The 56,166-nt window shown below is 54.5% G+C and carries 53 protein-coding genes and 2 pseudogenes (2 of these 55 running past the window's edge); 32 read left to right on the top strand and 23 right to left on the bottom strand.

Going from position 1 to position 56,166, the window contains the following annotated elements; translation table 11 throughout:
- Both BN2684_RS04400 and BN2684_RS04395 read left to right on the top strand, forming a co-directional pair.
- On the top strand, positions 1-953 hold the 3' portion of the coding sequence (locus BN2684_RS04400) for an NAD(P)/FAD-dependent oxidoreductase (protein ID WP_058300947.1). 283 nt of this gene lie to the left of the window's left edge; the window shows 953 of its 1,236 coding nt (coding positions 284-1,236); its start codon lies off the left edge, out of view; its stop codon occupies positions 951-953.
- Positions 954-1,125: 172 nt separating this feature from the next.
- Positions 1,126-1,905, top strand: a complete 780-nt coding sequence (locus BN2684_RS04395; RefSeq protein WP_058300946.1) for an exodeoxyribonuclease III — start codon at positions 1,126-1,128, stop codon at positions 1,903-1,905.
- Positions 1,906-2,132: 227 nt separating this feature from the next.
- Here BN2684_RS04395 and BN2684_RS04390 read toward each other — a convergent pair whose 3' ends face one another.
- Positions 2,133-2,966: a sugar phosphate isomerase/epimerase family protein gene (locus BN2684_RS04390; protein ID WP_234340154.1), complete on the bottom strand. Its 834-nt coding sequence runs from the start codon at positions 2,964-2,966 to the stop codon at positions 2,133-2,135.
- 262 nt (positions 2,967-3,228) lie between these two features.
- Here BN2684_RS04390 and BN2684_RS04385 point away from each other — a divergent pair, with 262 nt between their 5' ends.
- From BN2684_RS04385 to BN2684_RS24420, 6 genes are all read left to right on the top strand, one after another.
- Positions 3,229-3,807, top strand: a complete 579-nt coding sequence (locus tag BN2684_RS04385; RefSeq protein ID WP_058300944.1) for a GNAT family N-acetyltransferase — start codon at positions 3,229-3,231, stop codon at positions 3,805-3,807.
- A gap of 250 nt (positions 3,808-4,057) precedes the next feature.
- A complete protein-coding gene (locus BN2684_RS04380; protein WP_058300943.1) occupies positions 4,058-4,615 on the top strand; it encodes a PadR family transcriptional regulator in 558 nt (185 codons plus the stop codon).
- Complete coding sequence (locus BN2684_RS04375; protein WP_058300942.1) at positions 4,596-5,408, top strand: alpha/beta fold hydrolase; 813 nt, start codon at positions 4,596-4,598, stop codon at positions 5,406-5,408. Before BN2684_RS04380 ends, BN2684_RS04375 begins: the two co-directional genes overlap by 20 nt.
- 118 nt (positions 5,409-5,526) lie before the next feature.
- Positions 5,527-6,021: a sigma-70 family RNA polymerase sigma factor gene (locus tag BN2684_RS04370; RefSeq protein ID WP_199825296.1), complete on the top strand. Its 495-nt coding sequence runs from the start codon at positions 5,527-5,529 to the stop codon at positions 6,019-6,021.
- Complete coding sequence (locus BN2684_RS04365; RefSeq protein ID WP_058300941.1) at positions 6,014-6,679, top strand: hypothetical protein; 666 nt, start codon at positions 6,014-6,016, stop codon at positions 6,677-6,679. The genes BN2684_RS04370 and BN2684_RS04365 overlap by 8 nt, the downstream gene beginning before the upstream one ends.
- A gap of 385 nt (positions 6,680-7,064) precedes the next feature.
- Positions 7,065-9,620 (top strand): S-layer homology domain-containing protein, encoded by a 2,556-nt coding sequence (locus tag BN2684_RS24420; protein WP_058300940.1) that lies wholly within the window; start codon positions 7,065-7,067, stop codon positions 9,618-9,620.
- A 95-nt stretch (positions 9,621-9,715) separates the two neighbouring features.
- Here BN2684_RS24420 and BN2684_RS04355 read toward each other — a convergent pair whose 3' ends face one another.
- Positions 9,716-10,801, bottom strand: coding sequence for a glycerol dehydrogenase (locus BN2684_RS04355; protein ID WP_058300939.1), 1,086 nt, complete (start codon positions 10,799-10,801; stop codon positions 9,716-9,718).
- Between the two features lie 520 nt (positions 10,802-11,321).
- On the opposite strand from BN2684_RS04355, the gene BN2684_RS04345 reads away from it, so the two are divergent.
- Entirely contained in the window at positions 11,322-12,605 is a 1,284-nt protein-coding gene (locus BN2684_RS04345) for an S-layer homology domain-containing protein (RefSeq protein ID WP_058300937.1), read from the top strand.
- A gap of 94 nt (positions 12,606-12,699) precedes the next feature.
- Here the strand turns inward: BN2684_RS04345 and BN2684_RS04340 are convergent, their stop codons facing one another.
- Positions 12,700-13,545 carry an HAD family hydrolase gene (locus tag BN2684_RS04340; RefSeq protein ID WP_058300936.1) on the bottom strand — a complete coding sequence of 282 codons (846 nt, stop codon included), beginning with the start codon at positions 13,543-13,545 and terminating at the stop codon, positions 12,700-12,702.
- Between the two features lie 214 nt (positions 13,546-13,759).
- Here BN2684_RS04340 and BN2684_RS04335 point away from each other — a divergent pair, with 214 nt between their 5' ends.
- The 3 genes from BN2684_RS04335 (at position 13,760) to BN2684_RS04325 (ending at position 15,715) form a co-directional block, all read left to right on the top strand.
- Positions 13,760-14,314, top strand: a complete 555-nt coding sequence (locus BN2684_RS04335) for an RNA polymerase sigma factor (RefSeq protein WP_234340153.1) — start codon at positions 13,760-13,762, stop codon at positions 14,312-14,314.
- On the top strand, positions 14,275-15,252 hold the full coding sequence (locus BN2684_RS04330) for a hypothetical protein (protein WP_058300934.1): 978 nt from the start codon (positions 14,275-14,277) through the stop codon (positions 15,250-15,252). The genes BN2684_RS04335 and BN2684_RS04330 overlap by 40 nt, the downstream gene beginning before the upstream one ends.
- 250 nt (positions 15,253-15,502) lie before the next feature.
- The gene (locus BN2684_RS04325; RefSeq protein ID WP_058300933.1) at positions 15,503-15,715 is read left to right on the top strand and encodes a hypothetical protein; all 213 of its coding nucleotides are present in this window, start codon (positions 15,503-15,505) and stop codon (positions 15,713-15,715) included.
- 332 nt (positions 15,716-16,047) lie between these two features.
- Here the strand turns inward: BN2684_RS04325 and BN2684_RS04320 are convergent, their stop codons facing one another.
- Together BN2684_RS04320 and BN2684_RS04315 are read right to left on the bottom strand one after the other, a co-directional pair.
- Entirely contained in the window at positions 16,048-17,169 is a 1,122-nt protein-coding gene (locus BN2684_RS04320) for a hypothetical protein (RefSeq protein ID WP_058300932.1), read from the bottom strand.
- A gap of 98 nt (positions 17,170-17,267) precedes the next feature.
- A complete protein-coding gene (locus BN2684_RS04315; protein WP_058300931.1) occupies positions 17,268-17,669 on the bottom strand; it encodes a carboxymuconolactone decarboxylase family protein in 402 nt (133 codons plus the stop codon).
- Positions 17,670-17,760: 91 nt separating this feature from the next.
- Between BN2684_RS04315 and BN2684_RS04310 the strand changes: the two genes are divergently transcribed.
- Positions 17,761-18,150, top strand: a complete 390-nt coding sequence (locus BN2684_RS04310; RefSeq protein ID WP_058301015.1) for a MerR family transcriptional regulator — start codon at positions 17,761-17,763, stop codon at positions 18,148-18,150.
- A 58-nt stretch (positions 18,151-18,208) separates the two neighbouring features.
- Positions 18,209-18,967: an alpha/beta fold hydrolase gene (locus BN2684_RS04305; RefSeq protein WP_058300930.1), complete on the top strand. Its 759-nt coding sequence runs from the start codon at positions 18,209-18,211 to the stop codon at positions 18,965-18,967.
- Positions 18,968-19,002: 35 nt separating this feature from the next.
- Here BN2684_RS04305 and BN2684_RS04300 read toward each other — a convergent pair whose 3' ends face one another.
- A complete protein-coding gene (locus BN2684_RS04300; RefSeq protein ID WP_058300929.1) occupies positions 19,003-19,689 on the bottom strand; it encodes a formylglycine-generating enzyme family protein in 687 nt (228 codons plus the stop codon).
- Between the two features lie 22 nt (positions 19,690-19,711).
- Positions 19,712-19,930 (bottom strand): annotated as a pseudogene (locus BN2684_RS24885) (TetR/AcrR family transcriptional regulator); the annotation flags it as partial.
- Positions 19,931-20,388: 458 nt separating this feature from the next.
- Here BN2684_RS24885 and BN2684_RS04290 point away from each other — a divergent pair.
- On the top strand, positions 20,389-21,321 hold the full coding sequence (locus BN2684_RS04290; RefSeq protein WP_058300927.1) for an ETEC_3214 domain-containing protein: 933 nt from the start codon (positions 20,389-20,391) through the stop codon (positions 21,319-21,321).
- Between the two features lie 97 nt (positions 21,322-21,418).
- A pseudogene (locus BN2684_RS25325) lies at positions 21,419-21,538 on the top strand (hypothetical protein); the annotation flags it as partial.
- A gap of 187 nt (positions 21,539-21,725) precedes the next feature.
- Here the strand turns inward: BN2684_RS25325 and BN2684_RS04285 are convergent.
- On the bottom strand, positions 21,726-22,592 hold the full coding sequence (locus BN2684_RS04285) for a sulfurtransferase (RefSeq protein ID WP_058300926.1): 867 nt from the start codon (positions 22,590-22,592) through the stop codon (positions 21,726-21,728).
- A 170-nt stretch (positions 22,593-22,762) separates the two neighbouring features.
- On the opposite strand from BN2684_RS04285, the gene BN2684_RS04280 reads away from it, so the two are divergent.
- On the top strand, positions 22,763-23,167 hold the full coding sequence (locus BN2684_RS04280) for a bacteriohemerythrin (protein WP_199825294.1): 405 nt from the start codon (positions 22,763-22,765) through the stop codon (positions 23,165-23,167).
- 181 nt (positions 23,168-23,348) lie between these two features.
- On the opposite strand, the gene BN2684_RS04275 is transcribed toward BN2684_RS04280, so the two are convergent.
- Entirely contained in the window at positions 23,349-23,618 is a 270-nt protein-coding gene (locus tag BN2684_RS04275; RefSeq protein WP_058300925.1) for a KGG domain-containing protein, read from the bottom strand.
- Positions 23,619-23,811: 193 nt separating this feature from the next.
- Here BN2684_RS04275 and BN2684_RS04270 point away from each other — a divergent pair, with 193 nt between their 5' ends.
- From BN2684_RS04270 to BN2684_RS04250, 5 genes are all read left to right on the top strand, one after another.
- Entirely contained in the window at positions 23,812-24,300 is a 489-nt protein-coding gene (locus BN2684_RS04270) for a GNAT family N-acetyltransferase (RefSeq protein ID WP_058300924.1), read from the top strand.
- Between the two features lie 62 nt (positions 24,301-24,362).
- On the top strand, positions 24,363-25,955 hold the full coding sequence (locus BN2684_RS04265) for an SWIM zinc finger family protein (RefSeq protein WP_058300923.1): 1,593 nt from the start codon (positions 24,363-24,365) through the stop codon (positions 25,953-25,955).
- Entirely contained in the window at positions 25,952-28,822 is a 2,871-nt protein-coding gene (locus BN2684_RS04260; RefSeq protein ID WP_058300922.1) for a DEAD/DEAH box helicase, read from the top strand. Before BN2684_RS04265 ends, BN2684_RS04260 begins: the two co-directional genes overlap by 4 nt.
- Positions 28,823-29,023: 201 nt before the next feature.
- Complete coding sequence (locus BN2684_RS04255) at positions 29,024-30,790, top strand: SulP family inorganic anion transporter (RefSeq protein WP_058300921.1); 1,767 nt, start codon at positions 29,024-29,026, stop codon at positions 30,788-30,790.
- A 301-nt stretch (positions 30,791-31,091) separates the two neighbouring features.
- On the top strand, positions 31,092-32,219 hold the full coding sequence (locus BN2684_RS04250) for a GGDEF domain-containing protein (protein WP_058300920.1): 1,128 nt from the start codon (positions 31,092-31,094) through the stop codon (positions 32,217-32,219).
- On the opposite strand, the gene rluF is transcribed toward BN2684_RS04250, so the two are convergent.
- Entirely contained in the window at positions 32,202-32,915 is a 714-nt protein-coding gene (gene rluF, locus BN2684_RS04245) for a 23S rRNA pseudouridine(2604) synthase RluF (protein ID WP_058300919.1), read from the bottom strand. The two genes, BN2684_RS04250 and rluF, sit on opposite strands and share 18 nt — an antisense overlap.
- Positions 32,916-33,127: 212 nt before the next feature.
- On the opposite strand from rluF, the gene BN2684_RS23800 reads away from it, so the two are divergent.
- Both BN2684_RS23800 and BN2684_RS04240 read left to right on the top strand, forming a co-directional pair.
- Positions 33,128-33,298: a DUF1328 domain-containing protein gene (locus tag BN2684_RS23800; RefSeq protein WP_082651745.1), complete on the top strand. Its 171-nt coding sequence runs from the start codon at positions 33,128-33,130 to the stop codon at positions 33,296-33,298.
- 226 nt (positions 33,299-33,524) lie between these two features.
- A complete protein-coding gene (locus BN2684_RS04240) occupies positions 33,525-34,400 on the top strand; it encodes an SDR family oxidoreductase (protein ID WP_058300918.1) in 876 nt (291 codons plus the stop codon).
- Positions 34,401-34,477: 77 nt separating this feature from the next.
- Here the strand turns inward: BN2684_RS04240 and BN2684_RS04235 are convergent, their stop codons facing one another.
- A complete protein-coding gene (locus BN2684_RS04235; RefSeq protein WP_058300917.1) occupies positions 34,478-35,620 on the bottom strand; it encodes a GNAT family N-acetyltransferase in 1,143 nt (380 codons plus the stop codon).
- Between the two features lie 170 nt (positions 35,621-35,790).
- On the opposite strand from BN2684_RS04235, the gene BN2684_RS04230 reads away from it, so the two are divergent.
- Positions 35,791-38,289: a S1C family serine protease gene (locus BN2684_RS04230; protein ID WP_058300916.1), complete on the top strand. Its 2,499-nt coding sequence runs from the start codon at positions 35,791-35,793 to the stop codon at positions 38,287-38,289.
- Positions 38,290-38,316: 27 nt separating this feature from the next.
- The gene (locus BN2684_RS04225) at positions 38,317-39,114 is read left to right on the top strand and encodes a rhomboid family intramembrane serine protease (protein WP_316245500.1); all 798 of its coding nucleotides are present in this window, start codon (positions 38,317-38,319) and stop codon (positions 39,112-39,114) included.
- 86 nt (positions 39,115-39,200) lie between these two features.
- Here BN2684_RS04225 and BN2684_RS04220 read toward each other — a convergent pair whose 3' ends face one another.
- From BN2684_RS04220 to BN2684_RS04205, 4 genes are all read right to left on the bottom strand, one after another.
- Entirely contained in the window at positions 39,201-39,977 is a 777-nt protein-coding gene (locus BN2684_RS04220) for an MBL fold metallo-hydrolase (RefSeq protein WP_058300915.1), read from the bottom strand.
- A complete protein-coding gene (locus BN2684_RS04215) occupies positions 39,977-40,993 on the bottom strand; it encodes a DUF4253 domain-containing protein (protein WP_058300914.1) in 1,017 nt (338 codons plus the stop codon). Before BN2684_RS04215 ends, BN2684_RS04220 begins: the two co-directional genes overlap by 1 nt.
- Before the next feature lie 596 nt (positions 40,994-41,589).
- The gene (feoB, locus tag BN2684_RS04210) at positions 41,590-43,599 is read right to left on the bottom strand and encodes a ferrous iron transport protein B (RefSeq protein ID WP_058300913.1); all 2,010 of its coding nucleotides are present in this window, start codon (positions 43,597-43,599) and stop codon (positions 41,590-41,592) included.
- Positions 43,596-43,823 (bottom strand): FeoA family protein, encoded by a 228-nt coding sequence (locus BN2684_RS04205; protein WP_058300912.1) that lies wholly within the window; start codon positions 43,821-43,823, stop codon positions 43,596-43,598. Before BN2684_RS04205 ends, feoB begins: the two co-directional genes overlap by 4 nt.
- A 268-nt stretch (positions 43,824-44,091) precedes the next feature.
- Between BN2684_RS04205 and BN2684_RS04200 the strand changes: the two genes are divergently transcribed.
- The gene (locus tag BN2684_RS04200; protein ID WP_058300911.1) at positions 44,092-44,289 is read left to right on the top strand and encodes a hypothetical protein; all 198 of its coding nucleotides are present in this window, start codon (positions 44,092-44,094) and stop codon (positions 44,287-44,289) included.
- A gap of 123 nt (positions 44,290-44,412) precedes the next feature.
- Here BN2684_RS04200 and BN2684_RS04195 read toward each other — a convergent pair whose 3' ends face one another.
- Positions 44,413-45,453: an alpha/beta hydrolase gene (locus BN2684_RS04195; RefSeq protein WP_058300910.1), complete on the bottom strand. Its 1,041-nt coding sequence runs from the start codon at positions 45,451-45,453 to the stop codon at positions 44,413-44,415.
- A gap of 351 nt (positions 45,454-45,804) precedes the next feature.
- Here BN2684_RS04195 and wsfD point away from each other — a divergent pair, with 351 nt between their 5' ends.
- On the top strand, positions 45,805-47,268 hold the full coding sequence (gene wsfD, locus BN2684_RS04190; RefSeq protein WP_058300909.1) for a glycan biosynthesis hexose transferase WsfD: 1,464 nt from the start codon (positions 45,805-45,807) through the stop codon (positions 47,266-47,268).
- A 99-nt stretch (positions 47,269-47,367) separates the two neighbouring features.
- On the opposite strand, the gene BN2684_RS04185 is transcribed toward wsfD, so the two are convergent.
- Positions 47,368-47,568 carry a hypothetical protein gene (locus BN2684_RS04185; RefSeq protein ID WP_058300908.1) on the bottom strand — a complete coding sequence of 67 codons (201 nt, stop codon included), beginning with the start codon at positions 47,566-47,568 and terminating at the stop codon, positions 47,368-47,370.
- Positions 47,569-47,827: 259 nt separating this feature from the next.
- On the opposite strand from BN2684_RS04185, the gene BN2684_RS04180 reads away from it, so the two are divergent.
- The 4 genes from BN2684_RS04180 (at position 47,828) to BN2684_RS04165 (ending at position 51,264) form a co-directional block, all read left to right on the top strand.
- Positions 47,828-49,066, top strand: coding sequence for an aminopeptidase (locus BN2684_RS04180; protein ID WP_058300907.1), 1,239 nt, complete (start codon positions 47,828-47,830; stop codon positions 49,064-49,066).
- Between the two features lie 97 nt (positions 49,067-49,163).
- Entirely contained in the window at positions 49,164-50,069 is a 906-nt protein-coding gene (locus BN2684_RS04175) for an AraC family transcriptional regulator (protein WP_058300906.1), read from the top strand.
- 139 nt (positions 50,070-50,208) lie between these two features.
- A complete protein-coding gene (locus BN2684_RS04170; protein WP_234340152.1) occupies positions 50,209-50,946 on the top strand; it encodes a dihydrofolate reductase family protein in 738 nt (245 codons plus the stop codon).
- Between the two features lie 3 nt (positions 50,947-50,949).
- A complete protein-coding gene (locus tag BN2684_RS04165) occupies positions 50,950-51,264 on the top strand; it encodes a hypothetical protein (RefSeq protein WP_058300905.1) in 315 nt (104 codons plus the stop codon).
- Positions 51,265-51,417: 153 nt separating this feature from the next.
- Here the strand turns inward: BN2684_RS04165 and BN2684_RS04160 are convergent, their stop codons facing one another.
- The 6 genes from BN2684_RS04160 to pgmB all read right to left on the bottom strand — a co-directional run.
- Positions 51,418-51,840, bottom strand: coding sequence for a DUF5412 family protein (locus BN2684_RS04160; RefSeq protein WP_234340151.1), 423 nt, complete (start codon positions 51,838-51,840; stop codon positions 51,418-51,420).
- Between the two features lie 247 nt (positions 51,841-52,087).
- Entirely contained in the window at positions 52,088-52,321 is a 234-nt protein-coding gene (locus BN2684_RS04155; protein ID WP_058300904.1) for a hypothetical protein, read from the bottom strand.
- 39 nt (positions 52,322-52,360) lie between these two features.
- Complete coding sequence (locus BN2684_RS04150; RefSeq protein ID WP_058301010.1) at positions 52,361-54,091, bottom strand: glutamine--tRNA ligase/YqeY domain fusion protein; 1,731 nt, start codon at positions 54,089-54,091, stop codon at positions 52,361-52,363.
- 206 nt (positions 54,092-54,297) lie between these two features.
- Positions 54,298-54,804 carry an LURP-one-related family protein gene (locus tag BN2684_RS04145; protein ID WP_058300903.1) on the bottom strand — a complete coding sequence of 169 codons (507 nt, stop codon included), beginning with the start codon at positions 54,802-54,804 and terminating at the stop codon, positions 54,298-54,300.
- 278 nt (positions 54,805-55,082) lie between these two features.
- On the bottom strand, positions 55,083-56,144 hold the full coding sequence (locus BN2684_RS24685; RefSeq protein ID WP_199825293.1) for a DNA/RNA nuclease SfsA: 1,062 nt from the start codon (positions 56,142-56,144) through the stop codon (positions 55,083-55,085).
- Positions 56,054-56,166: the final stretch of a beta-phosphoglucomutase gene (gene pgmB / locus BN2684_RS04135; RefSeq protein WP_058300901.1), read on the bottom strand. 574 nt of this gene lie beyond the right edge of the window; only the last 113 of its 687 coding nucleotides appear in the window; the start codon falls outside the window, past its right edge — the gene reads right to left on this strand; the stop codon is at positions 56,054-56,056. The genes BN2684_RS24685 and pgmB overlap by 91 nt, the downstream gene beginning before the upstream one ends.

The following is a 56,166-nucleotide window of genomic DNA, read 5'->3' as shown; positions in this document are numbered from 1 at the left end:
TCCGATTCTACAAGCTCTGTCAGGAGGGGATCGGACAGCTGAAAGCGATCTGCGACAAGCTTTCCCTGGATCCCGAATTTCGCCTGCGAGACAGCCTCTATTATGCCAGCTGCCCGGAGGACGTCTCTTCGCTCCAAGAGGAATACGAAGCCTTGAGCCGATTCGGCTTTCCGGTGCGCTATCTGGACGAAGCGGATGTGGCATCCCGCTATTCATTTCGCAAGTCGGCTGCCTTGCTGTGCCAAGGCGATGCTGAGGTGAACCCTTTTCGGATTACTCACGCTCTGGCCCAAAGCGCGGCGGAGAACGGAATGCGCATCTATGAGCTTACCGAGATTCGGCATCATAAGGCGGACGATACTTGCATTCGGCTCTATACCGATCGGGGAAAGTGCATAACGGCTCAGTATGCCTTGTTCGCAGCGGGCTATGAAACCCAGGAGATGAAGCGCAATGCGAATGCCCAAATCATCAGCTCCTATGCCATCGCGACTCAGCCTCTGGACGCCTTCCCTGGCTGGCCGGACCGGTGTCTCATCTGGGAAACCGCCCGTCCTTATCTGTATGTGAGGACTACGGTCGACAACCGCATTGTCGCAGGTGGAATGGATGAGGCGACCGCCGATCCCGAGGAGCGGGACCGCCAGCTGCCGCTCAAAAAGAAGCGGCTGATCGCGGAGGTACAGAAGCTGTTTCCTGAGCTGCCGCCGCTGCGCGCCGAATATGGCTGGGCCGCTGCCTTCGGAGAAACCCACGACGGCCTTCCGATGATCGGGGAGCAGCTGGGCTTTCCACGGTGCTATTTCACGATGGGGTATGGGGGCAACGGCAGCTTGTACAGCCTGATCGCCGCCCGGATCAACGCCGACCTGATCGAAGGCAAGCCGAATCCGGATGCGGCGCTGTTCCGCATCGACAGGCCTACCAAGACACCTGCGATGCAGAAGAATTGATGGCAGTCGTACGGTCTTTGTTTTGGCCGCAGACGCCGAACACCTAGAGGTGATCCTCGCGTTGGTGACACCGATCCGCAAGCGATAACGGAAATCAGATCCGGTATCCCCTTGTCCTCTGGTTGTGCTACACTGGGAGAAATCATCATTTCTCTTAAGAGGTGCTACCGTTATGAAACTCGTATCCTGGAACGTCAATGGCCTGCGTGCCTGTGTCAATAAAGGCTTTCACGATTATTTTCATTCCATCGATGCCGATATCTTCTGCTTGCAGGAGACGAAGCTGCAGGACGGCCAGCAGTGCCTCGTCCAGAACGGCGATTATCACGAATATTGGAACCACGCCGAGAAGAAGGGTTACTCCGGAACGGCGGTGTTCACCCGGCTGAAGCCGCTCAGCGTCCGCTACGGCATCGAAGAAAATTACGAGCCCGAAGGACGCGTGCTGACGCTGGAATTTCCCGACTTCTATCTCGTCAACGTCTATACGCCCAACGCCCGCCGCGACTTGTCCCGGCTCGAATTCCGCATGGAGTGGGAGGACCGCTTCCGCCACTACCTGCTGGAGCTCGATGCGAAGAAGCCGGTCGTCGTCTGCGGCGACCTGAACGTCGCGCACCGCGAGCTTGACCTGAAGAATCCGAAATCCAACCGCCAAAACGCCGGGTTCACCCCGGAGGAGCGCGGCAAGCTGACCGAGCTGCTCGAAGCCGGCTTCGTCGATACATTCCGTCATCTCTATCCCGATCTTGAGGGCGCCTATTCCTGGTGGTCTTACATGCCGAAGATGCGCGAACGGAACGTCGGGTGGCGGATCGACTATTTCCTCGTCTCTTCCCGCCTCGCTCCGAGCATTCTCAGCGCCTCCATCGATGCTCCGATCCTCGGAAGCGATCACTGCCCGGTGCTGCTGGAGCTGGCCCCTGCGCTTCAACCGACTGAAGCCGAATAAGAGTGTTGGTTGATGAAAAGGCCGCTCCCTCAGCAGACGATGATCTGCCTTAAAGGGAGCGGCCTTTTTCGGTTTCGTATTGGATTCGCACAGACACCCTGCACATGGCTAAGGCCAGCAGCCAACCGACCAACACCTGTTGATTGTGGCGATCCTCCTGACCCTTCGCTTCATTCCAAGAACAGGAGCTCTTTAACTCCCCCACTGGCCCGTCTTGCCCTCTCCCATCAGCTGCCCAAGTCCATCCTGAGTCCCTTTGCCTCTCCTCGGATATAGGCCGCCGCTTCTCGGTATTCCTCGTTCGTCGACAAGTGCTCGATGATGAGCGATACATCCGGGTCGAGCTTGCTAAGCTCCGTCAGAAAGGTTCGGTAATCGAGCGCTCCTCGGCCAGGGACGACTTCGTGCAGTTGAACGGTCAGGTGACCGCTCAGGTGAATGTCCTTAGCATGGGCGTTCTTGATATAAGGCCCGAGCTTCGCGAAGAAATCGCGGATCATCTCCCCATTGCGATAATAGGTCCTCGGGCTTGAGATCATGTTGACCGGATCGAGATGGACGGCGAAGCCGGGGCGGTCAATGGCGCGGATCAAGGCGAGGTAGCTGTCCGCCGAATCGGGGAACACCCAAGGCATTGTCTCCAGCGTATAGAAGGTCCGCTTCGGCTTCACCGCATCGACGATCTCCCGAACGGTATCGACGATAAGCGCGAAGGTCTCGTCCGAGAAATTATCCGGATGCGGACCATCCCACTGCTCGCCTCGAGAGCCGGCGATGTTGACGCAGCAGCGCGCCCCGACGCGCTCCGCCAGCTCCAGCTGCTTGATGCAGGTCGCAATCGCCTGCCTTCTCGCCGCCGGATCGGAGCTGATCGGATTGCTCCACGCCCCAACTTCGGCAAGGACGATGTCCCGCTTTGCCGCCTCATGTGCGTAGGCGTTCACGATCCCATCGTCCGCCTCATGGTTCACCGGGAAGACTGCCGCTCGGTATCTTTCCCGCCTTAATGCTTCCGCCCACGCTTCGGGGTCCATCCGTTCCAGATATACTTGTCCGCCCAATCTCAATGAAACCGCTCCTCGCTGCTGCCTCAAGGGCATTTTGGCTCCATTGTCCTGCAAACGGAACTTATATTCAAGCCCTGCACCTACTCGCTCCGCCTCTACCCGGTTCTGGAGTTCCCCTGCGGTCTGCTTTTATCCGTAAAGATTGCCTATACGTATTCTCTACATTCTTGTCTGTCCTCTGAATAAGGTACCATGTGAGTAGAAGCGGAAGCCGATGTGTGCGCTCCCGCCATACAACCATTCAGGAGGGACTTCCATGAACCTCAACCCCAACCCGTTTCCGCAAAACGCTGCTTCCTCAGCCCCGCTCATTCGCCGAATGGTGGAAGAAGATATCGAACCAATGGAAGCCGCTTTTGCCGCTTACGGGATCCGTAAACCTGCCGTTTATCTCCGCCGTTGTTGGGACGAAAATCAATCCGCTTCCCGCACCACCCTGTTGGCCTTCGTCGGCGACCAATTTGCCGGCAGCCTGCACTTACTGGCTCAGTCCGATTATCCCTTCTTCGCTGATCAGCGTATCCCCGAGATCAACGATTTCAATGTTATTCCCCCGTATCGCAGGCAGGGGGTAGGAAACACTCTGATGGAAGCCATCGAAGCACTTGCCTTTCAAGAACACGGTACCGTCGGGATTGGGGTAGGCCTCTATGCTTCCTATGGAAATGCCCAGCGCATGTACGCCCGCAGAGGATATATCCCCGACGGTCGGGGAATCACGTACGAGAATCGGCTCGTCGAGCCGGGATCGCAAGTCCCGGTGGATGACGAGTTGGTGCTCTACATGACCAAAGCTCGGGCCCCGAAGAATTCGGACAGGGATTCGAGCAAGTAAACTTGGACTGATAGCTGCAAGTGGTAGGAACGAGTGATTGAAATTGATTTTGCGAACAAAGAGCAAGAGGCGCAATAGCGGGTAGCCCCCCTTTCCTGCGCCTCTTTGCTTGTTTTGTTCGTCGTGATCTCCGTATCAGGAGGCAGTTTCACTTCTCTTCAATGATCTTGCTTTTTCTTCACACCCTCTTTACAATGTATCTATTAGTTATATAACCTATCTTTTAGATATATTTGAGGTGTGAAATATAATGGCAAGAACTACCTTATACGCTGTCTTGGGCGTCTTAAACAGAGGCCCCCGTTCCGGTTACGACATCCGCAAGCAGTTTCAAGAGTCCGTGCAGTACTTCTGGAGCGAGAGCTACGGGCAGATTTATCCGGCCCTGAGGGAGATCGTCCAATGGGGATATGCGGAGGTACGCCCGGTCTCTGCCGACGGCCGTGGAAAGAAGCTGTATTTCATAACGGATGCAGGACGAAGCCGCTACCGGCAGTGGCTGTCCGAACCGGTGTCTCCCATGCATTACCGCGATGAGCTGCTGCTGAAGATTTTTTTTGCGGGTCCCGAAGACGGACGAACTCTTCTCGACCTGCTGAGGCGAGAACAGGTGGACTTGGAGCAGCTCCGAGAGACCTTCCGGGAACAAGAGCATATCGAAAGAGTAGACGAGGAAGGACTGTGGCCCCTCACGCTCCGGTACGGCATCTTGTCTACCGAAGCGCGGATCACTTGGCTGCAGGAGGCAATCACATGGCTGGAGCAAGCTGAAGAAAGGAGACGACGAAATGGAGAAGCCTCGGATTGAACCCGATCGTTATCCGCTGAATGGAACCCGGCTCTATCTAAGAGTCCAAGGGGAGGGAGAGCCGCTTCTGCTATTGCATGGCGGTTATTCGAATTTGACGGTATGGAATGAAGCAGCAGCAGAGCTTAAGAAATTTCACACCGTCATCCGTTTCGATCAACGGGGATATGGCAAAAGCGATCCTGTTAACACCCCCTATTCTGCATACGAGGATATCCGTGCGGTCTTGGATCATCTCCAGGTGGAGCGAACGACCATCATGGCGTCCTCCTTTGGTGGAAGTGCGGCCATCGACTTTGCCCTGGCTTATCCCGAGCGAGTGAACAAGCTCGTCTTGATCGCACCTTCGTTGAACGGCGAGAAATACCCGTTCCGATTGACCTGGGAAGGCATAGCGGACTTTCTAAGGGTGAAGCGGCATGGTATGGATAAGGCTGCGGAGTGCTTTATGGAGAAGCCCTTTTGGAGCTATCTGATTCCCTTTGAAGATGAGTCCCGTCAGCAATTGAAGCGGCTTTATCTGGATAATGTGGTGTTTTTTTATCAGGGAAAGCCTTCTCTTCATCGCCCTCTCCTGCCGCTTGCGGCAAGTCGCCTCGGTGAATTGGCCTGTCCCGTGCTCATCGTGGAAGGCGAACGCGATCTGCCCTTCAACCGCCAGGTCTGCGCTAAGCTGGAGCGGGGAATCTCTGGCGCTGCCCGGATTCGCATGGACGGCTGCGGGCATTATCCCCATTTGGAAGCCCCGGACCGTCTACTCTCCTCCGTACTCCCGTTCCTTGTACCGTCTTGAAATCGCGCCATACCCAACCGCCTGGATTAGGCGGTTTTTTTATCCGAACGATTTGAGGTTTGACTCTTATTGATGCAACATTATGATGGAGATCGGCGTGTTCTAAATAAACGGCGAGGTGATCCACATCGAAGAATCGGATCTGGAACATCGGGCATCCGAATGGATTGGACAATACTCCGATATGGTCCTGCGGCTCGCTTTCACCTATACCGGAAATAGGAGCGACGCCCAAGATATCAGTCAGGAGGTCTTTATTAAGTTGCTCCGCAGCACCCCGACTTTTCGGGACAGCGAGCATGAAAAAGCCTGGATTCTCCGGGTCACGATCAATCGCTGCAAGGATCTGTTACGAAGCTTAAAACGAAGGCGTTCGGTCCCCCTGGAGCAAGTCTCCCCTTCTCTTGGGGGAACGGAAGAGCGGGAGGTGGTGGAGGCCGTCTTGGAGCTTCCGCAAAAATACCGCGTCGTCATTCATCTCTATTATTTCGAAGAGTATAGCACGGCGGAGATGGCTTCCCTTCTCTCCGTCAAGGAAAGCACCATTCGCAGCCAATTGATGCGGGCGCGAGCCCTTCTCAAGAAGAGACTGGAGGGAAGCGAAGATGAATAGATACAAGGATGGAATGAGCAAGGTCCGACTGTCAGAGGAAGAGCGGGAGCAGCTTGCCCGTCAGGTCGTTCAAGCGGTGAAGTCGTCAACTAGGCGGAACCGGAACCGAACTCGACGCCTACTCTTTCCGGTGGCGGTGTCCTTTGTTCTGCTGCTGATCGCGACGTTGTTCCTGCCGCCCCTATGGCCGAACCACGGGGACGATCGGATGCATCCCGGTACGGAACGCAGCTCCGCCCTCTTCCGCGGATTTGCCGTCACGGTATACGCAGCGGATGGAACCCCGGTTACCGTACAGCCGGAAGCATCGTTCCCCATCGGCCAATACAGCACCGCCATGAGCAGCGCTCCGGGATTCCCGATTCAGGTAACAGCAGATGAGGCTGACGCTATCCATATCGCTTCAACAGACGGTCACCTGCTCTTGTGGTCCGCCCCTTCCTATAAGGTGAGGGATCAGGGCCATGAAGTCGAAATCAAACCAGGTGAGACGGTCTATTGGTCCCCTCTCCCCTCAGAACTAGAGAAGAATCATGATTTGGCGGAACCGATCCAACTCACTCTAACTGCGTACAAAGACGGCAGCAAAGTGGGGACCGCATTTATCGATATCGAGTCGCAAGGTTATGTATACACGGGGAAACTGGTGGAGAAATAATCGAGGGTTGTTATGCAACGCTGCTTCGTATCGATACGATTAAGGTTGACAGCGTACTAGAAGCACCGCTGCCGAGAGGAGGCTGCGGTGCTTCTTCGCGCTTGATTGTTTTCCTCGGAGCAGATACCTCACGACATCTCCAATAAGCGAAGATTCGAAATAATTAAATTGTGACTATTGTCATAATTCGACAAACTGGTTATAGTAGATTCAATTGGTGTTTACTGAATTTTTCCACGTGTTAAAAGACTTTGTTTGAAGTCCAGCTTCGAAGCTAACGGTTTCTATTCAAAGAAACGCAGTGATTTAGTTCACTGCATTTTCGTTCCATTCTCCCGCATTCTCATCAACCACCACCGTATCCACTCGAACAGGAGGCCTCATCATGAAACGCATTCGCAGCAAAATCATCCTTACCCTCATTTTAACATGGCTCGTGCAGATAGCCGCCGGTTCAGCCGGGCTCTCCCCCGCCTATGCTGTACCAGGTCTTCCGCCCGTTGTGACGACGAGCAGTGGGAGTACCGCTTTCACAGCCGGCAATAATACCGTATCCACCCCCGTTACCATCGATTCCGGGATCACTTTGACTGACCCTGATGATATAACATTGCCGAGTGCGATAGTGGCCATTACGGGGAATCTCCATAGCGGAGAAGATATTCTGAGCTTTATCAATGACGGCTTGACCATGGGGAATATTACTGCGAGCTATAACGCCTTAACAGGCGTGCTGACCATGACCTCAAGCGGGGCGACCGCGACCCTAGCCCAGTGGCAGAGCGCTTTGCGCTCGGTAACCTATACGAATTCGGCCGTGACGCCGAATTCGGCTAACCGGACAATTGACTTCATGGCAAATGACGATACAGCCTCCAGCAATACCGCCACCAAGGTTGTCACCGTCACAGACGTCAATCAGACGCCGATCCTGACGACAAGCGGCGGTCTCGCCTTCTTTTCTCCTAATACCCCGGCTCCGATTGATCCCTCTATATCGGTCTCGGATCTGGACAATTCGACACTGGCCAGCGCGACGATCGCCATCATGCCCCCCTTCAATCCCGGGGAGGATGCCCTTGCCTTTTCAAACACAAGTTCGACCATTTTCGGCAATATAACGGGCAGTTATAACACCGGGACCGGCGTGCTGACCCTCACCTCTGCAGGGGCTACCGCCACTGTCGCACAGTGGCAGAACGCCCTGCGCGCCGTAACCTACACCCTTCAAGCCCCGATTACCGCGTTCCCGACTCGAATCTTTTCCTTTCAGGTGAGTGACGGCACCGATAGCAGCGCTATTGTGATCAAGATCCAACAATTCTTATTCGTTCCGCCCAACCTCCCTCCGGTCGTTGCTCCCAGCGGCGGCAGCACCCTCTATACAGCCGGTTCTAACGCCAATCCGGTCATCGTCGATCCCGGCATCACCGTCATGGACCCGGACAGTCCGACCCTTGCCCAATCTACGATAGCAATCACCGCGAACTTCCGAGCTGGCGAGGATCTCCTCGCTTTTACGAATGATGATGCCGCCGCTTTCGGCAATATAGCCTCGTCCTATGATGCGAGTACAGGCATCCTGACGTTGACCTCCGGTGGAGCGAGCGCTTCGTTGAGCCAGTGGCAGAGCGCCCTTCGGGCCGTGACCTATGCCAATTCCGCGCTATCGCCTGACACCAATACCCGTTCGCTCTCCTTTGTCGTGAACGACGGAACATTGCTTAGCCCTCCTGCAATAAAAACCGTTGCGGTTAGGGCCGTCACTCATCTAACGGCTGATCCGCTCAGCCTCACCATCCAGATGGGCCAAACCGCTTCGGCGACCATCAGCGCCCATTATTCGGACGAGACCCAAGTCGACGTCACTCCCTACACGACTTGGACCATCGCCTCATCGCTTGTAGCTGTGGTAAACGGAGGCACCGTCACGCCGATCTCGGCTGGCGATACGGTAATCACCGCCGTCTACGGGAACGTGTCGACTGCGATCCCGTTGAAGGTGGAAAATGCGCCGGCGCCAACACCGGAGCCAACGACTACCGCGACACCTACTCCTTCACCGACTGCAACACCGGAAGTGACGCCGAGTCCGTCGCCGTCACCGTCACCTGAGGGAACGCCATCTCCGACGCCAACGCCTGTACCAACGGATGAATCAGGAGAAACCGCCAGTCCGACTCCGACTCCAACGCCGACGCCAACACCAAAATCAACATCAACACCGATGCCTACGCCTGATTCGACAGGTACGCCGTCTCCGACTCCAGTACCAACTTCGACACCGGAGTCCACCCAACAACCTTTCAACAGCTTTGTTTCAGTAGACCGGTTGATCTCTGCCTTCCAAGGAGCATTGGCCTCACCACTTCCATCGAGCTTGTCCGATTCCCAGTCGCACTGGGCAGCGGAGGAGCTCACGCTATCCGCCCGAATCGGCATTGTGAACGGCTATCCGGATGGCACCTTCCATCCGAACAGCTCTATTACGCGGGCCGAATTCAGTACTCTGCTTGTGAGGGCCTTCCAATTGAGTCCAGGAACTGTCTCTTCATCCGTCAAAGACATATCCGAGCATTGGGCACGTCCATCCCTTGAGCTACTGTTATCCAACGGCATCCTGAACGGCTATACGGACGGTACGGTCGGAGCAGATCGGAATCTGACCCGCGCCGAGATGACGGTCATCCTGTCTCGCATCCTAAACTTTAAAGCTGTTTCGAGCGGGGGGAACTCGGCCGTTCCCACATTCAGGGACGTCGATACGCACTTCTGGGCGCGAGATGCGATTCTGGAAGCGGCGGAAGCCGGGATCATCCAGGGAAGAGGCCGAGATGTCTTCAAACCGAATGATCAGGTGACCCGCGCGGAAGCTGTCGTCATCCTCATGAGGGCGCTTAGAACCGATACGGTGATTCAGGAACTGTTGAACCAATCTTAACAAGTCGTATAGCTTTGAATTTCCTGCTCAATAAATCAAAAACAGGAGGGTCGTCGGCATAAGCCGGCGACCCTCCTGTTTTTGCGTAAGGCTGTTTATTCTCCCAAACGGTCCGCAACCAGAATGGCGCTGAACACATCCTCGGGAGTCACCTGAAACGGCATGTTGTGGATCGTTTCCCCATCGGCACAGCTGGCTTCGGCTACTTTCCGGATTTTATCGTGGTCCGTACGATCCACTCCGAGCTGCTTCAGCGTGGTGGGTAAGCCGATGCTTTTGCAGAAATCAATCGTTTCCTGGATCTCGGCGAGCTCCGCATTCTCCAGCGCCAATTGAGCCAGCGTACCGAACGCAACCTTCTCGCCATGGTACAGATGGTGGGTCTCTTCGAGAACCGTCAAGCCGTTGTGGATCGCGTGAGCTGCAGCGAGACCGCCGCTCTCGAAACCAATTCCGCTCAAGTAGGTATTCGCCTCGACAATGTTCTCCACCGCTTTCGAGCTGGCCTTGTTTTCGAGGGCAAGCTTGGCTTTCAGCCCATCGGCAAACAAGACGTCCCGACAGGCCCGAGCGATGGTGAGGGCAGCAATCGTGCTGGTTCCCCCAGCCATCGATAACGCTCCCGAGCGATGACAGGCTCTCGCTTCATAATAGGTGGACAATGCGTCGCCCATCCCCGCAACCAGGAGTCGCTCCGGAGCCTTGGCCACAACGTCGATATCTACGACCACAATGTTAGGATTGCTCTTCAGCATGAGGTACCGGTCAAACTGACCTTCGTCCGTATACAGCACGGACAAGGCGCTGCAGGGTGCGTCGGTCGAGGCAATGGTCGGAACGATGACGACCGGCAATTCCGCGAAAAAGCCAACCGCTTTGGCTGTGTCCAACGTTTTGCCGCCGCCGATTCCGATCACCACATCAGCGGATTTCTCCTTCATCGCCTGAACGATCCGATCCACTTCATTCTTGCTGCATTCCCCGTTAAACTTCTGCAGGGTAAAAGAGATCGACCGCTCGCGGAACCCGCTTGAAATCTCCTTCTCATAGACGGACAAAATAAACGGGTCCACGATCAGATAGGCTCCTCTGCTGCCAAGCACAGCGAAGTAGTCGCCGAGATTGCCGATTTCGCCTCTTCCTTGTATGTACTTGGACGGAGAAAAAATCGCTTGCTTCATGACGTGCGCCTCCTCATTCAATTGTGGGAACCAAGTTCATTTAATCACTTATAGTCGAACATCACAACTTTAAGGGGGCCGACGAAAGCGACAGGGCAATCTCATGTGCGCCTTTTTGCATCTCGTCCTTCCCCTCTGTCTCCCCCGCTGCTCCCGCACGTTCCCCATAACTCGAGACGGATTCGAGGCCGCGTTCACTCCGAATACAGACGTGCAAGAGCTTCGACTCAAGCAAGCGGATTGCGCACATTCCGACACCTGTTGAAGGTCTTCGGTAAAATTTGCGGTTTCCGCACGGCCGAGGGGCTAGAGAAGCACTCCCATTTGCCTAATTCGCCTAATTTCTTCCCTGTCTTTACGCCAAATCCGGTCGTTTGGAGCTAGTCCGTATCTCCGGGTATCGGCAAGCCCTGCGGCAGTCATTTGACCTATTCACAACCCTTCCGAATTATGGTTTTCTGAATAGTGGCGAAAGAAGCGAATCGCTTCCTTCGCCATTATCTCATTCAGGAGGCACGACATGATAGGTCAGGGAATAGGACGATTCGCCAGAAAAAGTTTGCGGATTACGCTTTCGATTTGTTTGCTGGCCGGCTTGATCAACATGACTCACATGACTGGCATGGCTGGGGCAGCCGGCGAAAAGTCGAGCGCCGCATTCAAGGATATTAACGGCCATTGGGCGCAAAAAGCGATTGAAACAATGGTGGACCAAGGGATCTTGAACGGATATCCGGATGGGACCTTTCGGCCTAACGAACCGGTAAAGGTGGATCAGTTCATCAAGATGCTCATCTTGTCATTCAGCGACCTTCATGCAAATCAGGAGCGCAGCTGGCGCGCCTCCTTCTTAGATTCGCTTACGGATGAAAATCGGACGATCCTGAAGCAGGATTACCGGTATTTCGACTTCAAGCCCGCCTTGACCGGATACTGGGCGAAGCCCTATATCGATGTCGCGAGCGATTTGAACTTTCTGAACAAAAGCCGCTACAGTGACTTTCAGACATCCATGACCCGGGAGAATGTGGCCGAAGTATTGTTCTATACCCTTCAGGAAACTGAATTTCTCGAGGACGAGCAGTTCAGCCGGACGGTAGCGGCGTCCTACGGGGACTTGACCAGCGCAAACGAACGTGAACAGAAATTTATTGCGGAATCGCTGATCAAAGGGATCATGCAGGGGTACCCGGACGGGAAGTTTGGCGTAGGACGGTATGTATCCCGCGCAGAAGCGCTCGTCATTCTGAACCGCCTCACCGACAAAACGAAGCGGATTCCGATTCAACCGCAGGCGGACAAGCTGCAAAGGCTTGTGCCGACAGCCGGCGGGAAGAAGATCGTCGTATTCCCCGACAAACGGATGTGGGATGCGTACGATACGCTGCTGAAAGCGGGGCAGCTTCGCGGCACCAATTACGATCTGCTGGACACGACTCTTCGCTTGTTTAAGGACGAGAAGGAAAAGAAGGCGGTTCAGCAAAAAGAAAGCCAAGGCAGCGCCGCGACAACGGAAGAAACGGCGATTTGGCTGGATCCGACGTACAATACCTACGGCATCACCGTTCGGCTGCGCGAAGGGACATTAGCCCGAAACGAAGAGTCAATCGAGCTGTTCGCCAATCAACTGTTTACCTATGATGCAAGCGCCTTTCGCCGCTTCTTCACCGCCACCTGCGCCGATGTCGAAGCCGGACGGCTGCTGGCCGACAAGCAGGAATCCGTAGGTGACTATACGGTAAACGTCCTCGTGGATAATGCCAAGAAGACGGTCGTCTTCTCGATCGCCGCCAAAAAAGGATGACGGATTTACGGCGAGCACTCACAGAAAACCGAACTTTCAACGGTTAAAAAACGCCAGGATATCCGAGCACGCAACGAATAAAATGCCGCCAAAACTACTCGCAAAGTAGGCTTTGGCGGCGTTTTTCTTCACCCAAGAGAACTCTCTCCAAGATGAGAGCAACCCCGTCTTCATCGTGAGCGGACGTCACTTCAGACGCAAGCTCCTTCAATTCCGGGATCGCATTGCCCATGGCGACGGCATGAGCCCCTATCCGAAAAAGTCCGATATCATTGTGGTCATCGCCAAAGACGAGAACCTCGTCCACTTCAAAGCCATACACGCCGCAAAGCCTTAGCACGGCTTGCTCCTTCGAAACCCCTTGCGCCATCACCTGAACCAGACTGTTTCGATCCGTGTAAACAATCGCTACCTTTCCCCCATACCGATCAAATAAGGGTTTCCCTTTAAAAGCTCCCGAGAGCAGGATTTTCGTAGCATCGAGCTGCTTGAGCTCCTCGACGGTTTTGCCAAGAGGATTCGCTTCAACATGCATCGTAGTCATGTAGTCGTGATCGCCCAAGCTAAACCACTCTCCCTTCACCTCAAGGGACAGGGCCAAATCCGGGTACTCTTGTATGCAATAATCGATAATTTCTCCTGTCAGTGAAGCTGGAATGACGTAGTGGAACTCCGTGAGAGATGTCTGGCAGACTGCTTGAGCTCCATTGTAATAAACGAAAGAACCGATCGACAGGAGTTCTTCTGGCAAGATCACATTCACAGACCGCGGCGGACGAGCCGTGGCAATGATGATTCGCATTCCTTTTTCATAGCATGCCAGAACGGCGGCGAGATTCCGGGCAGATACTTTCTTATCCTTCCCCAAAAAAGTGCCGTCCAGATCCAGTACGATTGCACGATAACCCAACACCGTCTCCTCCTCAACAATTCGATTCATCGCTGACCCACTTTTTCGAAAGGCCAAACGCTTTGGATCTAACAATAAGGGAGATTGGTTGATGGTGCAATATGGAAATATTGAAGAATGTAAGCCGTAAAGGGAGAAAATGTCCCGTTTGAGCTCTGTGATGTGTTATAAAGAGTGAAAGTGACCATCACGAAAGGAGGAGCTTCCATCGGACGACCAGACCATCGAACAACGGATCATCGACGTGCAGAACGGCAGCACCGGGGATTACGCTGAAGTCGTTCAAACCTATCAGCAGCCGATCTATCGATACTGCTTACGCCTAGTAGGCAATCGGCAGGATGCTGAGGATGCCGCCCAGGATATTTTCATCAAAGCCTTCGAGGCGATTGGGCAATACAAGTCCACTGTTCGCTTTTCATCCTGGCTATACAAAATCGCGCATCGACACTGCCTTAATCTCCTGAGAAAGCGAAGGTATCAGCTTCACTTGCTGCCACGGTTGTTTACCCCCGAAGCGGCGTCGGAGAGCCCGGAACAGACCATGGACAAGCGTATGTTCAGTCCGAAAGCGAGAGCGGCTATGGCGGCATTGTCGCCTGAGGAACGGTCTCTGCTCATCCTGCGCATTTTTGAAGAGCAGACATACGAGGAATTGGGAGCGATTATCGGATGCAAGCCCGAAGCTGCCAAGAAAAGAGTAAACCGGATCAAGGCAAAAGTCAGGCATTCCATGGAGGAGTGGCGGGAGGAACCGATATGGAGCGAGAACAAGCAGCCCCTGAATATGAGGACTTGAAGAAGCATTTCTTACCTAACGATCAATTGCCGAGGATCGATCTGACTGGGGCTGTCATGAACCGGATCACCGCCATCCAAGCGGGAAAGCGGCGAAGATTCAATAAACCGCGCCAGCGGCTCTCCATCTATGCCGCCGGGTTCTTTCTCCTGCTGCTGGCGTCGGCGTCCGTATATGCCGCGAGTGATATCATTGAAATCCGCAATCGCGCAGGTGAAGTGATCATTCAATCGATCATTCGAAAGTCGCCATCTCCGATTAACCCATCTACGAGAGAGGATAGCAAGGTGAACCCTTCCTACCGTGATCGCGTTCTGGAGATGGTGAAGCCGGGACAGCTGCTCGCCTATTCCATCCGGGACGGGCGTTCCCCATCGAGCATTCAGTACCTCTATGATACGAGAGTTCACTCCTACAACGATTTCGAAGAGCTCCTGACTCGCACTTCCGCCCCTGTCATCAAAGAACCGACGGCATTGCCTGCAGGGTTTTCCTTCGATTACGGCAGTGTCGCCCCTCTCTTTCCCCATGAGCAGGATGAACGGACATCCGCAGAATATGAGAGATTGCTTTTCCAGCTTCAGAAAAGGGCGGCAGCGGAGCCGAATCAGGACCTGCTCGTCGAAGAGGTCCATTGGACGAATGCCGAAGGGGCCGAACTGGAATACCGCAGGGGTGAGGCCACCCTGCGCATCACAGCGGCGAAAAATGCTGTTCGTGTGGAAGAGACCTTGTCCTCCGGATTCAGCCAGGAAAAATGGATCAGGGGCGGCAAAGATATTCTGCTGGCCCATAGACAAAGCGGCAATGAGAACGATTATGTGGCGATCTGGTATGACGAAGCCGAGGCCACCCATTATGACGTGAGCGCAATGGGGGTAGACGGGCTGACCGAAAGCCAGTTCAAGCTCGTGATCGAAGACCTGGCCGAAAAATAGAGAGGCCACGAGGGGATCTGGTAACGGGATCGCACACTGGTAATCAAAAAGGGGCTGCGCCAGCTCGCCTTGAAGGCGACTGCTGCAACCCCTATGCTTGATCTTCAGAACCAAGCCATGAAAGTCAAATCCTAATGTCCTGATTTCACACGAAATATTTTTTGAAGAACGTCAAAAAAGACCTTGATGTCGACTCCAAGGACATGTTATCTTCTACTTGTTAGAAAAAAATACCAAGGAGGTAGGACCAATGGAAAAGATGATGCCGATGATGATGAACATGTGCATGGAAGAAATGATGTGCAAGATGAAGTGCATGATGATGATGATGGACGAGTGTAAGAAGGCAGGCTGTACTGACATGAGCATGATGAAGATGATGACCATGAAGCTTCAAGAGTGTGACGAAATGACGACGAAGATGATGACGATGATGAGCGAAATGGAACAAATGACTATGTAATCAGCGGATGGTAAATCTGGCCATTTACCACCTGCGGTACATCAGCGAAGTGGTCTTCCACACGCTTACTCTCTATCCTTACACTCCTGAAGCTAACTGAGCAGATAACTGCAGGTTAGCTTTTTTGATGTTGGAGCCTCTCAATCCATTTGGCTACCATCATATCTCGACAGGTTTGGGGACTCTGTAGCGCTCCACAACCCTTATACCAAGTATTATAATCAATTATAAGTGGATTGCAAGAAAAATATCCGATTAAATCGATTGGATTGATCAAAAAGGAAGAGCAAGCAATCAACGCCATGCATCGAGTGCTTGCTCTTTCATTAAATCTATTTCGTGACGGTGGTCAGCTTCAAGGCTGGCGACAGAGCCGAATCGACGCGGGTCGTAATCTCCCAAACGTGAATTTCCTTCTCCGTCGATGTGGCGAATACCTTGTTGTTGTAAGAGTAGCCATCTAGATTGAAGTAATCGGATACTGCTTTGGTCTTCATCGTTTTGTTGTCGAAGCGCTCTACCCAATGCTTCTTGGAAACTGAATTGTAGGCAAACAGGTATTGATTGTCGAGCAGAAAGGCTGCTTTCGTGACGAGGGAGACCGGGTTGTTTTTCGCATCAACGACCGCTTTCCCCGTGGCGGTATTAAACTTTCGTACAAAGCCCATACCATCATTATGATAGAGGATTTTGCCCTCGATATCCCAATAGGCGTTGTAATACTCCCTGGTCGAGGTTTCAATCTCGGCCCGCGGGAGGCGCTTGTACAAGGCGAAGGTGCTATCCGTGAAGGAGGCGGCCTTCGCCTGGGTGGAAGCCAGGAAGATCGTATACGCCGTTTCCTTTACCTTGAAAGGGTACACGGTTTCCGTCTCATACGTTTTATGAAAAATAACTCCCGGTCCCTTGGACGTATAGACAGGCCGAATCTGCCCGGCCTTCAAATTGTTCTTCTCGTTCGTGATCGGCAAGGTGAAGATCGTTTTGTTGACGGTCATCGTCCCTTTTGGATCGAGGGATACTTGGCGGATGTAATACTTCATGCCTTTCATATCCAGGTAGGTCAGGTACACAACATTGCCAAGATTCACGATTTCATTCAGCTTGTACTCCGCATTCCCGATCGGCGACGTGACACCGGACGCTTCGAAAACCTTCTTGTTGCGAACCAGCCACTTGCCGTCCTTGGCAATGGAGACATAATAGATCGGGTTCTTCGGGCGGTTGTTCACCCAGGACAGGTACACGTATCCGTTGCTTTCGCTCATTTGGACTTCCACGGCGCTGGTGAAGGTGGATTTGTCCTCTAGAAAGCTCCCATTGCCGAAGACGGCCGCATCCTTCTTTTTCAATGTGGGGTCCAAGCTCTGAGGACCGGCATACGCGATCGCAGAGAACAGCAGAGAAAGTACGAGCAGAACATTCAGAGATCGAAGAGTCCGTTTGGAAGTCATTCATGCAGCTCCTTTGGTTGTCTGTTGATTCGGTTATCGGCAAACCAAGGAGAAAAGTGAAGAATCAGCAGAAGACATGGCTATGCCCCGTTCTTCGATTAGCGCAAATCATTGCTCGGATGGGTGATCCGGCGATCTCCAAACACTTTTTTGGCGACGGCAACCGCGTTGAGCACCTTGGGAAATCCGGTGTAGGGAATGCACTGGATAAAGGCCTCGATTACCTTTTCGGGTGGAATGCCGACATTTAATGCCCCGTTGATGTGCACCTCCAATTGAGGCTCGCAGCCTCCTGCCGTAAGCAGACTGGCGAGGGTCACCAGCTCCCGCTCTTGAAGGTCCAACCCTGCTCGGTTGTAGATATCCCCGAATGCAAATTCGATGATATAGCGCCCCAAATCGGGAGCGATTTCGCGAAGAGAATCAATCACCTTTTGCCCGCCTGCACCATCGACCTCCGACAGCTTTTCTAGTCCACGCTCATACCGACCCGTTTCCATTGCTCAAACCTCCTTTCTTATCCTATAGTGGAAGCATACAATCTGGAGTTAACTCCAGGTCAAGCATCGGTTTAGGAGAAGAGGAATGATCATGGGCTATTCCATCGGCGAGTTTTCTGCGCTCACTCAGTTAAGCATTGACACGCTGCGCTACTATGAAAAAGAACAGTTGATTGCAGTCCGGCGCGACGCCGCAGGCAGACGCTGCTACATGGAGGAGGACATCGGCTGGATTCACTTTATTAAGCGGTTGAAGGAAACCGGCATGCCCATTAAAGAGATTAAGACCTATGCCCTACTGCGATACGAGGGCAATTCTACCATGATGGAAAGATTAGACATGCTGAAACGTCATCGCCTCTTCGTCCTCGCTGAACAAGCGAAATGGGACTCCCATCTGAGCCATCTGGAAGAGAAAATTCAGATCTACGAGGATAGAATCGGCAACTCACTTCTTGAAAAATCTTCCTCTTCGTCTTAGAATGATGGACAACATCGACAGCTTCACCTGCCCTTCTCTACCAATCGGAGGTTTAACCATGAAAAATCATTTCATCCGCAATGACTCGATTCTTCTGCACGCGTTGGAAAACGGGGGCCCTTCCGACAGCACACCCACTCTGCTTATTTTATGCGGAATTTGGGAACCGGCGGAGCGGGCACTGCCGCTTATGTCTGGGCTGTCCGGCCATTCCATTGCTCTCAGCCTTCGGGGACGGGGACTCAGCTCGGCGCCATCATCGGGCTATGACCTGGAGGATCACCTCTCGGACATCGCAGCGGTCGTGGCTCATTTTGGCTTGAAAAACTACTGCTTGCTCGGCTTCTCCCGGGGAGCTTCCTACGCACTCGGATGGACCCTGCAGCATCAACAGGAGATGAAAGGGCTGCTCCTGGTCGATCAGCCGCCTGTTCATATCAACGTTTCGGCGGAAGGACTGGCCTTCTGGACAAACCTGGTCTATCGCGGGGTTCCTGTGCTCCAGGTCATGCGCCGAGAAGCACTCGAAGGCTTGCATCGCGAAGCGGTTACCGTGGATTTTGCAGCAAGACTGGAAGAGCTAGGACTGCCTGTGACTCTCTTCGTCGGAAAGGACGAACAGTCAGCGGTCCCCTCCAATCTGACAGAAGCCGATCTCGATGTCTATGCGCGTGCGATCCCCTCGCTTAAGCTTGTCGAGTTCCCTCATTCGGGCCATATGATACCGGACGATGAACCGGAGCGATACGCGGAGGAAGTTGAGCGGTTCGTTTCCCAGCATTCCCTATACTCGAAGGGTTCCAGCGTTGGTAAATAAGGGGGATTCCGATCATCGCGGCAGGAATGGTGAAGCTACACGGACCTCGTCAGCCGGAAGCCGAGATCGTCGATCCGGAACGTCGGATGACTGCGGCGACGGCAGGTTGCTCCGCACCCCCTCGCTTCCTCCGCCCAACTGCCGCCACGGAAGACCCTATAAGATCCATACACCTCTGCATCGTAAATATCCCTGCACCACTCCCAGACGTTCCCTAGCATATCGTATAAACCCCACGCGTTAGGCTCCTTCAGCCCCGCTTCCCGGACACCGCCTTCGGAATTTTCGTTATACCATGCGATGGCGTCCAGTTCGCCATACCGGTATCCCGTTGTTCCCGCTTTGCAAGCGTATTGCCATTCCACTTCCGTCGGAAGCCGATAGCCGGTTGCATCCCGGTTCCAGATGACCTCGCCGTCACGGGTTATCTCGTAACAAACTTGTAGGCCCGAGTGCCGAGAAAACAAATTGCAGAAGGCAATGGCGTCCAGCCATGACACTTCTGTAATCGGCACCCGAGTGTCGTCAGGATGGCAATCCGCTTTATTGATGATGGAGCTGTACAGAGCTTTCGTGACCGGAACCGGTCCAAGCCGAAAAGCATGAACTTGAGCCGACCATGCTTTCTTGATTCGGTCATCCCTTAACGATACTTCTCCCGCGGGAATGCTCACCATCGGGTATTCGGGGTATTCGATATGCTGCTGTAATGAAGTTGACATGATTTTGACTCCGTTTCCTGCCTTATGATCGTTCAGTGAGCTTACTGACATAATCATCGCAAATGTGTCGGTTATCCTCGCCACTCGCAGTCGGAAGGTTCGCTACGCGAAAGAAACTCAAGCCTACGACCATCGACAGCAGTCCGTATGCAGCATTTTGTGGATCTTTGGCCGACATTTCCCCCGTGTTGTTGCCGTAATCGATGATCTTGGCGATGCCTTGCAGGTCGGTCTGATAGCTGTGTCTTTCCTATAAACACTTCATACTTACTGTGTTTCCAGCTGGAATAATAAGTGAAGACCTCTCCGATAACGACCTCGATTGTCGAAATCTACGGCAGAAGATCTTAAACGCGATATCCATACTTAAGCACCTCGATTTTAGGATAAACACCATAATTATCTGATTATAATAAAATTATTCAGATAGGTCTTGATTGATGAAAAAAAACTAGTATCCACAAGGGTTTAGCGTCTTAAATGTCGAAATTAGATGTAAGGAAAACGAGTGCTCGCTCGTAAAACACTATTCGCATGGAGGCGTTCCCGTTGTATGTAACATGGATACGCGGACGTGTGTTGCGGTTGCTATCGGTATAAAGAACACTCATTCCGTCCTCCGGAGTATCGTGAATATGGACTTTATTCGTTTTCATAAAATTTGTTTTAACCAGATGAGTTTTTTCAAGGAGATGGAGCATGGGGAGCAAACTGCCTTCATTAATAGAAGAGAAATTCAGAACAATCAAAAAAAATAGCAAGCAAATATTTGAATTTGTAGCGGCAGTAGTAACAATCGTCGGATGGATCATTGTAGCCTTTTCTTTCGGGAAAGATTTATTGCCCGGAACCGATTTGAAAGCATTCGCCCAAAAAGTGAGCGATTTGCGATTAGGGCAGAACTATTCGTTTATAGAAAAAAAGTTAGGTATTCCTACAATCATCGAAGACATTAAATATCAAACATCGAATAATACAGATGAGAGAGGTTCTGTTGCTACCTATTACGCGGATGATTATATCGTACTTACTTATTTTGATAATAATCATTCTTTATTTGGGTATGTTGTAATATCGGATAGCAAATATTTTAACCCAAGGATTCCAAGTACTATTAATAGTGCGAAGGATGGACAGCAGAGGCTCAATAATTTACCTATAAAAAACTTGAATCCCAGTAATTACTCCCACAAAGATTGGGCTCCGCTACTGGTTCATCAGTACATTTTTGCAAGAAGCGGTAGTCCCGATCTAGAGAAGTATTACATTGAAATATACGACATGCTGAATGATGGATACTTTGGTGTTGCCATAACAGACATTAATAGGGAATCAAAATCGATGGAGGACGTTTTTACAAACTTGGGCGAAATAACTAAGCCAGAGGAAAGCAATTCGTTTTATCAGCACTATAAAAAATATTTCGATTTTGTAAATTTCCATATCAGCTTCTCTGAAGAGGCGAAAGATGTTCAGAAAAAGATCTACGAGAAAACAAAAATCAACAATGAAGAAATGAATTCATATTTCTTTTTTTCAAAGATATCAAAAGTTGATACGAATAGATTTATAGAAAATCGTTTAAAAAATAATTACTTTATAACCAAACAAACTATACTTCAGCTAAAATAATCCCCTGCCCGTATATTTTACAGTAAAATTGCGGGGGAGGAACCAATTATTTCATTAGTATTAGCTTTGTTGATGGGAGCTTCGAGAATATCTTGGGACAACAATTTTAACTCGTGAAATGGCTTATCAAAATGCACGACTTATTACAAAACCAGATTCACTTTGGTTGGTAAAGGAATCGAAGTACAGAATAATTAATCTTATTGTGGAGGAGTAACTTTCGAGTTGCACCCGTTTATTCTCCTTAAGTTGTAGAGACCATTCAACAATCGGTTCCAACTGCTCTGAGTTCTGGTCCACACTTTCAATTTGTTCCACGAACGAACCTAAAAAGGGCTGCAGTGTCTGACTTGAAGAAACTGCTGCAACCCTTCTCCATTTCGGCGAACTCTACATTCAATCCCTTACGCGCCTGCTTCTTCCCATTCCCCGCTCGGCTCATCACCGAGCGCAATCGGGCTGTCGGGGTAGCTGATCCAGTCGCTCCAGCTTCCCGGATAGAGCTTCACATGAGGGAAGCCTGCTTCCTTCAGTGCAAGCACGTTCGGGCACGCGGTGACTCCCGAACCGCAATAGACGATGATGTCGCGATCGAGCGGAATCCCCGTAAAACGGGCTCGCTGCTCCTCGCGCTCCTTCCAACTTCCCGCAGCGTCCAAGCCATCCTTCCAGAAATGGTTGACCGCTCCGGGAATATGGCCGGCGATCTTGTCAATCGGTTCCGTCAGCCCCGCGTACCGGGCAGGCTCGCGAGAATCGATCACGACGGCGCTCGGCACGAGCCGCTTGGTCATCACCTCGTCGCGTTCCGCCACCCAGCCCGGCTGAAGCCGTGGAGTGAATCTTTCCGGCTTGCGTTCCGGTATGACCGTATCCACCTCATGCCCCGCTTCCACCCAAGCGCTGAAGCCCTGATCCATCACGACGACATGCCGATGGCCGTAATAGCGCAGGAGCCACCACATCCGGCAAGCATTGGCTCCGCCCTGATCGTCGTATACGACGACGCGCGATTCCGGTCCGATTCCTGCCGCTCCAAGCTTGATGGCCAGCTCCTCCGGAATCGGAAGCGGATGTCTTCCTCCGTGGGGGCTGATCGGCGTCGATAAATCCTGTTCTAAATCAAAATAGACAGCCCCCGGCAGATGTCCGGCTTCATACGCCGCACGACCCGCTTCAGGCTGTCCCATGATAAATCGGCAGTCTACTGGTATCATATCGATGCACGTTAAGTGGTCCTTCACCCATTGCATACTCACTGTGGACGTCATAGGACTATCCCTGCCTTTGTTCTTTTATTCTTATTATAACGGGAAACCCGCTCCGCATGGAATGGGAAATTTGCAGGACGCTGACTTTAAATCAAATGTGACGAATCGCATTGCGCTTTTGACCGTTTTCTGGCGATAATTGGTGAAAACTGTTTGAATGGCGGTGCCTCATGATAGCTTGGAGAGATGAACTCAATATTGGTGTAGATGCGGTGGACAAGCAGCATCAAGAGCTGGTTCGGATGCTCAATGATTTCCTCGAAGCCTGCACGCAGCAAAAAGGCAAAGAGAAGCTGGAAGAAACGCTCGATTTTCTCATCAGCTACACGGTCAAGCATTTCAATGACGAAGAAGCGTTGATGAAGGGAGCCGGTTATCCCCATTATATCGAGCATAAAGCCGAACATGACCAATTCGTGAAGGAAGTCGCCGCGATTCAGCAGCAGCTGAAAGAGAAAGGCGCATCCGTTCTGACGACGATCAAGCTGAACCGCGCCCTGGTCGATTGGCTGATCAACCACATCCAGAAGAACGACCAGCAGATGGGTGAATATTTGAAGGCGAAGAAGGCGTAAGCACCATCCGCCCACGGAGTCCGATCCACGGAGTGATCCGATTCGGATTCGTCAAACCACCATCGTGATGAAAGGTTATGACCCTTTTTTAAGAAGGCTCTCTTGACGCCCTAGGCGCTGAGGGAGCCTCCTTTTATGGGGCGAGATCGTCCCGTATGAGGGAGCACTTACGGTCGGTCCCTTACTCGCCCGAGCGTGAGCTCGGCCGGGATTGCCCTCCCTTACGGCCGATTTCCCGGAAGAACTCCCGGTCGCGTGAATCCGCCGTCGCTTCTCCGCCCTTGCGTCCAATCTCCTGGTAAAAATCCGAATCGTGCGTCTCGGCCGTCGCCGCTCCGCCTATGCGGCCGATTTTGCGGTAGTGGTTTTTGCCATGCAGACGAGCGGTCGCTTCTCCGCCCAGACGGCCTGCTTCTTCGCGGCTCATTCGTTTTCCGGATGGATGTGTCATTCCCTCTTCACTCCCGGCTTGACAGGCTGGATTACGCACAACCTATTACCCTTTACGAGAAGGAATGAAACGCCAAGAACCGGAGCAGCCGGTTCGATGGCTTTTGGACGCTCATTGACCAATTGGACCCGCTATGAGTAGGATGGAAGAAGCCTCAGTCTTTTATTCCATTTGCAGGAGGATCTCCCCACCCATGCACCCTCAGCTTCTGATCGCCCCTCTAGCCGAAGAATATGCCAAAGAGCTGTGCCTTTGGCGGTACGAGCCTCCTTACGCCATCTACAACTGGCCCTCTTGGACCGAAATGCTGGCGGGAGGCACGGAGTTTGCCGACGAAACGATCCGCCAAAGCCAATACCGCGCAGTGCTGGACGAGGAAGGTGAGCTCGTCGGCTTCATTCAATTTTTCCCGATGCTTGGAGTCACTCGGCTTGGCCTTGGGCTGCGTCCCGATCTGTGCGGGCGAGGTTACGGCTGCAGCTTGGCGCGGGAAGCCGCGCAGGAAGCGCTCCGGCGAAATCCGGACAACGAGATCGATCTGGAGGTGCGGATTGACAACGAACGGGCTGTTCGCGCCTACCGGAAAGCCGGCTTCACGATCACGGACCACTACGAGCGGATGACGCCGACCGGCCCCGCCGATTTTTATTGCATGGTCTTTCCGAGTCCTGCTTCTCTGTGAGCAAATTTGCACGAAATCTGATACAATAAAAGGAATGTCTTTCGCATGACGGAGGAACGTTCATGACATCCGTGAAAATCCCCATAAGCCGGATCGACGCGCTGATCAAAGCCATGGAAGCCCGGTTGGAATCGGTCATTTTGGCCCGGGGGTGGAATTATTATCATCGCGGCCGGGTTGGAGATCTGGTTTTGCGCCACGGAACCCGGCTTGAGGCGGAGGTGTACGGAACCGATCCCGAGCCCTACCTGGTTACCTTTGACTTGGAAAAGCCCGAGGACAGCTCCTGCACGTGCCCGTATAACGGCTGGTGCAAGCACATGGCCGCCGCTCTGTTCAAAGCCTATACACCGCACGGACGGCCCGAGCTCTTGTTCGTCAGCCTGCAAAAAGCTGCGGGCGCGAAGGTCCGCTCCCGAACCGCAACGGAACGGCAAGCCAAGCGGCAGCCCCCGGCTGTTCCGCTGTCCACTGAGCTGCCGGAGGAATGGCATGGGCATTTCGAACGTCGGTTCAGCGGATATACGCTCACGTACCAGCAATCGGTGGAAGGGTTCTACGAGATGGCCCGGAAGACTTTGCTCCCGCTTGCGGACGGCTGGAAGCCTGACGCCGCGGCTCTCTTCCGCATCCATGTCTATCTGTTTGTTCTGCACCGGCTCGACCGGTTTCAACTCGATAACCAATCGTCGTTCATGACCTATTACCACGAAGGAGCGGCGAGGAATACGGCAGCCCGCTGCCGCGCGGACCTGCAAGCCGCTGCGCGGAGCACCGATGCGGCCGGAGCCAAAAAAAGCTGCCCCGTTCACTGGAGCAAGACGAGTGAGTGGGTGCGTGACGCGCTCCAGAAGCGGGAAAATGGGATATCGGATCGGCTCGATACGTACCGCATTCTCTGGTGGGAGCTGTTCAGCCGCACTGACGATCCGGAGGAGGAACGCCGTCAGCTCGCGGATTTGCGTACGAACGATGCCCTCTCTCCTCGCATTCAAGATTTGCTTCGGCTGGCCGAAGCGCAGTTTCTTCTTCTGAGGAAGGAGGATATCGCGGCCATGGGCCTGCTTGACGGACTGCACGAGAGAAAAGCGGGCGATTTCGAAGCGATGCTCTCCGCCTTGAAGAGCCAAGAGCAGTGGAGCCGCCTGATGGAGTGGCTGCGCTGGCTGACTCCGGCGCTGCCCCGAGCCAAGCAGGATGAATTCCATCGCATCTGCTCCTATTGGACCGATGCCGCGCGGGAGCTGCAGGCTCACGATGAATGGGTGAACGCGATGCGCTCCCTGCTGCCGCGCAGCTATCCTTATTACACGGAGTACCTGCTCAAATACCACCGCTACCGGGAATGGGTCGATCTGCAGCTCGCCGTCCGCGTATCGGCGGAGAGCCTGTATACGGCCGATTTCAAATCCGTTCAAGAGGCCGCTCCCGAGCTGATGCTGCCTCTGTATCACCAAGCGGTGGAGCGGACCATCGCCGATAAGAATCGGAACGCCTACAAGGAGGCCATCCGCCAGTTGAAGAAGCTTAAAGCCTGCTACAAGCAAGCGGATCTCTCCCTCCGCTGGTCGGTGTACATCAAGCGGCTTGCCGAAAAGCACAACCGCCTGCGCGCCTTCCAGGAGGAGCTGTCGAAAGGAAACCTGCTGCCATGAGTCTCTTGGGTACCTATACCGTCTACGCCGAATGGCTGGAGGAAGGAGCCTTGTTCCTGTATGGGGCGAACGGACTCCGCTCCATCGATCCATCGGAGCTGAAAGACCACCTGTTCGCTTGGCATGAACCGTCCTTCTATGGAACCTTTATCGAGACCACCGCCGTCGGCTTCAAGGAAGGGGTTAAGCTCTCCGCTCCGGAAGCGCTCGATTTCTTCTGTCATACCCCGACGCTGCTTCATGCGGATGCGGTCTTCAGCGAGGAAGCGGCGGATCTCAAGCTCCTCGCCCCCTCAATCGAGCAAGCGCTCGCCACCGGCGCGTTCATGCCGGATTTCGAGCAGTGGAAGCACGGGCAGCTCGGTTGGAAACTCGACCTGCCCGCCGAAGTGCGGGCGCTCGCCTCCGGCCCGACCGCACGCGCCTTTATCGAGGCGCTGGCCGCAGAGCGGGCCGGGCGCGAGCCAGGCCTGCGAGCCTCGCTCCAGCGGCTCGCGCAGGAGCCTGCGGCGGCGCCGGATGCAGTCGCGGCCATGTGGCTCGACGAGGAAGACTGGCTGACGGCGATCGGCTGGGTCCACGACCCGAGCCCGTATCGCGTCTGCCTGCAGCTCGTCGAGCCCGAAGGCGGCCGCGGCTGGCGCATCGCCGCGCAACTGCAGGACCGGGAGCATCCGGAGACGCTGCTCCCGGTGAGCGCCGAAGGCATCCCCGCGGACGGAAGCGAGCTGCCGCCCGAGTGGGCGGATGCGCCGACCCGCGTCACGCGGGAGGTCGAGCGCTGGCTGCGGGTAGCGCCGCTCCTGCGCGAGAAGGACCGGCCTGGGCAGCTTGCGCAGGAGCTGGACGAAGACGCCGCCTGGGAGCTGCTCAGCCGCGGTGCTCTCCAGCTCGCGGAGGCGGGAGCCGCCGTGCTGCTGCCGTCCTGGTGGGAGCGCGTACGCCGGACCCGGCCGCGGCTCAAGGCAAAGGTCAAGTCATCCGTTGGCGCCGCCACGGGCGAGTCCCTCTTCGGGCTTGACCGCATCCTGAATTTCGATTGGCGGCTCGCCATCGGCGGCGAGGAGCTGACTGAGGACGAGTTCCGCAGCCTGCTCGAAGAGAAGCGCAGGCTCATTCAGTTCCGCGGCCAATGGATCCAGCTCGATCCGGCTCAGCTCGCCCAAATCCGCGAGGCGATGAAGCGGGCCAAGCGGCGAAAGGGCCTCACCTTCCGGGAAGTGATGGAGATGCACCTTCTCGGAGAAGTGCCTGCAGCCGATCGCGCCCAGGAGCTGGCCGAGGAAGACCGGATCATGATGGAGCTGGAACTCGACGATTCGCTCTCCCGGCTCTTTCAACAGCTGGAGCATCAGGAGAAGATTCCGCTGCGTGAGGCTCCCTCCGGCTTCCACGGCTCCCTGCGCCGCTATCAGGCGGAAGGGATGTCCTGGCTGCTCTTCCTCCGAAGCATCGGACTCGGAGGCTGTCTCGCCGACGACATGGGGCTCGGCAAAACCATCCAATGGATCTGCTATTTGCTCAGCGTGAAGGAAGATCATGAGAATGACGGAGAGGCCCGGGACGGCGGGGGCCCCTCCCTGCTCATCTGCCCAACCTCCGTGCTCGGGAATTGGCAGAAGGAGCTGGAGCGCTTCGCTCCCTCCCTCAAGGTCCATCTCCACTACGGGCCGAATCGGCTGAAGGGTTCGGCATTTGCGGAAGCGGCGCAGCAGGCGGACGTTGTGCTCACTTCGTATACCCTCTCCCATCTGGACGAAGAAGAACTGAAGCAGCTCTCCTGGGGCTCGATCTGCCTCGACGAAGCGCAGAACATTAAGAACGCCTATACGAAGCAAGCCTCTTCGATCCGGAGGCTGAACGGGTACCACCGCATCGCCATGACCGGCACGCCGATCGAGAATCGGCTCACCGAGCTGTGGTCGATCTTTGACTTCCTGAATCCAGGCTATCTCGGTCCGCTGCGGGAATTCACCCATCGGTTCGTGAATGCAATCGAACGGGAGAACAGCGACGAACCGCTCGGCCGCGTCCAGCAGCTCGTCCGGCCGTTCCTGCTCCGTCGGGAGAAGCGCGATCCCGCCATCCGCTTGGACCTTCCAGACAAAAACGAGGCGAAGGTGTATGTTTCGCTCACCGCAGAGCAAGCCTCCCTCTATGAGAATCACATCCAGACGATGTTTGAGCGTCTTGAGAAGTCGACTTCTCTGGAGAGAAGGGGACTCATCCTCTCTTCTCTCACACGGCTCAAGCAGGTGTGCGACCATCCGTCCCTCATGCTGCATGAAGGCCGGGCTTCTTGGCGCGACCGGTCCAACAAGCTGGAGCGGCTCCTCGATATGGTCCGCGAGCTGCGCTCCGAAGGAGACCGCTGCCTGATCTTCACCCAATTCGTTGAAGCGGGCCACCTTCTGGAACGCGCCGTTCGAGAGGAGCTTGGTGATCAGACCCTCTTCCTGCACGGCGGAACCCCGCGGGCGCAGCGAGATGCCATGATCGCGCAGTTCCAGGATGAGAGCCTGCCGGAAGCCGAGCGGCCAGGGGTGTTCATTCTGTCGCTAAGGGCAGGCGGCATCGGGCTTAACCTGACGGCAGCCAACCATGTCTTTCACTTCGACCGCTGGTGGAATCCCGCCGTCGAGAACCAGGCGACCGACCGCGCGTACCGGATCGGCCAAACCCGGCTCGTCCAGGTGCACAAATTCGTCACCCTCGGAACGCTGGAGGAGAGGATCGACGAGATGATCGAGCGCAAGCTGGACCTCAGCAGCCGCATCGTCGGCGCGAGCGAGAATTGGATTACCGAGCTGTCCACCGACGATCTGCGCGACCTCTTCCGGCTGCGGCGCGAATGGATCGATTCCTGATCTTCATGCTTGTCACACAACGCCTCACTAACAAACGCCATGTCACGCTCGTGAGCTCCTCGACGAGCCGATGAAATGAAAGCGGGCCGACTATTTTCATTTTTTATGATAATCGTCACTGTAAACATCCAAACTCCGACTTAGGATAGAGAGAAATGCGAAAAGCATGGTTACCATCTGCAGAACGGGGTCCTGGAACAAATGTCTGATCGATCGGATTATGTACACAATCATTTACGCAAAGATATCATTTCCGGCCTAATCGTCGGAATTGTCGCCATTCCCTTGGGAATGGCTTTTGCCATTGCATCGGGCGTCAAACCGGAGTACGGCATCTACACCACCATTATCGCCGGCATTCTCATCTCGATCTTCGGGGGCTCGCGTTTTCAGATCGGAGGACCGACCGGCGCCTTCGTTCCGATCTTGCTCGGAATCGTCACCCTGTATGGGTATAAGAATCTGCTCGTAGCCGGCTTTATGGCAGGGCTAATCCTCGTCCTGATGGGTCTTCTGAAGCTCGGCTCCCTGATCCGCTACATCCCTCGGCCCGTGACCATCGGCTTCACCGCGGGGATCGCGGTCACGATCTTCACCGGACAGATCGGCAACTTCCTCGGGCTGACCGGCGTGTCGCGCCACGAGCATTTTCTGCCGACCATGGCTGACCTCTTCCGCCATCTCCACACGATCAACGGCTACAGCGTGCTGACGGCTGCCCTGTGCCTGGTGTGTCTCCTGCTTCTGCCGAAGCTGACTACCAAGGTTCCCCCTTCGATTGTCGGCCTGATCTTATCCACCCTCGTCGCCACCTTCTTCTACGAGGGACAGGTCGCCACCATCGGGTCGGCCTACGGCAGCATCCCGGCCAAGCTGCCGGACCTGCAATTCCCGGATCTGACCTGGGAGACGATGCGGCAGATGATCGGCCCGGCCCTCGTCATTGCCTTGCTCGGCGCGATTGAGTCGCTTCTGTCCGCCGTAGTAGCGGACGGGATGGCCGGGACCCGCCATGACAGCAACCGAGAGCTGGTCGGCCAAGGCATCGCTAATCTCGTAGTCCCGCTGTTCGGCGGCATCCCGGCAACCGGCGCCATCGCGCGCACCGCCACCAACATCCGCAGCGGAGCGGCCAGCCGCATGTCCGGCGTCATTCACGGTGTCGTCGTGCTTGCCGTCCTGCTTGTGCTCGCCCCGTTCGCTTCGCGTATTCCGCTTGCAGCCATGGCTCCGATTCTCATGATCGTCGCGTGGAACATGAGCGAACGCAAGGAAGTGATCCGCGGCCTGAAGGCCCGCACAGGCGATTCCATCGTACTCGCGGCAACCTTCCTGCTCACCGTATTCACCGACCTGACGACCGCCGTTGAGATCGGCCTCGGGGTGTCCGTCGTCTTGTTCATCAAGCAGATGCGAGACTCTCTTACGGTCACTCCCTCCCTACCGGAGCAGGCCGGACAGGACCGGAAGATGCGACGCCTACCGGAGGGCGACGACCGGAAATGTCCCCATGTGCACATCCTTACCGTGGAAGGCCCGCTATTCTTCGGCACGGCGGATGCGCTCGAAGACCAATTCCGCAAAGCCCGTGGCGACAACTCCGAATACCTGCTGCTCCGAATGAACCGGATGACCGTTCTGGATTCTACGGGCGCAGCCAAGCTCTCGTCCCTCATCCGCATGTCGCAAGCCGCTGGGCGCAAGGTCATCCTCGCCGGGCTTCGCAGTCAACCGGAGGAGGTGCTGCGAAGGACCGGACACGGAGCGATCGTGGAGCAGGAGCATCGCTTCTCTGATACGGCGCATGCCCTCCGCTATGTCTTCCAGCATACCGGCAGCCACGCTTGTCAAACCTGCTCCCTCGCCTTATTTGAAGAATGTCCTTGCCGCCAAACCGAGAAGCGGGACGGAGAACGAGCCTCCTCCACAGCCGAACGCAAGCTTCCCCTTGCCGGAATCGGCGGCTAGCTCCATCCTGGTCTGCACACACAAAAGGTTCATTCCTCGAGGAATGAACCTTTTTTTTCCAAATGGAGCTTCTCGATGACTCCTTGAGGGGCTTAACCACGTATAGGATAAATATCCCATGAGGATGAGGTCGCTTCTCATCAAATTGCGTCGAAATAATTTCCATTCCCTATATTTTTGTGAAAATATTATTTTTAAATCACAGCAATTTCTTGCTATAATAGGCTTAAATGCCTATACACTGCATCGCCCTGTATTTCTCTGACCGCAACGAGAAGGGTGACAGATGGGAGGGACTTGTATGAATGAGTTGGAGCGGGTAAACGTGCGAAAATGGAATCGAAAGATTCTGAATGCTTACTGGACCGTCACTTTTTTAGTGGCCTTTTCCACCCTGCTCGGTTCCTTTCTCTTGCCTCATGCGGATCATTACCTCTCACCGGGCGAGATCTTCCCTCTACTCCTGGTCATCTTCATCCTCTTGGCAGCCGAAGTCGCGCAGCGCAAATGGAAGTCGATCCATCCCCTGATGATCATCTCTCTCGGCATTGTGATCAGCCTGATCGTCATCCCTCTCGATACGAATCCCGGCAATATCGTTTATTATGCCTTTCTGCCGATCCTGGTCTCCATCTTCTATTTCCGCAAAACCTATACGTTCGGCGCGGCCATCATCAGTCTGATTGGAGTGACAGTCCTCCATCTCCTTGATCCCTCTTTGCGCGAGAGCTTCGTCTTGGAGAAACGGATGGACGACCTCCTCGCTTATCTCGCCGGGCTCACAATTCTTCTGCTGTTCATCGACCGGGTCAAACAGCTGATGCAGGACCTCTCGAGCGCCCTGGATGCAAAGCGGGAGCTGATGGTGCGCAGCATTCTCATGGACAAGCTGGTGAAGACGGACCCGCTTACCGGACTCTATACGCATACCTCTTTCCACGACTACTTGGAGGAATTGATCGAGCAGAACAAGCGCATGCCCTTTTCCATTCATCTGGCTGTCATCGACGTGGACGATTTCAAGAAGTTCAACGACACGTACGGCCACCGCTTAGGCGATCTCGCTTTGGCGGAAGTCTCCCGGCTCATCTCCCGGAGGATCGGTCCCGACGATTTTGCCGCCCGCTGCGGCGGGGAGGAGTTTTCCATCCTCTTCCTGGAGAAGAAACCCGAGCATGTCTACGCCACCGTCGAAAAAATCCGCAAGCAGATCACGGAAATCTCCATCCCGGGCCATCCCGAGGTGAAGGTCTCGGTCAGCATCGGCCTGAAGGAATACGATTCCTTGATGACCAAGGATCAGTTCTTCAAGGAAGCGGACGATTCGATGTACGTCGCCAAATCATCCGGCAAAAACCGCATCATCCGTGACCTGTCCCCTGGCAGGGGCAGGGAGCTCAGCCGAATGGACTCAGCCGAGAGGCCGTGACCGCTCCTTGCGGTGACCGGGCACAAGGCCCTCTAGTTCGTCCGCCGACAGCTTGCGCCATTGCCCCGTCTTCAGCTCGCCTAAGCGGACGTTGATGATGCGGATTCTCTTCAGCTTGCGGACCTGATAGCCGAAGTGGGCGCACATTCGGCGGATTTGCCGATTAAGCCCTTGGGTGAGAATGATCCGGAAGGTGCGTTCTCCCGCTTTTTGAATCCGGCAGGGCAAGGTTACGGTGTCCAGAATCGGTACGCCCTGGGCCATTCCTTCGAGGAATTCAGGGGTAAGGGGCTTGTCTACGGTAACGATATACTCCTTCTCATGCCCATGCTCGACTCGCAGGATTTTATTGACGATGTCACCGTCGTTCGTCAGAAGAATAAGCCCCTCCGAATCCTTATCCAGCCGCCCGATGGGAAAGATCCGCTCCGGATAGCCGACAAAATCGACGATATTCCCTTTGATATGGCTCTCCGTCGTACACGTGATCCCGACCGGTTTGTTGAGCGCCAAATAGACCGTTCGTTTCTTGTCCCCAATCGGACGGCCATCGACCCGAACATCGTCCCCTTCCTCCGCTTGACTTCCAAGCTCCGCCTTCACCCCATTGATGGTGACGCGCCCTTCCTCCACCCATTTATCCGCTTCCCGACGGGAGCAAACTCCCGTTTCACTGATATATTTGTTGATCCGCATGTGCGTTCCTCGCCTTTCTTTCCTCAGCTCTCTCTGTCTTCCTACGATAGCAGAATGTCTCGCCAAGGAAAAGCGGCATAGGCTCGTTCTTGATTCACTAATCGGACGGTCGGGTAAAAAGGGCTTACCGGGAAGCTTCCCGGTAGGCCCAGAACGAATGGGCTGCAAGCCAAACCGACAGCGCTGCTGAAGCGCAGAAAGGCGGTCTTCCTATGCTGAAATATCCCTTGCTCTTCTTGATCGTAGCGATTATTGCCGGCATCTTCGGCTTCGCCGGGATCGTGAACGCCGCGGCCGGAATCGCGAAGATTCTGTTCGTCCTCTTCCTGATTCTCTTCGTCGCTTCCTTCTTCCTGGGACGCCGAAGCAAGCCGAACGTCTAACAGAGGCATTAACAGCCACAGCCCCTTATTCCGGATCGGAATGACAGCTCGGACCTATGTCCAGGCCGCCTTCCGATTTTTTATTTGCGGGCTTGTTTGGTTCAGTTTAACCCGGGTGGGCATAGTAACAGATGGAACGCTTATTCGCACACGTTCATTTTCTCCCACCCTATTACGCCTTCGAATCGAATCTCAAGGTCAGTTACCTTCCGAAAGGAGATATCGCATGTCTACGACATCCAACTCTTCGCAAAAGCCAACCATGCCTCTCCAGCATCAGGACCGGCAGCCCGGCATCGAAAGTGACATGCATCCCAAACCGGTTGCGGTGGATCGCAGCTATAAAGGCAGCGGCAAGCTGCAGGGCAAGGCTGCGCTGATTACCGGCGGGGACAGCGGAATCGGCCGCGCCGTGGCCATCGCATTCGCAACGGAGGGGGCCAAGGTAGCCATCTCCTATTTGAACGAACATGGAGATGCCGAGGAAACGAAGCGGCTCGTGGAAGAGCAAGGTGGCGAGTGCTTGCTTCTGCCCGGCGACATCGGCGACGAAGCATTCTGCGGCAAGCTCGTAAGCGAGACCGTTAAGAAGTTCGGCGGCTTGAATATCCTCGTCAACAATGCGGCGGAGCAGCATCCACAGAAGAGCATTACCGACATCACCCGCGAGCAGCTCGAAAAGACGTTCCGGACGAATATCTTTGCGATGTTCTATCTGGTAAAAGCCGCGCTTCCTCATCTGAAGGACGGGTCCTCGATCATCAACACGACGTCCGTAACCGCCTATCAAGGCAGCCCGCAGCTGCTTGATTACTCATCAACGAAGGGGGCCATCTCCGCATTCACGTATTCCCTCTCCGGCAGCCTGATTGAGCAAGGAGTTCGCGTGAACGCCATAGCACCTGGGCCGATCTGGACTCCGCTCATTCCGTCCACTTTCGACGCGAAGAGGACCTCGGAGCATGGAGCGAACGCACCGATGAAGCGGCCCGGTCAGCCAGAGGAGCTTGCCCCGGCCTATGTGTTCCTCGCTTCGGAGGATTCCTCTTATATCACCGGCCAAGTGATTCACATCAACGGAGGAACCGTCGTACACGGCTGAGGAGACTTGCCGATGCCGATGTTCGGACCACTATGCAAAAGGAGACGCCGTTTTGGACGTCTCCTTTTGCTTGCGCATTAAACGTAATGCAGTCCCTTCTCATAGGGGAGCGGTACGGGCAGCAGACCTCCGAGCTCGCGCCTGAAGTCCGCATGAAGCGGGAAGGCGCTGTCCGGATCAAACAGGAGAGAGACCAGCTCTTCTGCATGAAGCTCCGCCGTTCGGCCTCCTAGATAGAGTATCGCTCCGCCATCCGTCCTTCCCTTCAGGCTGAAGTCGAAAGCGTATTGTTCCTGCGTCTCCATCAAATAAGGTGTCAATTGGCCGAGCAGCCGTTCCGAATTCAAGATTTTTACCGTATGGCGATCGGCTTCCGGATTGCTCCGGTCCGTCAGCGGTAGCAGAGCAGCGGCGAGCTCCCGCTCATGCCAAGGTACGGGAACGGCGATCCGGGAGAGCCCGTAACGGCCGATCGATTCGGCGATCAGCATGCTCGCGGCTTCCGCATCTCCAGCCCATTCGATCAGGCGCGCGGGCTTCTCCGGATCGGCAGGGTCATCGGGAATGCCGATCACTGCGAAGGCAAGCGGGAGTCCTCCCCGCTCGGCCAACAGCACCCGATGACGGAGGCCGACGATGCTTGCCCAGGCTTCCGATCGAATGAGCCGCGCTAGATCGGCCAAGGAGGCATCGAAGCGAACCTTGCGCGCGGAAGCGAGCCGCTGCAGGTGGAACCAATCCTCTGGCGAGAACTCCCGACAGACCGCCCCATCCGGGCATTTGCCTCCCGCTCCGACCGATTCGGGAGTAAGCTCCAGGATATCCGAGCGGCCGAAGGGATAGCAGCCCGCGCGTTGATAGAGACCGCGCCCGCCGGAGACAAGCAGCAACGTCGCGCCCGCTTCATCGGAGTGGGCGATGACCTTGTTAAGCAGCTCAGCTGCGAGGCCGCGCCCGCGGTATTCCTCGGCGGTGCAGACGGAGCCGAGCAGCATGGCATGGACACTCGCCGAGCCGATGCGCAGCACGGCAGGAACCAAGCCCATGAAGGCGGCGAGACGCCCCTCCTCAAATGCTCCATACGATTGCCGAAGCTCCATCGAGAACACATCCGGAAATGCCTGTCCCATCGAGCTCTGCCCCGGCGACCGGAAAGTCCGGTCCGACAGCCGGATCGCTTCCTCCCGCTCCTCCGGGCGAATCAGCCGAATGTCTGCCATGCCCCCACATCCTGTCTTCTGGATTTGCTGCCATTATACCATGAGCAACGTTGAATCACCCCCAATTCGGGTTTGAAGACACGTACTAGGACAATATGGAAATTAGCAGGAGTTTCCCTCCACTCCGTTGAAGTAAGAACGGATAGCTTATCAGAGAGGGAGTCCAATCGATGAACCCATTCAAATTCAGGCTGCGAAAATCCGCTTTGGCGCTCGCTTGCGCCGCTGTGCTCTTGGCTGGCGCTCCAGCCCCGGCCGCCTTCGCCGATTCCGCTCTATCAACCGGAACGGCCGTCGGCAGCGCTTCGACCGGAATCGCCCCGATCATCAGCAAGGTTTCCCCGTCCGTAGTCGCCATCATCGGCAAGCCCGTCGATTCAGCGGACAGCTCTTCGGCCAATCGGTATGATCTGGCGCATGGAACCGGCATTGTCGTCCGCTCGGACGGACTGATTATGACCAATGCCCATGTGGTCAAGGATATGAAGAGCCTGATCGTCGTCACCTACGAAGGGAAATCCTATTCCGCTACCGTCACCCATTACGACGAGGAAAGCGATCTGGCTCTCGTCAAGATCGACGCAAGCGGAATGACCGCGGCCGTGTTCGCCAATCCGGCCGACATTCACGTCGGCGACAGCGTCATTGCCATTGGCACGCCGATTTCCTTCGCTCTGCGAAATTCCGTCACATCGGGAATCGTCAGCGGCATGGATCGGTCCGTGAACTCCAAATACCAACTGCTGCAAACCGATGCCGCCATCAACCCGGGCAACAGCGGCGGGCCTCTGCTCAACATGAAGGGCGAGGTCATCGGCATCAATACGCTCAAATACACGGACATTGGTGTCGACAGCCTCGGCTTTGCCATTCCGGCCGATACCGCCGTCTATGTTCTGGATCAGTTTCTCACCTACGGGAAAGTGAAGCGCCCGTCCCTCGGGCTGGAACTTGAAGAGAGCTGGGAAGCGGTCGTCGGTCTGCCGACACGCCAGGCGCTCAGCGTCTCCTACGTGGAGCCGGATTCCCCCGGCGCCCTTGCCGGGATCAAAGAAGGAGACAGCCTGCTCTCCATCGACGGCAAGTCGGCTGACACCCTCGTGGGACTGAACGAGCTGCTGAAGCGTTATCTGCCCGGACAAAAAGTGACACTTCTTCTCCAATCGGGGGGGCTGACGAAGGAACGGACACTCACGCTGGGTGAAGACGACAGCGGAACAACCTGGAGTCCCAGCACAGGCAGCTCTTCCCTCGACACCGATGAAGGAAAGACCCGCATCGGCGACAGCCAGAACGGCTGGTCGATGAAATACCCTCCAGGCCTTGTCCTCTACGGAGATTACCAAGGCGAGGACAGCGTCATGTTCGGAGACGCCAAAGGGGAATTCCTCATCACCGTTAATGTTGCCAAGCAGCAGAGCGAGGACATGTCCCCCAGCGCGCTTCTCCGCAAGCTGGCATCCTCCGGCCAATACGGGACGGTCTACGAGCGCAAATACGTGGACGATGCGGCTTATCCGTATGGCGTGATCACCGGCAAGCTGCAAGACGGTTCGTATTATCAAGCCCGCGCTTATTTAAAGGGAGATAAAGTCTATTTCGTCACCTTGTTCATCGAAAACAGCGAGATTTCAAGCAACCGCACCAAGCTGGGCAGCTACATCGAGCTTCTCGGCAGCTTCAAGCCTTCGTTCGACCGGACCGATGCCGCCTTGAAGGATATCGGCAGCTCGGCCAAAACCCGGCTTGTCTCGAGCGATTACGGAATCTCGTTCGATATCCCGAGTGACTGGGAAGAATCTTCCTGGCTGGGCGGCCTGGAATATGCGAACGACGATTTCTCCCGCAGCGTGACGGTGACGGTAAGCTCCGCCGCTTCCGGAGATACGCTCGCAGGCTGGGCGAAGCGGCAGGAAGACCACTTCAAGAAGAGCTACGCCGCTAATTACCGCACGATTTCAGGTGCCCAGGAAGTGAAGCTTGGCGGAATAACGGGGATCGCCAATACGCTGTCCTCGACAATGGGCGACAAGTGGACGGTGGAGCAGCATTACTACTTCCTCAAGGACAAGTACAAATACCGCATCGTCATCTCCTACCCGAAGGACGCGGCCTCCGACATGAAGCCGATTGTGAAAAGCCTCTCGGAATCGATCCGGATCGACAAAGAGCTGATGAATCCGTCTATCGGCTATATCCAGGATGAAGACGATCAGGAAGATCCCGATCGCACGATGACGTACAGCAACACGAAATATGGCTATACCCTTAAGGTTCCGGAGCTATGGTGGACCGATCTCACAGGCAAGAGCAAGGAAGCCAAAACGGCGATCTTCACCTTCCTGGGTGGAAGCTTCCGGGTGGAAGCGCGGCCCGATACCAAGCTGGCGGATGCTCTCAAGGCCGAGGATGCCGAGCACAAGAAAGTGAAGAATGCCGATTCCGACTACACCTATACCTCGCAAAAGGTAACGCTGTTCGGAGGCGAAGCCCGCACATACACCGCATCCGGCAAGCAAAAGAACATTCCTTATCACCTGACGGAATATGTCTTCTCCAAGAACGGCACCACCTACGTCGCCAAATTAATGATCAATGACGCCGTACGGACTCCGGAGAATGAGAAACGACTGGCAGACGTCTTTGCCTCCCTCAAGCTGACCAAGTAATTCGACTAAGAGAGCCCTCCCCTGTTCATGAAATGGTCCGTGAATGAGGGAGGGCTCTCGTTTGGCCTGTCTTGCCGCAAATGGGTGTCGCTCGGGGCCAAGTTTGACATTGGCTCTCCAAATGAGTACTTTGGAGATACGTCTATTCATCCAGCGAAAGCCTGTTCGCAGACCAAAGGAGTCAACGTCATGCAATTTATCCGTTATGAGAGCTTTCGACAATACCTGAAGCTGTACCCGATCACTTCTCTTCTAATCGCCATAAACGTAGTTATGTACATCCTGATGACGATCTACGGGTCGTCCACATCCTTACCGACCCTTGTCCATTTTGGAGCCATGTACAAGATGGATGCTGCTTCCGCGGCTTACCTGAATCTGCCGACCACACCCGATGTATGGAGATACGTCGCCGCCGTTTTCTTGCACAACGGCCCTTACCATCTGTTGTTCAATATGTTTAACCTGCTCGTGTTCGCTCCGCCCCTGGAAAGGACGCTGGGTTCCATCCGCTATACGTTGTTCTATCTCCTAGCCGGAGTCTTGGGCAATCTCGCCTCTTATGCCCTGCACTCCGACGTCTTTTTCGGAGTAGGAGCTTCCGGAGCCATCTATGGCATCTATGCCGCTTACATCTTCATGAGCTTTTTCGGAGCGAATCGCCTCGATCCGAGTTCCCGCCAGACGGTCGTCACGATCGTCATCATCGGTGTGATCTACTCCTTTGTCGTTCCCAACGTGGATGGTTATGCCCATCTGGGCGGCTTCGTAGCCGGGTTCCTACTCATGTCCGTGCTCTCCAAGCGTCCCAGCCTGCGCTCTTGATTGCATACGTTCCTGAGCGGAAAGTCAGACCAACCAAAAGCCCCGTACCTCTCGCATTCAATGAGAGGTACGGGGCTTTGAAATTATCATATGCTTAATGGGATCCGCATGCCTCTCGCGGTCAAGGACGCATGGTCGGGAAGCGGATAAGCGGTCCGCACATCTACCCCGTGTGACATATGGGTGAAATAGATGCGCCTCGGTTTGATCTCTTCCGCCAGCTCGAGGGCTTCGGTCATGTCGTAGACCGAGCGGGTATGGAAGTCGAACTCTTCCTTGTAATAACTTGTCCCGAGCACGAGTAGATCCAGCCCTCTCAGAAAGGCTTTCTCCTCTTCGCCAAGATTGATGGCATCAGGACAATAGACGAATGCGAAGCCCGGCTTTTCAAAGCGGTAAGCGTAGGAGTATCCGTTCTTGCCGTGGCAAACCTTCCTCGTTGTGATCGTCCACTCACCGAAGTGAGTCCCGCCGTCTGCTTCCCGATAGATCAGCTGGTTCTCCAGCCACGGATAACGGTCTCGAACAAGCACGAGCACTTCCCGCGGTGCATAGAGAATCCCTTTCTCCCCCGTCCAGCGGCAGCAGTCGGCCCATTCCGGCAGACCGGCCATATGGTCGAAGTGGGCATGGGTCAGAAGCGCGATCGGCATGCTTCGCTTGCCCATCGCCTCCATCTGGCTGGCCCAATCGGGCCCGATGTCAATCCATAAGCCGCCTGTCTCCGTCTCCAGATAAGCCGCGGAGCGCAGTCTCCAATTGAGACCTTCCGTTCGCGCTTCCGTGCAGACCTCGCAGTCGCAATAGACCCGCGGAACGCCCATGGAATCTCCGTTGCCCAAGATATGAAGAACGTCTGTCATCAGTCCCACCACAAATGAAGGTCGCGATGATCCTTCAAATAGTCGATCAGATGCTCAATCGATCCAACTCCTTGATCGACAAGGTCCGGGCAGAACGCGTAGAGCTCCTCGGCAAAGGCTTGCAGGTTGGTTGGCTGCCGGAGCAACTCAAAGCCGACCGAATCCGTCTGAACCGCGTACAGCCGAATACCGTAGCGGCGATCCAGTTCCTTCAACTTGGTGATGATATCCTCAGTGGACAAATCATAATTCGCGGCATCCGTCTGAGCCAATCGCAAGCTGTCAAAAGGGGTCTCTCCCTTGGCGACGACGACCTCCACTCCCTGCTCGTCTTCCTCTCCCAACCAACGGGTCGTTCCGATGAAGGCGAGCAGCTCGCCGTCGAGACGCTCCTGCAGCGCATCCACCCAAGCCCGCGCCGACTCCTCATCCGTCAGGATGGACAGAGCTTGCGGATATTTGCGGCGGCCGAAATCAAAGGTCATGAACGAGCGAGGAGCTTCACCCGACAGCTTCTCAAGCGCTCTTCCCGCTTCCCACAACGAATGGATCTTATCGCTGCCGAGCACCTCTTCCGGGCGAACGTCCGGACGATTGGCCGCGGGTGCGTCCAGCTCCGCTTCGAAATCATCTGTCGTATCCGCATTCGGCTGCACCCCCTCATCCAAGGCGAGCGACGCCTGGGCGGAAGGCAGCTCCGACACCGATTCCTTGGGGGCCCCGGGTTCGACGTTCGCCGTACCCTCCGTTCCCTCTGTATCCGCATCTTCCGCCGCAGCATCCTTCAATACTGTGGGTTCCTCCGGAAGGTAGGCTTCCTTGCTCACGCTAAGCCGCGCCATCTCTACTTCCTGTTCCCCTTCGGCAGAGAGATCCGGCGTCCAGCGGACCGGTACGATGGGTTGTTTGCCTTGCGGCTTCGTCTCCACCTTTTTCTTATGCAGCTTTTTCTTGCGCGATTGATTTGTGATGAGGATATACACCAAAGCCAATGCCACCCCGAACAGCAACCACATGCGACCCACTCCCCGCTCCATATTACCTAGTACGCTGTCAACTCAGAAACCGTGGTTATCGTGCCACTTCTCATACCGATTGACGCCGCTTCGTATCCGCACGATAAGGTTGACGGCGTACTAGTACGCTGTCAACTCAAAACTCTTGGTTATCGTGCCACTTCTCATACCGATTGACAGAGTACTAACACAAATAACTTTTTCCATTATAGCATAGCCTGCCCTATCCGTTCATGAGCACCCGGCAAAAGGGGGATAAGAAGAGTTCTCTTCCTTTGCGGGCTGTGGGCCGGCTCCACTTGCATAAAAAAGCCGAGCATGAAAGCCGCCCGGTACAGGGCAGCCTCTATGCTCGGCTTTCTGGAAAACACCCATAACGCTTAGAGGGGCGTCGACGGGGTATGAGAGGAAGGCTCTGTGCTGCAACAGGATGAAGAGGCGCAAGAGTCGCCTAAGGAACATCCGGAGCACTTGCCTTGCTTGCTCTTAAGGACATGACGGCGGAGAGTCCAAGCGGCATAGCCGAAAATGGCTGCGACGAGTGCGATGCTGACTATCATATCTCCACTTCCTTTCCGAGCTTAGTAAACGAGCGGTTAACCGAGACCAAGAAGCTTACCGCCCTGATAAATCACCAGACTGAGGATATAAGCAATGACGAGCGAGTAGCCCATCGAAAACCAGGTCCACTTGGAGGAGTTGGTCTCCTTCTTGATAACACCCACTGTAGCCAGGCAAGGGATGTACAACAGAATGAATACCATGAAGCTGTAGGCCTGAAGCGCTGTGTATTGGCCCATCAGAACGCCGCTGAGTCCTTCATCCGAAACGGAGTAGATGATCGCCATCGTGGATACCACGACTTCTTTGGCTGCGAAGCCGGTGAGCAGCGAAGCTCCGGCCTGCCAGGTGCCAAAGCCGATCGGATGAAGCAGAGGAGCGATAACCCCGCCGATCATCGCGAGGAAGCTATCGTCCATCGCTACATCAACACCGCCGGGTCCCGTGTACGAGAGCAGCCAGATGAGCACCGAGCCTCCGAAGATGAAGGTACCGGCTTTCTTGAGGAAGCCTTTCCCCTTCTCCCAGGTGCTACGGGCGAGGGTCTGCCACTGTGGAATGCGGTAAGGCGGCAGCTCGACGACGAACATCGAGCCTCCCTCTTGCTTCAAAATCGTCGAAGAGAACAGCTTGGCGATCAAGAGGGCGACGACGATGCCCAGAATATACAGAGAGAACACGATCGCGCCTTGATTGCCGGCGAAGAACGCACCGCCAAACAGAATGTAAACCGGCAGGCGGGCGGAGCAGGACATGAGCGGCGTGAGCAGAATGGTCAGGAGCCGTTCATTCGGCCGTTCGATCGAACGAGCCGCCATGACGCCTGGCACATTGCAGCCAAACCCGATGATGAGCGGGATGAAGGCTTTACCGTTCAGGCCGATATGCTCCATCAGCTTATCCATAACGGTTGCGATTCGGGCCATGTAGCCGGAATCCTCGATGAAGGAGATGATCAGGAACAGGATGAAGATCTGAGGAGCGAAGACCAACACGCCCCCGACGCCTGCGACGATCCCGTCCAATACCAGAGCATGGACGAAGGCGGTCGCATTCACCTTGTCGAGCAGAGAAGCTATCCAATCGGTGAGCGTTCCGCCGATGAAGCCGTCCAGCAGATCAGACAGCGGATTGCCCAGCCATTCGAATGTCAATTTAAAGGTCAAATACATGAAGGCCATGAAGATCGGAATGCCCAGAAACCGGTTGGTCACAATCCGGTCGATCCGGTCGGAGAAGGTTTGATCCTGTTCTTTGGTACGCGTGACCGCTTGATGAAGGATGCCTTCAATGACCTCCGAGCGCCGCTGTCGAATGACCTGAGGAAGCAGCTTGATTCCCGTATGCTTGGCGGCCGCTTCTTCCGTCCTGCCGTACAAGTCCTTCAGCCAGCTCTTCTCGATGAATTTCTCCAGATAAGTGGATACGACTTCATTGCCTTCAAAAAGCTGAATGGCCAGCCAGCGCTTGTTCGCTTCCAGTCCTTCTGGCAATTTGTGCGCCAGTTCCTCGATTGCCTTCTCCACGGTTTCGCCGTAATCGATTTTGAAGGGGAAGGCCGCATCGGTATCCTTGCCCATCACTCGATTCAGGAGGTCGTCCACCCCTTTACCCGTTCGGGCGACGACAGGTGAAACCGGTACCCCGAGCAGACTTCCGAGTTTTGCGAAGTCGATATCCATCCCTTGCTGCTTGGCCACATCGACCATGTTCAGGCCGATGACCATCGGTTTGCCGAATTCGAGCAGTTGAATCGAGAGGTTCAGGTTCCGTTCAAGCTGCGAGGCATCCACCACATTCAAGATCAAAGAGAAGGTTTCGTGAAGGAGAAAGTTGGCGGTAACTCCCTCGTCCTTGGAGAGGGGATTGACGGAATAGATTCCGGGGAGGTCGATCAGGTAGCCTTGCTTGTTCTTGAGCAGGCCCACCTTTTTCTCAATGGTGACCCCGGTCCAGTTGCCCACGTATTCGTAGGAACCGGTGAGAATATTGAAGAGGGAACTTTTACCCGTGTTCGGGTTACCCGCGAGCGCTATTTGCATCATGCCGCTTCCACCCGAATATGTGCCGCTTCCTTCTTCCGGATGGCGATTCGTTGTCCGCAGGCTTCAATGGTGTAAGGTCCTCCGAAGGGCAGTGTCTTCTTAATCTGAACCAGGGTTCCTTCCATGATTCCGAGATCGATTAGCCGACGGCGGACAAGACGGTTTACAGCCGCCAGATCGGTAATCCGGACTTTATTGCCAACTGAAATCTGGGTTAAGTTCATCACCATCATCCTCTTTGCTGCAGATTATGTTTAATGATAATCATTATCACTTGCCTAATTATATAACAGAAAAAACCGCTTTGAAACGATCTTTTTGCCTTTTTTTGTTACAGTTGAATGGACAATGTGTGAGATTTTCATGAATTCTTCATGAAGAAGTGATTATTTTCACTTACTTTTTCAGAAACAAGCCATTTTCATTGTTTCATTCCTCTCCAGAAAGGGTAAATGAGAGTCTATTCTTAAGTCTAAGGAGGAACAAGCGAAGATGGACAAGCCGGATTACTACTCGTTGTCGCGTCAGAAGCCAGCCACTCCGCCACTAGACAGCCGCCTACGGGATTTCGTGACCGAGGTGAGCGGCTCGAACTCCAGCCGACAGGTGTTTCAGGAATCCCGAAGCTTCAAGAGCCGCATGGTCGACGAACAGAACAAGATGATCGACAAGCTGAATTTACGCAAATAAACCTTTTCGAATCGTAATGGCCGCAAAAAAGCGGAAGGAGTCCGGCAAGCCAAGCCGGTTCCTTCCGCTTTTTCATATGGGGAGTTATCGCAGTCGTGATCGCGTTTAGAGGCATTCTCGCATTTATACAGAAAGCAGCTTCTGCGACTTGGAGAGATTCGCTTGATGAACGCTGTCATAGAGGAATTTGATGGCTCGCTTCATGTATTCCTCCTGATGGTACTTATAAATGAATTCGTGCTGCCCGTCCGGAATCATCCACAGCTCGGTCCCGGGATAATCCTTTTGCTCCTCATAGAAGGAGACGACGCTGGCGATCGGGGCAACTTTGTCTTGTTCCCCGTGTACGAGGAAGAGCGGCATCTGGTATTTGGTGCTCTTCACCTGATTGATCGGGACCTGCTTGATGCTGTAACCGGTATAGATCGGAGACAGCAGGTTCAACATGAATACGGAAGGGAATCGAGGTAGACGATTGAGCTTCTGCTTCACATTCTGGTAGACGGCGTCGGAATCCATGATGAAGGTGCTGTCGAGAATCATTCCATTGATATCATGAGAGTCCACTAGAGCGGTCTGGAGAGCGGTTCCGGCGCCCATGGAGAAGCCCCAAATGTAGATCTGCTCGTCACCGAGCTCCTTGACCAGGCTGATCGCTCCCCGAAGCTCCGAGGATTCCTGTATCCCTCCGGTAACGTAATGCTCCGGCCGCACAAAGCTGTAATCGAACATTAGGACATTAAACCTGTTGTTGTGCAGCACCTTGGCGATCTGATAGAGGGGAATCCACGGCTCCTCTCGGTTTCCCCCATAGCCATGCGAGAGAATGACCGTGTTGCGGGATGCCCCCGGAATATACCACCCATCGACTCGGGTCTTGCCGTTGGCGCTCGGAAACTCCACATCGCTGTAGGTAAGCCCGATCGCCTTCCAGGGATTCGAACCGAGGTTCGGAACCGGCGGCTTCTGAAGCCGGTACAAAATATACGCATAGAAACCAACGAGCGCGCTTGCGGCAAGAATCGTTCCGACCAAGAGAAGGATCAGAATCAACTTCATGCGCCGGATGAGCGACCGGGTTGGGCGAAGAACGGGCGCATTTATGAATGCGCTTCCATCCAATGATGTTGGGAAAATGGCCAAAGAGGCTTCCGTTGTGCTCATGATTCTTCCTTCCTTCCTTCAAAAACTCTATTCAACCCTGAGCAGCGGAAACGGGTCTTGAGGCGGACAAACCCGAGACTTTGCACCCGGTGAATTATCTGAATATTCTAAAGCTTACTTCTATTGTAGTAGGTTTTGTCGAATTTGAGGTTAATGGCCATTTACGTTTGCATTACATTTCGATTACAACTTTCGGATTATTTTGCCATGCACCCTCGCGCTGCCGCAAAGAGCCTTGTCCTTGATCCCCTCGGTCTGTGCCGTCATTTTCTCTGCCCAATTTGGTTTTTTGCCTTCCATCCGCTAGAATAAGAAAGGTTTCACTATCATTTTCATTTAAGAAGGTTGATCATGAACAACAAATGGCTATCTGGCAGGTTGCTGCCTCTTTTGAAACGCTCTGAAACCTGGATGCTGATCGCTGCGGTTATTCTCTACGCCGTCCTACTGCTGCGCTCACCCGTTATCGGCGTTGCCGACAACGGAGATTTCGCCCGCGTCATGGGTGCGGGAGGGCTCCAGTACGCCGATGCGGGAGAATCGCATGAGGATCGATATTACCGGTATTCTCACGCCAGCTATGCATTTGACGGCTTCCATATCGGAGGGTACGCCTCCTCTCAGCTTCCTTTTCTCTATATCGCTGGAATGGCAGGAAGGCTCTTCGGCGGCTTGTTCGACATTCGGGTACTCTCCGCACTTTATTTTGCCTTCATGGCGGCAGCTCTTGTCCTTGCTGTAAAATACGGCAAAACCCGCTCGGCGACGGCGAATGCATTCCTCGTTGCGGCGCTCTCATTCGTGTTTCTTGATATCGGGTATCTGGCTTATTTCAACTCCCTCTTCGGAGAGCCGGTCGCCCTGATCTTCTTGATCTTAACCACAGCGCTCGCTTATGCTATCGCACGCACGGAACAGGCATCCTCTCGCCTGCTCGCCTGCTTCTATGTGGCAGCCGCCATATTGGCGTGCACCAAGATTCAGAACGCACCGGTCGGGGTCGCCTTCGCGCTTCTCGGCATGCGCTTCGCAAGGCTGAAGCCAGATAAAGCCTGGCGAAAGCTCGCCTACGGCGGAGCCGCTGTTCTCGTCTGTATCTCCATTCTGATGTACAGCGTAGCTCCCGGCGGGCTCAAGCAGATCAACCTGTATCAGACCGTGTTCTACGGGGTGCTTAAGGATTCTCCGCAACCCGAGAAGGACCTCGAGGCACTCGGCTTGCCGACCGATCTGGCCGTGCTGGCCGGTACGAACTACTTCCAGACGGGAACGGCCATTCCGCAGGATGACCCCCGGCTGCATCGGGAGGTCTATGACGTCATCAGCCATATGGACATCCTGCGCTTCTACGCCACCCATCCCGAGAGATTCCTCCAGAAGCTGGAGCGGGCAGCGGAGAGCGGCATGGCGGTCCGCCCGTACTACTTGGGAAACTATGAGAAGAGCGTCGGTAAACCGCCCGGCACCCTCGCTTATACCTTCAGTGCGTGGAGCGAGTTCAAGAGGAATCACCTACCCCATACGTTTGGCTTCATTTCCCTCGTCTTCGCCTGCTATATCGCCGTTATCCTCTTCCACTACATACGCACCCGGGACCGCCGCTTGCGAATATCCCTTGAGGTGTTTCTCCTGATCGCAGCCGTTGCGGCCTTCTCCCTGGCGATTCCGATTCTCGGCGACGGAGAGGCAGATCTCGGTAAGCATCTGTTCCTCTTCAATGTCTGCTTCGATCTGATGCTGCTCATCATGGCCGTCTATGGGGTCCGGCTTCTCCTCGACACGGGAGCCGGTGCCGTCAAGCGCCTAACCAAATAGCCCCGCGATGCGAGGCTGCTTTCATTTAAAAAGCCGTTTCCTTCCCCGGATGTTCGGGGCATGGAAACGGCTTGTCTTATTTAGTATTAAGAAGAAAAATCATTCATTCGGATTGTTCGGACTCAACGGGGCCGTTTTGGACGGAGATGCTTCCTTCTCATTCGGATCAAGGCCGCCGGCGGCAAGAAAATCGAGAAACAGAAAGGCGCTTTCCAATTCTGCCAGCTTCTTTTCAAGAAGTTCCATCTTGCCATCGAGCGAGGAAAAGTCCTGATGGAGATTTTCATACATCGCGGACATAAGCCAATCTTCCTCCTTTCTCACGTTTAGTAGGTATGCACATAGAGTTCGGAGCCGGTTTCTCGTTTCGGGGGGTATCTGTTTGACAGAAAGTGTTGGACAAGGTATAAAGGGGAAGATTAAAGCCTGCATAGTACGCTGTCAGCCCTAATCGTGTGAATATGAATCAGCGTCAATGGGTATGAGAAGTTGTGCGGAGACCACGGTTGTTAAGCTGACTGCGTACTAGACCAATTCGCTAAGGAAAGGAATCCGAAAGATGAACCTCGAAACCTTTGAACGAAACCTGGAGCACTATGCCGAGCTTGCGGTCCGCACGGGAGTCAATATTCAGCCGGGCCAAACCCTGGTCGTGAATGCCCCCCTGACCGCCGCCGAGTTTGTCCGCGCCGTCGCCCGCAAGGCCTATGAAGCAGGAGCCGGCAACGTCCATGTGGAATGGACGGATGAGCTTTTGACCGCTATCAAATACAAGCAAGCGCCCGAGGAAGCTCTCGTCCGCGTCCCGCTCTGGAAATCCGCCGGCATGACGGAGCTGGCTTTGGAGGGAGCGGCTTTTTTGTATATCAAGGGGACCGATCCTGATCTCTTCAAAGGAGTCGATCCGGCTCGCATTGCGAAGGCGAGCAAGGCGTTGGCGGAAGCCAACCGCGAATTCAGCACCTACACCCGGGGAAGCCTCGTCAGCTGGACGATCGTAACCGTGCCGAATGAAGGTTGGGCGTCGAAGATCTTCCCGGAAGCTACCCCGCAGGAAGCGGTGGAGAAGCTCTGGGAACAGATCTTCCGTCTCACCCGCTCAGATCGGGAAAACCCTTTGGCCGCTTGGGAGGAGCATCTGGAGCATTTGCAGAAATGGTCCACCTATCTGAATGCCAAGCGTTACCGCCGTCTGCACTTCAAAGCCCCTGGCACCGAGCTGGCGATCGGGCTGCCAGACGGTCATCTGTGGATCTCGGCAGGCGAGAAGAACGCCAAGGGAGTCCCCTTCGTAGCGAATATTCCTACAGAAGAAGTGTTCACGGCCCCGGATCGAAACGATGTGTCCGGCTATGTGACGAGCACCAAGCCGCTTAACTACAACGGTGCCCGGATCGAGAACTTCACGCTGACCTTTGCGAACGGGAAGGTTACGGACGTTCGCGCCGAGCACGGCGAGGACATTCTGCGCAACCTGATGGCAACGGACGAAGGAGCTTCCCATTTGGGAGAAGTTGCGCTCGTGCCACATCGGTCGCCGGTGTCCGAGTCCGGGCTTACCTTCTACAACACCCTCTATGACGAGAACGCCTCCTGCCATCTGGCCGTCGGCTCCTCCTTCCCCACCTGCGCCGAAGGCGGAACGGGACTCACCCGGGATGAATTGATGCAGCGCGGCTTTAACCAAAGCCTCGTGCATACCGACTTTATGATCGGTTCGGCGGAGATGGACATCGACGGGGAAACGGCGGAAGGCGTCCGCGAGCCGCTGTTCCGCTCCGGCAACTGGGTCATCTGAGCAGGAAAGCACGAAGCACGAAACGCCGAAGACCGCAAAAAACGTCAAGAGAACATCTGTTTCCTTTGTTATCCTAATGAAGGAAGGAGGGCCGCTGATGAACGGGTATCCCGAACGGATTCAACAGGTCATCGACTATATCGAAGAACAGGCCGAGGAGCAGCCGAGTCTCTCGGAGCTTGCGGCGATCGCGGGCTTTTCCGATTACCACTTTCACCGCATCTTTCTCGTTATGGTGGGTATCCCTGTCATGGACTATGTTCGCAAGAGGAAGCTGGCCAAAGCCGCTTACCGCGTCTCGCACACGGACGACCGGCTGCTGGATATCGCCCTCGACTCGGGCTTTGGCTCGCAGGAAACCTTCATCCGCGCCTTCCGCAAGCTCTTCGGCATGACGCCTGGAACGTACCGGAGGCGGCAGATCGACACGCCCCCCTACAGTCGGGCAAATGTGCTGAAGCAGCGGTTAAATCCCTATTTAGGAGGAATTCGCATGGACTTCCGCATTACAGACAAACCCGCTTTTCAAGTGCTTGGATACGCGCTCGCTACCCGCAGCACGGATGGAGCCAACCTCAAGGAGATTCCGAAGTTTTGGCAGAACTATATGCAAAACGGCTGGGGGCGCGTTCTGAACGAAGCAACCGGGAACTACTGTGAATACGGCATCTGCACGGACATGAACATGGCAACAGGAGAGTTCACCTACATCATCGGCGTCGATGCGGACGATTCCGTCCAAGTACCGGAAGGAACGGTGCTTCGCTCTTTCCCGGCTGCGACGTACGCCGTGTTCACGACTCCCAAGGTTTCGCGCGAGAAGTTCAGCGAATCCATTCAACAAACGTGGAACATGATCTACACCGAATGGTTCCCGCATTCCGACTATGAGCAAACCATCGAGGGCGTCGAATTCGAGTACTACGACGAGCGCTGCGCCGGAGACGAGAACGGGCTCGTGCAGATGGACATCTGCATCCCGGTCATGAAACGGGCCGTATAACAAAGCTCAAATGATCCCCTCGCAATTTCAGCGGTGTTGTCTTGATTTTGCCAAACGGCAGGACTCTGTATTCATGCAGCGTTCTGCCGTTTTTCTATTTTCGCGATCTAGAGCGTGTTGAAAAGGAGATGTGAGTCAAATGGGAGATCCAAAGAGAATGAGACGCACCCCCATCACAACCTTATTTATGCTGATGTCATTGGATGGGAAAATCAATAGCGGTGCAGGCGATGAGTTGGATCCCGATCGAGATTGGTCTACGATTGATGGAGTAAAGGAAGGGCTTCCTCACTATTACGAACTGGAACAAAACACGGACCGGTATTCCTTGAATACGGGAAGAGTCATGGCCAAGATCGGGGTAAATGATCGAAAAAAAGCAAGAAAAAAACAAAATATCCGATTCATCCTCATCGATAGAAAACCACATTTAACGGAAGATGGAGTAGAGTATTTGTGCAAGTGGCTAGATCAATTATTTATCGTCACAAACCATAAAGAACATCCCGCCTTTCAAGTAAGAGAGCGCTATGATAATTTAGAGTTGATGGTATACGACCCTGAGATTGATCTGGAAAAAATGATGATCGATTTAAAAGAAAGTTTCGGAGTAGAAAGGATCACGATTCAATCGGGCGGTACCCTTAACGGAGAACTACTAAGAGCAAATCTGATCGATTATGTATCGATCGTAATCGCACCTCTATTGGTGGGAGGAAAGGATACGAACACGTTAATCGACGGAACATCCATTACAAGCGTCGAGGAATTGAATAAACTGAAAGCAATGAATCTAGTGGAGTGCAATCAGCTAGGAGATTCCTATGTCCAATTGAAATACGAGGTTATTAAGGAAAGCTACGCTAAAGGGGACTGATCCATGAGCTCCATCTTTCGATTTTTGGCCGCACTCTTTGCCCTCCTCACGTTGAGCTCCGCCGTCTATTACGGATTTCTTGCGGACGGGCTGCATCTGGGAACTGCCCTGTTGATTGGGCTGTCGGGATGGACCTGGGCGCTGCTGCTGCTAGCCGTGTCGGTCATTCTCGACCAGCAGGAAGAAGCGCTGGAGCATCTGCGGAGCCTTACCCGGGACAGCCGCAACTCCTCCGAGCCGCTACCCAAGCTCGGCAATTCGAAGATGAACCTGGATGCCCTCAAGAATTACCGCATGTCGGTGAAGGATGAAGAATGACGAAGACAACAATGGACCCCATCGCTACTTTGAGGAAAGCAGCGATGGGGTCCATTGTTTTTCCATTTCTGAGTAGCTAAGCTGGTCTTCTGTGCTTCTTATGATGAAAGAATCATCTCTCGCAGTTATCACTTGCTGCAAAATAGTTGAGTGTCATCTTCTATAATCATAAACTTGAGTGAGGACTTCTAGTTCCTTATTGTTAATAATAACCGTGTGATCATCTTTCCAAATGATAGTGGCACTTTCTTCTTTGTTTTGAAAATAGATGATCTTTGGCTTCTTGTTCACTTTATTGTAGTTTAGCTCACCTACTACAGAGTATGACGTTGTAGCTCCCGCGTCGGAGGAGTAGGCCTTGACGGTATAAGTCCCAGCGGGTGAAGTCTGTTGAGTGAGTAATTTTCCTTTTGGAATACGTTGTAAATCAAAAAAAGCCCAGTATACACCATACAAGATAAGACATATGACAAACGCTATAGTACCGAAAAATGAAAACAGTATCTTTCTTTTTACTTTTTTTCTTTCCTTCTCACTTTCATTTGACAGGTCACCATTCCACATCTTTTCGTTCATAATTTTTCCTCGCAAATCCCATAAATTAAATTATTTTCTAACATTATACCACTATTTGGTATAATGTTGTATATTCCCCGATAGGCGGAGCATTGTTATCTTGAGAATAAATATTTCCATTTTATGGATGAAAATTCCTTCTTCACTCAAACTGGGAGAAAAAAACGGACCCTGACTCCGCAGCAATACGCGCGGGACGAGGTCCGTTCTCTTTTATCAGATGGGATGAAACGTAGATTCGAATGCTTCAGGATTTATCCCTCGGAGTACCGAAGAAGAAGCCGAGCAGCCCGATGGCAAGGCCCAGTAGGAGGAAGGTAACACCGACACTGTTTTTGCCGCCTCCGAAGCCGTTCCCCGCCAGGATGAGGAGAATACCGAACGCGATCACTCGGTCCGCTCTCAGCTTGATCTCAAACAATCGGACCCAGCCGACTGCGAATCCGACCAAGATGACTGTCAGGACAATCGGTATCAACATTCAACCTTCACCTCCTCAAGCTTTTAAACTGCAATTCGCTTACTTAACCTCAAAAGAGCTCTTCAGCGAGACCGTGCGATTGAACACGATGCGGCCTGGAGCGGAATCCTTCGGATCGACATTAAAGTAGCCATGACGGAACAGCTGGAACTTGTCATGCGCCTTCACGTCCGTAAGACCCGGCTCGATGAATCCGTTCAAGACGGTCAGCGAATCCTTGTTGATCTTGTCGAGGAACGATTTGTCTTCTCCGGCCGCTCCTCCGGTATATTCTTCGGATTCACTCGTGATGTCGTCTGCCGCTTCCTCGGCCTCTTGGCTCAGGTCGGCGTCGTCCTTCAAGATCGGCTCGTACAAGCGGAATTCCGCCGGAACGGCGTGGGCGGCATCCACCCAATGGATCGTGCCTTTCACCTTGCGACCGGAAAAGCCGCTTCCGCTTCTCGTTTCCGGGTCGTACGTACAGTGAAGCTCGACGATGTTGCCGTCGGCATCCTTCACCGCTTCCACGCACTTGACGAAATAGGCGCTCTTCAAGCGCACTTCATTGCCCGGGAACAGCCGGAAATACTTCGGCACCGGGTTCTCCATGAAATCTTCCCGCTCGATGTAGATCTCCCGCGAGAAAGGGACCTTCCGGGTGCCCATGTCCGGGTTCTCGGCGTTGTTTTCGATCTCAAACCACTCGGTCTCGCCTTCCGGATAGTTGGTGATGACAACCTTGAGCGGATCGAGAATCGCCATCGTCCGGGGAGCCTTCAGCTTCAGATCCTCGCGGATAAAGTGCTCCAGATACCGTTCGTCGACGATGCTGTAGCTCTTCGCTACGCCGATCTCGCGGCAGAAATTGCGGATCGCTTCCGGGGTGTAGCCCTTGCGCCGCAAACCGGCGATCGTAGGCATCCGCGGGTCGTCCCAGCCGTCCACGACTCCCGCATCCACGAGCGACTTCAGCTTCCGCTTGCTCATGACCGTGTTCGTCAGGTTGAGGCGAGCGAATTCGTATTGATGCGGCGTATTCTCCATTTCGCATTCGCGCACGGCCCAATCATAGAGCGGACGGTGATCTTCATATTCCAGGCTGCACAAGGAATGCGTGACGCCTTCCACCGCATCGCCCAACGGATGCGAATAATCGTACATGGGGTAAATGCACCATTTGTCCCCGGTTTGGTGGTGATGGGCATGCTTGATCCGATAGATGACCGGGTCGCGCAGGTTGATGTTGGGCGAGCTCATGTCGATCTTCGCGCGCAGCACCTTTTCCCCGTCCTTGAACTCTCCGGCGCGCATCCGCTTGAACAGGTCGAGGTTCTCCTCCACACTCCGGTTGCGGTACGGGCTGTCTTTGCCTGGCTCCTTCAGGGTTCCGCGCGTCTTGCGGATGTCATCCGCCGATTGGTCGTCGACGTAGGCTTTGCCTTTTTCGATCAAGAGAAGGGCCTTCTCATAGTTCATCTCGAAATAATCCGAGGCAAAATGAAGGTTATCCCACTCAAAGCCAAGCCATTTGATGTCGTTCAGGATCCCGTCGACGTACTCCGTGTCTTCCTTGACCGGGTTGGTGTCGTCGAAGCGCAGGTTCGTCTTGCCGTTAAATTCGTCGGCTAGCTCGAAATTGAGGCAGATCGCCTTGGCATGACCGATATGCAGATAGCCGTTCGGCTCCGGGGGAAACCGCGTGACGATGGTCTTCTCCCTGCCGGATTTCAAATCGTCGATGACGATGTTCTTGATAAAGTTCGATGAAGTCGGTTTTTCCGTTTCCATAGGACCCAGCCCTTCCGTGATATCTCCCATTGGCCTCATACGCTGCCAGCGGTTTTGTATCTCCTTATAGTACACAATTTTTAAGAAAAATATAATGGGAGCCGCGCATTTTTGGAAGACTTTGATTGAAAGAGTTGCCGGGAGGAAACAATAGACCGTATCGAAAATGCAATTTCGCGCTTCCGTAGTTCGGGCGAGCCTAACCCTTACGGATTTGCTGAGCTGTTTGCCGCCGCCGAATTGCGCTTCTGGATGGCGTACATCCCCATGATGACAGCGACCAGCTCATAGTCGTTCAGCTTCATGGCCGAGTTGGTGAGTCGAAACGCCCCCGAGGAGAAAAACCCGCTGACCTTCTCGAAGAACGCTACGCGCGATCCGGATTCATCCAGAATCTCATATTCCCTTGAAAAAAGCGGCGACCGGATTTCATAGAGCCCCCGGTGACGGGCGTCGTACTCAAAACGCTTGCTGCCCAAGCTAAAGCGCGAACGGAGCCGCCCGATCTCATCGCCGCCTGGGGTGAGGACGGACCATTTGCCCGAAAAGAACGGGAATTTCCCAGAGCACACCAGCCGATTGCTCCCGTCATACACATCGATGGAAGCGTTGAAGGCGCTTTTCAGGTCGAGTCTCCCCGCCGGCGCTCCCGCCTCATTCTGAATCTCCGTCTCTCCTGCGCTGAAGAAATTGTCGCGAAAGATGAGTGCCATACTCTCCTGCCCCTCTCCCTAACGAATTCTTTTGATTCTCCAATGCCTTCTTCTTCGCCTTCTTTATGTACGCTTTACTACGTGTCCCCTACAAAAACGGTGCAAAACGAACTGCCACATTCTTGAATACTTTATAGTTAACTACTCGGTTTCATCCGAGCTATTCCTATCGACTACGTTAGAATTAACCATTGGTTATTTTATTTTTGGACACCGGCAGGTTCGGTTGAGCTTCTTCTGGAGTCCGGCACCTGTAACTGGACGGTTCAGACGAGCTGCTACTGGAGTCCGATTACAGGAACGGGGCGATTCAGGCGAATTTCTCCCGGCGTCACCCAACAGTCGCAAGCGGCAATGATCACGCCGCTTGCCGCCGCCCGGCTGAGCGCATCGGCAAAAGCCGGATCGATTCGCCTGCAAGGAGAAAAGGTGCTAACCCCCTCCAGTTGAATGACGAAGAGGACGCAGGCGGAATGCCCCTCGCGGACCGCCGCGGTCAGCTCTTCCAGATGGCGGGCTCCCCGAGCGGTCGGAGCATCGGGAAATTCGGCGCAGCCGCCGCTAGCCAGCGTCACGCCCTTCACCTCGATGAACAGGCGGCCGCCCTCGGGCGACTCGGCGCAGAAGTCGATGCGCGAAGAGCCGAAGCGCACCTCGCGCCGGACGATGACGGACCGCTCGCCGGCAGAGGTCGCGGGAGTGGGAGCGGAGGCTGCATCGGTTGCGGGAGCGGTTGCGGGAGCGGTTGCGGGAGCGGTTGCGGGAGCGGTTGCGAGAGCAGTTGCAGGAGCGGAAACAGAAGCAGTTACGGCAGCGGTTGCGGGAACATCGGTACCGGCTGGATACGCTGGCGAGGCTGCTGGGGCTGCCGCATCCACGGTCAAGCAGGACGTGAAACCGGTTAGGGCGGTAGAGTCGCTTGGCTGGCCAACGCCCGCTCCGGTGCGAATCCAATCCAGAAACCAGCCGTCCGAGCGGGTCAGCTCTTCATGCACGAGCTCATTGGGAGCCTGCGAATCGATATTTACAACTTTATCGCCATGCTTCACGGCGACCAGGGAGTACGCCGTCCGGCGTTGCGGAGACCCGGAGGCCGGCTCCAGGTACACCTCGGCCCCAGGCACAAGCCATTCGCGCAGACGGCCCGTATTCTTCACATGAACCCGCTCTTCCCGGCCCGCAAGGAGCACCCGGGCGAGAAACCGGCTGTCGCGGGCGATGAGGATGGCGGGGATAATCTCGCGGTATCTCATCGGCCGCCCGGCTCCCCACGCCGCTGCTCCGAGAAACGGCGCAGCAGCTCCGGGCAGGACAGCTCCGCCGTCGAGAGCGGGTTCCAATCCGCCGCCCGCAGATAGGGCG

It is taken from the genome of Gorillibacterium timonense, assembly GCF_001457415.1.
Classification (GTDB): Bacteria; Bacillota; Bacilli; order Paenibacillales; family NBRC-103111; genus Gorillibacterium; species Gorillibacterium timonense.
The sequence above is the reverse complement of the archived record's forward strand: the minus strand, read 5'-3'. Positions and strand labels throughout refer to the sequence as shown.

What these genes read in the sequence shown, in the direction of transcription:
- BN2684_RS04395 (WP_058300946.1), top strand. Translation starts at nt 1,126, where the DNA reads ATGAAACTCGTATCCTGGAACGTCAATGGCCTGCGTGCCTGTGTCAAT.
- BN2684_RS04385 (WP_058300944.1), top strand. Translation starts at nt 3,229, where the DNA reads ATGAACCTCAACCCCAACCCGTTTCCGCAAAACGCTGCTTCCTCAGCC.
- BN2684_RS04380 (WP_058300943.1), top strand. Translation starts at nt 4,058, where the DNA reads ATGGCAAGAACTACCTTATACGCTGTCTTGGGCGTCTTAAACAGAGGC.
- BN2684_RS04375 (WP_058300942.1), top strand. Translation starts at nt 4,596, where the DNA reads ATGGAGAAGCCTCGGATTGAACCCGATCGTTATCCGCTGAATGGAACC.
- BN2684_RS04365 (WP_058300941.1), top strand. Translation starts at nt 6,014, where the DNA reads ATGAATAGATACAAGGATGGAATGAGCAAGGTCCGACTGTCAGAGGAA.
- BN2684_RS24420 (WP_058300940.1), top strand. Translation starts at nt 7,065, where the DNA reads ATGAAACGCATTCGCAGCAAAATCATCCTTACCCTCATTTTAACATGG.
- BN2684_RS04355 (WP_058300939.1), bottom strand. Translation starts at nt 10,801, where the DNA reads ATGAAGCAAGCGATTTTTTCTCCGTCCAAGTACATACAAGGAAGAGGC.
- BN2684_RS04345 (WP_058300937.1), top strand. Translation starts at nt 11,322, where the DNA reads ATGATAGGTCAGGGAATAGGACGATTCGCCAGAAAAAGTTTGCGGATT.
- BN2684_RS04340 (WP_058300936.1), bottom strand. Translation starts at nt 13,545, where the DNA reads ATGAATCGAATTGTTGAGGAGGAGACGGTGTTGGGTTATCGTGCAATC.
- BN2684_RS04330 (WP_058300934.1), top strand. Translation starts at nt 14,275, where the DNA reads ATGGAGCGAGAACAAGCAGCCCCTGAATATGAGGACTTGAAGAAGCAT.
- BN2684_RS04325 (WP_058300933.1), top strand. Translation starts at nt 15,503, where the DNA reads ATGGAAAAGATGATGCCGATGATGATGAACATGTGCATGGAAGAAATG.
- BN2684_RS04320 (WP_058300932.1), bottom strand. Translation starts at nt 17,169, where the DNA reads ATGACTTCCAAACGGACTCTTCGATCTCTGAATGTTCTGCTCGTACTT.
- BN2684_RS04315 (WP_058300931.1), bottom strand. Translation starts at nt 17,669, where the DNA reads ATGGAAACGGGTCGGTATGAGCGTGGACTAGAAAAGCTGTCGGAGGTC.
- BN2684_RS04310 (WP_058301015.1), top strand. Translation starts at nt 17,761, where the DNA reads ATGGGCTATTCCATCGGCGAGTTTTCTGCGCTCACTCAGTTAAGCATT.
- BN2684_RS04305 (WP_058300930.1), top strand. Translation starts at nt 18,209, where the DNA reads ATGAAAAATCATTTCATCCGCAATGACTCGATTCTTCTGCACGCGTTG.
- BN2684_RS04300 (WP_058300929.1), bottom strand. Translation starts at nt 19,689, where the DNA reads ATGTCAACTTCATTACAGCAGCATATCGAATACCCCGAATACCCGATG.
- BN2684_RS04290 (WP_058300927.1), top strand. Translation starts at nt 20,389, where the DNA reads ATGGGGAGCAAACTGCCTTCATTAATAGAAGAGAAATTCAGAACAATC.
- BN2684_RS04285 (WP_058300926.1), bottom strand. Translation starts at nt 22,592, where the DNA reads ATGACGTCCACAGTGAGTATGCAATGGGTGAAGGACCACTTAACGTGC.
- BN2684_RS04280 (WP_199825294.1), top strand. Translation starts at nt 22,763, where the DNA reads ATGATAGCTTGGAGAGATGAACTCAATATTGGTGTAGATGCGGTGGAC.
- BN2684_RS04275 (WP_058300925.1), bottom strand. Translation starts at nt 23,618, where the DNA reads ATGACACATCCATCCGGAAAACGAATGAGCCGCGAAGAAGCAGGCCGT.
- BN2684_RS04270 (WP_058300924.1), top strand. Translation starts at nt 23,812, where the DNA reads ATGCACCCTCAGCTTCTGATCGCCCCTCTAGCCGAAGAATATGCCAAA.
- BN2684_RS04265 (WP_058300923.1), top strand. Translation starts at nt 24,363, where the DNA reads ATGACATCCGTGAAAATCCCCATAAGCCGGATCGACGCGCTGATCAAA.
- BN2684_RS04260 (WP_058300922.1), top strand. Translation starts at nt 25,952, where the DNA reads ATGAGTCTCTTGGGTACCTATACCGTCTACGCCGAATGGCTGGAGGAA.
- BN2684_RS04255 (WP_058300921.1), top strand. Translation starts at nt 29,024, where the DNA reads ATGTCTGATCGATCGGATTATGTACACAATCATTTACGCAAAGATATC.
- BN2684_RS04250 (WP_058300920.1), top strand. Translation starts at nt 31,092, where the DNA reads ATGAATGAGTTGGAGCGGGTAAACGTGCGAAAATGGAATCGAAAGATT.
- rluF (WP_058300919.1), bottom strand. Translation starts at nt 32,915, where the DNA reads ATGCGGATCAACAAATATATCAGTGAAACGGGAGTTTGCTCCCGTCGG.
- BN2684_RS23800 (WP_082651745.1), top strand. Translation starts at nt 33,128, where the DNA reads ATGCTGAAATATCCCTTGCTCTTCTTGATCGTAGCGATTATTGCCGGC.
- BN2684_RS04240 (WP_058300918.1), top strand. Translation starts at nt 33,525, where the DNA reads ATGTCTACGACATCCAACTCTTCGCAAAAGCCAACCATGCCTCTCCAG.
- BN2684_RS04235 (WP_058300917.1), bottom strand. Translation starts at nt 35,620, where the DNA reads ATGGCAGACATTCGGCTGATTCGCCCGGAGGAGCGGGAGGAAGCGATC.
- BN2684_RS04230 (WP_058300916.1), top strand. Translation starts at nt 35,791, where the DNA reads ATGAACCCATTCAAATTCAGGCTGCGAAAATCCGCTTTGGCGCTCGCT.
- BN2684_RS04225 (WP_316245500.1), top strand. Translation starts at nt 38,317, where the DNA reads ATGAAATGGTCCGTGAATGAGGGAGGGCTCTCGTTTGGCCTGTCTTGC.
- BN2684_RS04220 (WP_058300915.1), bottom strand. Translation starts at nt 39,977, where the DNA reads ATGACAGACGTTCTTCATATCTTGGGCAACGGAGATTCCATGGGCGTT.
- BN2684_RS04215 (WP_058300914.1), bottom strand. Translation starts at nt 40,993, where the DNA reads ATGTGGTTGCTGTTCGGGGTGGCATTGGCTTTGGTGTATATCCTCATC.
- feoB (WP_058300913.1), bottom strand. Translation starts at nt 43,599, where the DNA reads ATGATGCAAATAGCGCTCGCGGGTAACCCGAACACGGGTAAAAGTTCC.
- BN2684_RS04205 (WP_058300912.1), bottom strand. Translation starts at nt 43,823, where the DNA reads ATGAACTTAACCCAGATTTCAGTTGGCAATAAAGTCCGGATTACCGAT.
- BN2684_RS04200 (WP_058300911.1), top strand. Translation starts at nt 44,092, where the DNA reads ATGGACAAGCCGGATTACTACTCGTTGTCGCGTCAGAAGCCAGCCACT.
- BN2684_RS04195 (WP_058300910.1), bottom strand. Translation starts at nt 45,453, where the DNA reads ATGAGCACAACGGAAGCCTCTTTGGCCATTTTCCCAACATCATTGGAT.
- wsfD (WP_058300909.1), top strand. Translation starts at nt 45,805, where the DNA reads ATGAACAACAAATGGCTATCTGGCAGGTTGCTGCCTCTTTTGAAACGC.
- BN2684_RS04185 (WP_058300908.1), bottom strand. Translation starts at nt 47,568, where the DNA reads ATGTCCGCGATGTATGAAAATCTCCATCAGGACTTTTCCTCGCTCGAT.
- BN2684_RS04180 (WP_058300907.1), top strand. Translation starts at nt 47,828, where the DNA reads ATGAACCTCGAAACCTTTGAACGAAACCTGGAGCACTATGCCGAGCTT.
- BN2684_RS04175 (WP_058300906.1), top strand. Translation starts at nt 49,164, where the DNA reads ATGAACGGGTATCCCGAACGGATTCAACAGGTCATCGACTATATCGAA.
- BN2684_RS04170 (WP_234340152.1), top strand. Translation starts at nt 50,209, where the DNA reads ATGGGAGATCCAAAGAGAATGAGACGCACCCCCATCACAACCTTATTT.
- BN2684_RS04165 (WP_058300905.1), top strand. Translation starts at nt 50,950, where the DNA reads ATGAGCTCCATCTTTCGATTTTTGGCCGCACTCTTTGCCCTCCTCACG.
- BN2684_RS04160 (WP_234340151.1), bottom strand. Translation starts at nt 51,840, where the DNA reads ATGAACGAAAAGATGTGGAATGGTGACCTGTCAAATGAAAGTGAGAAG.
- BN2684_RS04155 (WP_058300904.1), bottom strand. Translation starts at nt 52,321, where the DNA reads ATGTTGATACCGATTGTCCTGACAGTCATCTTGGTCGGATTCGCAGTC.
- BN2684_RS04150 (WP_058301010.1), bottom strand. Translation starts at nt 54,091, where the DNA reads ATGGAAACGGAAAAACCGACTTCATCGAACTTTATCAAGAACATCGTC.
- BN2684_RS04145 (WP_058300903.1), bottom strand. Translation starts at nt 54,804, where the DNA reads ATGGCACTCATCTTTCGCGACAATTTCTTCAGCGCAGGAGAGACGGAG.